Source organism: Clostridium thermobutyricum DSM 4928, from assembly GCF_002050515.1.
Classification (GTDB): domain Bacteria; phylum Bacillota; class Clostridia; order Clostridiales; family Clostridiaceae; genus Clostridium; species Clostridium thermobutyricum.
In genome coordinates this window covers 1-57,671 of record NZ_LTAY01000023.1, presented here as the reverse complement: position 1 = coordinate 57,671, position 57,671 = coordinate 1, and the positions used below count along the sequence as shown (strand labels likewise).

Genomic DNA, 57,671 nt, shown 5'->3' with positions numbered 1-57,671 from the left:
ATTTCTTCACAAATTAAAGCCATTTCTTCTTCATAAGGATGACCAACTTCTATTTCTAAATAAATTGTAGAGAATGGTGCTTGACCGTTAGTAGTTTGTAAAGTTGATAATTGATATCTTATAGTTTGTATACCATCTTTAAGTTCTTTCATTTTAGCATCTAAAGCTAATTTCTTAGCTAATTCTTCATCATGTAAAAGTTCTAAATAATGATTATATGCTTTATTTTCAGTTACTTTAAGATATTTAGCTAAATGTTTTATAGTAATACTTTGTCCCCCGTATTGGTTAGAAGAAACTTGAGCAATAATTTGAGTTGCTACAGTACATGCAGTACTAAATGATTTAGGCTCTTCTACTAATTTTTCATTAATGACAGTAGAGTTAGAAAACATATCTTCTAAGTTAACTAAACAGCAGTTAAACATTGGTGATAAACTATAATCCATATCATGCCAATGAATAGCTCCTTCATCATGTGCTTGAACTATGTAAGCTGGAATTAATTTTCTTCTAGAAATATCTTTAGATACTTCACCAGCAATTAAATCTCTTTGTGTTGCAGCTACTACTGGGTTTTTATTAGAATTTTCATTCATTACATCTTCATTTTTTCTACTTAATAAATTTAAGATACTTTCATCTGTAGTATTAGTATTTCTTTTAAATTCTTGTACAGCTCTATAACCTTCATAAGCTCTAGCGGTTTCTATTTGACCGTAATGAACTAATCTATCATATACATATCTTTCGATTTTATAAATTGTAGCAATATCATTTTGCTCAATAAAGTATTTTTCAGCATCATCAGCTATTAATTTAGCTATGTCTGGTAAGTAAATTCCACTACCATTTTTCATTGCTTTTGTTATAGCTTCATTTATTTTATCTTTGTTAAATTCTACGTTACTTCCATCTCTTTTTATTACGTCCACTTAAAACCACTCCTAAAATTATCTTTAACAAAATGTAAGTCTTTTCACTACAGTTTGTTTATTATGTCCTGAAAGACACAGAATATTGTACTACTAAATTTATTTTCATACAACATATTGAATTTTGATATTTTAAAGGAATTATAGGCTTATTCTTTAAACAACTTAATTTTTCGACATAAATTCTTAATTTTTTAAAATAATATGCTTCTTGAAATTTTTAAAAATTATTTTTCATATTAAGTTATAAAGATAATCTTTTAGTTTTTTATAAGTTAAATTGTTTTATAAATATAAAAATTGAAAACAATTTATTATTATATTATTTGATAAATTAAAAAAATATTTGATATATATTAAAAAATAATATTTTTTTTAAATCTATTATATATAAATTTAATAAATATTAAGGTATATAATAATAAAAATAAAAATTTAACTAAAAATTAAGTTTATATTGAAATAGATTAGTGTAAAATATAATAAAAAATAGGAGGTTTTTTTATGTATAATGATGAAATAGACTTTAAAATTTATGGCGATGATATGCAGTTTGTAGAAATAGAACTTGATAGAGGGGAATCTGTAATTGCTGAGGCCGGAGCCATGATGATGATGGATCAAAATATTCAAATGGAAACTATATTTGGTGATGGAAGCAAAAAATCTGGTGGACTTTTTGGTATGCTTGGTGGAGCTGCTAAAAGAGCTATAAGTGGAGAAGGTCTTTTTATGACTTCATTTACTAATGGTGGACCTCTTAGAGAGAAAGTTGCTTTTGCATCTCCATACCCAGGAAAAATTATTCCTGTAGATTTAAGAGCATATGGTGGAAAAATTATTTGCCAAAAAGATGCGTTTTTATGTGCAGCTAGAGGTGTAAGTGTAGGAATTGATTTTAAAAGAAAGCTTGGAGCTGGATTTTTTGGAGGAGAAGGATTTATTCTTCAAAAATTAGAAGGTGATGGTATGGCTTTTATACATGCTTGTGGAACTATAGTTAAGAAAAGCTTATTTCCAGGACAAGTTTTAAAGATTGATACTGGATGTTTAGTTGCTATGACTAAGGACATAAATTATGATATACAATATGTTGGTGGAATAAAGAATAGTTTATTTGGTGGAGAAGGAATTTTCTTTGTTACAGTAACAGGACCTGGAGATGTTTGGGTACAAAGCTTACCTTTTAGTAGACTTGCTTCTAAAGTCTTTGCAGCAGCTCCTCAAGGTGGAGGAAAAGATGTTGGAGAAGGAAGTGTATTAGGTGGGCTTGGAAATTTATTTCAAGACAATAGATTTTAATAAAAACTACTTATTATATATTATAAATATGGAAGCCTTCTTTAGAGGGCTTCTATTTATTTAGAAGTATTGGAAAATATTAAATTAAATTTTAAGAATAAAAAACCCTTCTTAGAGACAAAATAAAATCGTAATTTAATTAAAGGAGGGGATTTAAATGGAAAAGAATCCTTCAATAAAATGTTCAGTTCAACAATGCAAGCACCACGCTAATGCAGAAAACTATTGTACATTAAATGCAATAGAAGTTGGAACTCATGAATCAGATCCAAAAATGACTGAATGTACAGATTGTTTATCATTTGTAGTAAAATAATCTAACATAATAAAAAGGAATTAGAGAAATCTAATTCCTTTTATTTATTATTAGATTTAATATAATAAATTTTTATACTTTACTTTTTATAAGTTAGTAAACAAAAAGTGCGTACTTGTAGATAGCTTATTAGATAATTATAATAATTAATATAATTAAGAAGAAAACTTTTAATTTAAAAAATATATATTGAAAATATTAATTTAAACAAAGGAGAAAATAAGATGAAAAAGATTTTAGTAGTTGTAACAAATGTATCTAAATATGATAATTATCCAAGACCAACAGGATTATGGTTAGGAGAAGCTGTTCATTTCGTAAATGAAATAGAGAAAGCGGGATATGATATTGATTATGTAAGCCCTAAAGGAGGATATACTCCAATCGATCCTCATAGTTTAGAAAATGACTTTATGACTGAAGTTGATTGGAAATACTATACAGATAAAAACTTTATGAATAAATTAGGAAATACACTATCAGTTGATGAAATAAAAGTAGAAGATTATTCAGCAATATATTATACAGGTGGACATGGTGTTGTTTGGGATTTTCCAAATGATGAAAAGTTAGCTAAGATAGCTATAGATATTTATAATAATAATGGTATAGTAGCATCAGTTTGTCATGGAGCTACTGGACTATTAAATATAAAAAATGAAGATGGAAGTTATTTAATAGCTAATAAAAAAGTAACTGGATTTTCAAATAGCGAAGAGATAGCAGTTCAATTAGATAAACTTGTTCCTTTTTTAACAGAAGATGAGCTTGTTAAAAGAGGTGCAAAATATGAAAGAGCTGAAGATTGGGCTCCATTTGCTATTACAGATGAACGTTTAGTTACAGGACAAAATCCTGCTTCTGGTGCTGATGTAGCTAAGCAAGTATTAGAATTATTAAAATAATTAGTAGATAAATTAAATATTAAAAAGGACAGAATAAATTATATTTTAATCTGTCCTTTTTTATTATATTTTTTATAGTTGAAGGTTTATTAAAAACTTATAAATTGTTGAAAATTTAAATAAATTATATTGAAAATAGATAAAATTTTAATAAAAATAGAGAAAATGAATGAAATATTTACATAATTATGGGGGCATTAATGAATTAATAGTTAAAAATATCTATACCTATAAAAAACTAGTGAAAAAACAGATTTTAACTAAACAATAAATCAGATGAGAGTATAATTTTATAAAAAAAATATATATTTTGGGGTTAGATAATATATAATTATGTATCTATAATTAGCATATGAAGATTTTCGAGGAATCTTCAGATAAAAAATTATATATGAGTGGGAAGGATGTCGTTACTATGGAGAAGAGTAAAAAACTTAGTCTAGTACAATTAATTGGTATTACTATGGCTTTCTTTGGTACTGTAAGAAGTGTTCCTACACTAGCAGCAACTGGTTGGACACAAATTTCTTACCTTATCGCAGCAGTAGTATTATTCGCTATTCCAATAGCATTAATTGCAGCTGAACTTGCAACTGCATATCCTAAGGAAGGAGGTCCTCAAGTTTGGGTTAAAGAAGCATTCGGAGAAAGATTTGGATTCGTAACATCATGGCTTTTATGGGTTCAAATGTTTTTCGGAATGGTTATGATAGCTTCAACAGTTGGAGTTATGATTGGATACGGAGTTGGTAGTCCAAAACTTGCTCAAAGCAACATATTCATATTTATATGTATAATAGTTGGATACTGGTTAGTAACTTTACTTAACATGAAATTTGATATGGTTAAAGTAGTTGGTAACTGGGGAGCAATCATTGGAGTTTATATTCCATTTGCTTTATTAATAATCTTAGGATTAATTTACTTAGCTAAATTTGGAATAAACCCTCATGGATACTTAGCTGGTGGATTCTCAGCTAGTAAGGTAGTACCTAATTTCCATAATAGTGGAACATTAACTTTATTCTCAGCTATTGTATTTATATTTGCTGGTATTGAAATTTCTTCAGTTCACGCAAATAATATTGATAATCCAAAGAAAAATTATCCAGTAGCTGTAATATTCACATTAATAGTTATCATAATTTTAAACTTAATCACTGGTTTAACTATGGCAAATGCTGTTCCAAATGGAACTATGGAGTTCTCTAATATTCTACAACCATTCTCAATATACTTTAAAGCATTAGGAATTCCAATGATATTCACAAATATCATAGGATGGATGATTGCTATTGGTATATTAGCACAATTATCTGCTTGGGTTCTTGGACCATCAAAAGCAATGATTAAAGTTGCAGAAGAAGGATTATTACCAAAAGTATTCCAAAAAAGAACTAAAAAAGGTATACCAGTAACTTTCGTTTTAATTCAAGCTATTGTTATTTCTTTACTAGGTTTTATTTATGTAATAGTACCAAACGTAAACACTGCATTCGTAATGATTACAATTACTACTACAATAATTTACTGTTTAGCATACATCTTAATGATATTTGCAATTATCAAATTAAGATATTCTAAACCAGACTTAGAAAGACCATTTAAATTAGGTGGAAAAGGAACAATGTGGTTTGTAGCAATTCTTGCATTAATTGGTGTTTTCTTAACAATAATAGCAAGTTTAATACCACTAAAAGGAATAAATCCATTAGGATATATTTCATTCCAAGTAATAGCTTCAGCAGCTATGTTCATAATTCCATTAATAATTTATGCTTGCAAAAAACCAAGCTGGAAGAAGGACGCTTAATTATTAATAGACGAATCTTGATATATAAAATAAATTTTTAGCCCAAAATGAAATTTATTTAATATATTTAAACGACAGACTTACTCAATAAATAAAAATTTTCACTAATAAGAAGAACTCTTTAAAATTTTTTAAAGGGTTCTTTTTATAGATTTAAACAATTTAGTAAAGAAGAGTTGTCATTATATATGATTTTACAAAAAAGATTTTATAAAGAAATTGTTTAAAAAATTTTTTATACTGTTTTACTGATTTATAAAAATATAATAAAATACGTTAAAGTTTGAGGTGTTAAAAATGGAATTTAAAAAAATAAATAATACATGGATTTTAAGAATAGATAAAGGTGAAAAAATAATAGATTCTATCAAAAAGTTTTCTAAAATAAATAAAATTAAGCTTGCATCTATTTCTGCGATAGGAGCAGCAACAAATATAAGAATAGGATATTTTAATTTAGAAACAAAAGTTTATAATGAAACTGTATTTAATAAAAAATATGAAATAACTAGTTTAATTGGAAACTTAACAACTAAAGATAACGATCCATACCTTCATATGCATATAAATTTTAGTGGTGAGGACTGTATAACTTATGGAGGACATTTTGTTGAAGGAACAGTAACAGCAGTATGTGAAATTATTTTGACAGAAATAGAAGGTGAAGTAACTAGATACTTTAATGAGGATTCAGGGTTGAATGTAATGAGTTTAAAATAATGAGTTTAAACTTATTATAAAATTTACAATATTTTTAAAAAAAGAAAAAATGATATAGTAAGGATAATTATAGAATATATAATAAAAATAAACTAAAAGCTTTGAGAGTAATAATAGAACTTTCAAAGCTTTTAGTTTATATATAATTTTAATAAATAATCAAAAATTAATTTAAATAGCAAACATATTTTAAAATTTTAAATTGTAAAATTAATAAATTTAAATAATAACTAAGTTTTGTAGTAATATATTTGGTTTATAAAATAGTATTTTAAATATTTATAATATTATTAAAAAATAAAAATCATAAAATTAATAGTGTTTTTATAATGATTAAATAAAAATTGACTATTTAAATAAAAAAGTATATATTAAATAATGCGTGAAAATATTTACATAAGATGAAGGGGGATTAAAGTGATTAAGCATAAAATAATTATTGGATTTTTAGCAACTTCATTAGCTATTTCTGGATCAGGTATAGCTATAATAAATGCTTCAAAATTAAATAGTGAAAATCAACTTGCTATCACAAATCAAAATGTATCAAACTATGTTGATAAAGTAAACAGCACTATAAGACTAAATGAAAACATAATAAATAATATTAAAAATGAAAATGATAAATTAACTAAAAAAAATAATGTTCTTGAAAAATCAAATTCAGAAAATATAGATAAATTAAAAAGTGAAGAATCTAAAAATGAAATTTTAGAGAAAAAGCTTATATTACTACAAAAAGAAAATGGACAACTACAAAATAAAAATAAGGAATTAGTTAATGAAAATAATAAATTAACAAATGAAAAAAATTTGCTAACTAATGAATTAGTAAAATTAAATCAAAAGATTAAAAATTTATTAGATGCATTATCTATAGTTAAAGGAAATTCCGATTATAAAGATATGAGTTCTAAACAGCAATCACAAATAATAGCAACCTTATTACATTATTGGGGATATAGTATAAAGACATCTAAAAAAATTGCAAAGATATTACAAAATCCTACTAAACCTTGGTACTGGTATGTAAAGGAAAATAAAAGTGATATAAACAAGAAAAACGAAAATCAAAGTAATAGTAAAAATTTAGAAAATACTATTACAACTTAAAATTTAATAGTAAGATTAAATATATAAACAAAGGAGAAAGATAAGATGATAAGAGCAAAAGCAATTGCACTGAGTGCAGCTACCATATTAGCAGTGGGGGGAATATCAATAGCGCTGTTATATGCAAATAAATATAATGGAGATCAGGCTTTGAAAAAAGCTCAGTCTGATGTACAAGTTTATGAAGTTAATTCTGTAAATGCTATGAAAAGTGCAGAGAATACAATAACTACATTAAAAGGAAATATAAACACTTTAAATGAGAAAATTTCTTCCTTAAAAAATCAAATAGATACTATTAATAAATCAAAAATAACTTTACAAAATCAAATAAATAAGCAAAATAGTGAAATAAAAGAAGATCAAAATACAATTGAAAATTTAACTAATCAATTAAAAAATGAAAAAGGAGCGTATGCAACACAAGCTTCAGAAATAGAATCATTAAATAAACAAATATCAGATTTAAATAATAAAATAAAAAACTTACAATCAAGTAATTCAGATTTACAAAATAAATTAAATACTGCAAATGCAACAATAGCTAAATTAGAAAAAGAGTTAACAGATGATCAAAAAGAATTAGAAACTGATACAAATAATCTAGAAAAAGCCCAAAATGATTTGGCGAAAGCAAATAAATCATTAAATGATAAAAATACACAACTAGATAATTATAAAAAAGCTTATGAAACAGAATACAATCAAGTAAAAATAGCTAATGAGCAAATTGCTAAAGCTAATAGCGATGTAAAAAAATATACTACAAGTATAGATAATACAATAAATGCTGGAAATAAAGAATTAAATCAATTTAATAAATTTTTAAATAACAATAAATCAACTAGTAATAGTTCAACTACTAATAATAGTACAACTAAATAAATCAATTAAAATAAAAAAGTTCTAACTATTATATTTAGAACTTTTTTTTTATTTTAAATTTAATTAGATTAATAGTATCATCTAATTTAAATTAAGAATATATTTTAAAAGAATAATTATTTAGAAAATATAGGAAATAAGTAACATTTTAGTTAAAAATTTATATAATATAATATAATATAAGTTAATTAATCTAATGTTTTGTTAGATTAATTAATAAAAATTATGTATAGAGGTGTTTTTATGTATTATTCAGAAGATGATAAATGTATGAGCAGAAGAAATCGCTGCAAAGAATATAGATGGGAAAACGAAAGAAATTACTGGGAAGATGATGAATGGGAAGACAATGAAAATTGGTTTGATAGAAAAGATAAATGTAGAGATAGAAAAAATCACTGCAAAGAAGATAAATGGGAAAACAACGGAAATTGTTGGGAAGACAAAGAAGATTGTTTTGACAGAGAAGATGAATGCAGAGATAGAAGACATCATTGTAAAGAAGATAAATGGCAAAACAGAAGACATTGCTGCAAAGAAGATAGATGTAGAAAACATTGTCGCATTTATGTATGTAAATGTAGATGTAAATGTAGAAGATGGTGCTAGTAGATAGAGAGTATACCAGTAAATATAGAAATTTTAATTTTGATATAGCACTTGATATAAATTAGCAATAGAAAAATATATAATATAGGATAAAAACTATAATATTTTAAATATTCAACTAACCATATTTTTTAATATGGTTAGTTTTTTAATTTTAGCATTTAAAAAATTATTTATAGAGAAAAAATATTGGAACAAGTTGATAGTAAATGAAGTTTAAAAATATAAAGAAGAAGAAATTTTAGTTATTATAAAAATTATAAATTAAAAATATAGTAATTTTATTATATAAATATCTAAAATTTAATATAATAGGTTTATTTTTGGGAATAGTTTGATATAATATAAATAAGAAAAGCTTAGTGCTGGTAACACTAAGCTTAGTCTCAGAACATTTATTTTTGTTTTAGGGCTACTGAATTAAATTAATCGAAAATTAATTTGAAGAAAAAGTGCTATTCTTTGTCGGATGGGGCACTTTTTTCTTTGCTTTTAATTTCAATATCAAGACCAACAAATTTAATTGTAATCTTTAAATAATGAATAAAAAGATTATTATTTAAAATTAATCTAACAATATAGATTGTGACAAAACTTAATATAAGTAAAAATAATAAATCTTGCATATCCAATACCACCTCCTTGCTATGATGATATATCATCAATAGTCCAAGGAGATTAAAATGTCCAAAACCTCCGTAGCCATCCACTACTATTTGAAATATATAGAAATTATACCATAATAATGAAAATAATTAAATGGAAATATAAAATAAAATTTATGAAAATTACATATAGATTTATAAACTTATGTAGATAAATATGTGAGCTTAATTAGATAAAATAAATATAGAAATAATTAGTTTTTATATTTATTTTGACAGTATAAACAGAAAAGTAATATTTATAGAATATAAGAAATACCACTATTTTAAATAGTGGTATTTTTTTATAAATAACTTTTAAAACCAATAATACTTGAAAGTATTAAAGATATTATAGAAAAAAGTAATCCTACTGATAAAAATGATATAAGTAAGCAATTAAAAGTAATTACATATATTAAAATGCTATAAAAGTTTATTTTAAGTAAAACGAGTACTATGCTAATAAATAAACTTAATAAAAATAGAAATCCTATACCATCTAATGAATTATTAATATCAGCTTTGCTAAGTGACATATGGTTACTAATTGAAAAAGATATAATTATAAAAATCCAAAATTTAAATGATGATAAATTTTCTATAGAAAATAAAAATTTAATTATTGTAAAGAATTCATGTCCTAATTCCTTAAAAAATCCAATAAAGTTTAAATTGCTTATAGAACCTGAAATTTCTTTTATAGCTATATTATTTGTTATATTGAAATATGTATTTGGTAATAACAGCCTTAAAATTACTATTATAATAAGAGTGCCTATAAGTATTGGAGCCACTCCTATAAAGAAATTACCTATTCTTTGATATATATTTTTAGGATTGAATGTATGTTTTACATGTCCTAATTCTCCGCCAATATTTAATTTTAAAGAAAACCATTTAACCTCCACTACTCTATGTAAAAATATTTTACACATTATATAATGGCTAAATTCATGTACTGTAGTTCCAATAATTCCAGTAAGAATTATTCCATATCTTCCAAAAGTTCTGTATATTAAATTATTACTTTTTCTTTCTATTTGCCCTATTATAAGCCCAAAAACTATTAAAATTAAAGTTATTCCTATAGTAAATACTATACTTAGCTTGAGTATTTCAATAATCATATTAAATTCCTTTCACTTTTATGTATTATTAATTTCTATAATTATAACTCATAAAAGAATACTTTCAAGTAATAATACTTTTATTTAACTAAAATGAAAAATTCACTTGATTTAATATAAATAACTATATTTTTTTCAATTAAGAGTCTATTAAGTTTATATAATATAGAATTTAAATATTAATTTTTTTATATTTATAAATTTAGTAACAAATATCTACAATTTGTATATTATGTATTATAAAGAAATATAGGAGTTGATTTTATGTCAAGATGCGAAAAAGAAAGACAATTTCATGTTCATGAATTCTTAGGAAGCACAAGACTAGCTGAAAGAGGTTCAGATGATGTTCATAATCATAGATTTGCTGGAGTTACTGGAGAAGCTATAAGAAAAGGAAATAGTCATGTTCATAAAATAAAAACTAAAACAGACTTCTTTGATCATTATCATATTATAGATGTTTGTACTGGACCTGCAATTCCTGTAGGAGAAGGTAGGCATATACACTTTGTTTATGCTGTTACAAGAATGGCAGATGGACATAGACATGAATTTATAGTTGCAACTTTAATAAATTCACCAATATTTGAAGAAGAAAGATGTTAATATAAAAGAGTAGTATTTAATACTGCTCTTTTAAAATTTATTATTATTGATAAATAAATTTAAATTGTTTTAAATTAGATAGTAGGGTATACATAAATTAAATAATAATTTGATATAAAGATTTAAGTGTAGGGGTTAATAAAAATGGATTTTAATGATTTAGCTAGACAGTGGGACAATGCACGGAGAATAGAAAGAGCAAAAATAAATTATAATGAAATAAGAAAGAATTTAGGATAGGTTAAGATAAGAAAATCAGCTAAAGATGATATAAAAGCTATTTTAGATATTTATAATTATGCTATATTAAAAACAACAGTAAGTTATGATTGTAAACCATGTACTCTTGAAAGGAGAATTAAGTTATATAATGAAAAATATAGTTTTTATAAAAGATGCTAGTTTTTAGAGAATATAGCATCTTTTTATATTAAATTGAAAATAAATAGTAAATAAATATAGAAGTTTTACAATATATATATAATATGATATATACTTTAAACTAATAGATTAATAATTTAATAAAAATAAAGTTATATCTATATTTTAAAATATGATTTGAAGGAGGTAATAAAATGAATGGAAAACCAATAACAGGTCCAATATACAGCATACATGATATAATAATTAGACTTGTTCTTGCTGGAATATTAGCTGGAATTATAGGAATTGAAAGAGAATTAAAATCAAAAGATGCAGGACTTAGAACTCACTTTTTAGTTGGTATTGGTAGTGCATTAATAATGATAGTATCTCAATATGGTTTTACTGATGTTGTTATATATAATAATATAGCAGTTGACCCAAGCAGAATAGCTGCTCAAGTTGTAAGTGGGATAGGATTTTTAGGTGCAGGAACTATAATAATAAATAAAAAAGTGGTTAGAGGATTAACAACTGCAGCTGGGATATGGGTTGCGGCAGCAATTGGTCTTGCATCAGGAGCAGGATTATATTGGATAGCAATTATTACTACTGTTGCAGTATTAGTGGGACTTGAAATATTGCAGAGAGTTTTTAAACTTAATTCTCATAAAGTCATAGAATTAAAAATAATTTTTACTTCTAAGCCTAAAGATGATTTAATAGAGTTATTAGGAAGAAACTCATTACATATATTAAGTTTCAACACAGAAACTGAAAGATTAGAAGAAAGCAAGCGTTATCATATAAACTGTAGGTTTAGATGCAAGAAAAATGTAAATACTTTGAATCTGTTAAATCAAATAAATGAAATTCCAGGTGTTAGTTATGTTAACATAGAAAATGTATAAAATTAGCTATCTTATTTTTAAGATAGCTAATTTTTTTTGTTATTTTAGAAAACATCATTAAAATATATGATTAATAAAAATTTATAAATTGAATATTTATACAAAAAAACTTTTTTATGCAAAAATGGTAAATAAATGTATATAATTTATAAATTTCTAATTCAATAACTTATAAAATTATACATTTTCATAAATTGAAAATTTATGAAAAAATAGTCAAAAAATTAAAAATATAATGTATAGGGTTACATTTAAAAAATAAATAAAAGTATTAATAAAAATTGAAAAATAAATGTATATATTTGAAAATGATAAATAATATACAAAATTTTGAATTAAATAATATATCATTTGTATAAATATTAAATTTGGGAAATATGGTAGATAATTAAAGAAAAATAGAGATATTTAGATTTAAATTATAAAAATTAAGTTTAATTCCAATTAGATAAAATTTATTTGAATTTTCGGAAAATTACTTATGGGAATACAATGTGGGTATGGACAAGCTTTCAGAAAAGCAAGCAATAAAGCTAATGTAAACGATAGATGATTTTTAAGATAAAAGTTGTTTACATGATAATTTAAATTGTTTTACTTTTAAAGCTATTTCATAAAAAAATTTAAAAATGAGGTGATTGTTATGAAAAACTGTTTAAATGTTACATCAGAAATTGGTAGGTTAAAAACGGTTTTACTACATAGACCTGGTGAAGAAATTGAAAATTTAACACCTAGTCTATTAGAAAGATTTCTATTTGATGATATTCCTTACTTAAAACTTGCACAAGAAGAGCATGATGCTTTTGCACAAGTTCTTCGTGATGCTGGAGTAGAAGTACTTTATTTAGTTGATTTAGCAGCTGAAGCTATGGGAACTAGTCAAGAAGTTAAGGATGCTTTTATTGATGAATTTATCAAAGAAGCTAATATTCAAAGTGAATCATTAAAAGAATCACTTAAAGAATATTTTTTATCTTTTAAAGATAATAAGTCCGTAATTTCTAAAATGATGGCAGGAGTAAGAAAAAAAGAAATAAGTCACTATCATAAAGATTCACTTTGTAATCAAGTTCACAATGATTATCCATTTGTTTGTGATCCATTACCAAACTTATATTTTACAAGAGATCCTTTTGCAACTATTGGAAATGGAATAACTTTAAATCATATGAGAACAAACATAAGATCAAGAGAAACTATATTTGCTAAATATATATTTAAATATCATCCTAGATTTAAAGATCAAGAGATACCTTATTGGTTTAATAGAGATGAGGATTTTTGTATTGAAGGTGGAGATGAATTAATTTTATCAAAGGATATAGTTGCTATAGGTATTTCTCAAAGAACTGATGCAATATCAGTAGAAAAAGTAGCTAAAAGACTTTTATTAAGTGGAAAAACAAATTTTAAAACTGTTTTAGCTTTTAAAATACCTGTAAGCAGAGCATTTATGCACTTAGATACAGTATTTACTCAAGTTGATTACAATAAATTTACTGTACATCCTGAAATAGTTGGTCCATTGAATGTTTATGCATTAACTGTTGATGAAAATGATAAAACAAGATTAAAAACCACACAAGAAGTAGATACATTAGAAAATATTTTAAGCAAATATTTAAATAGAAAAATAACATTAATAAGATGTGGAGATGGAGATAAAATTGCTTCTGCAAGAGAGCAATGGAATGATGGTTCTAATACATTAGCAATTGCTCCAGGAGAAGTTATAGTTTACTCAAGAAATTATGTAACAAATGAATTATTAGAAAAGAATGGTATAAAAATTCATGTAATACCATCATCAGAGCTTTCAAGAGGTAGAGGAGGCCCAAGATGTATGAGTATGCCTTTAGTAAGAGAAGATTTAGATTAATAAGGTTTATTAATTATTATATATAAATTACTACAAGTTAAAAATTGAAAATAAAAGAAAATGGAATTTAAATAAAAAAATTTTTATAAACTTAGGAGGAGATTATTATGCCAGTAAATTTAAAAGGAAGAAGTTTCTTAACATTAAAGGATTTTACACCAAATGAAGTTAGATATTTATTAGACTTATCTCATAGCTTAAAAGAAAAAAAATTAGCAGGAATAAAAGGAAATATATTAGAAGGTAAAAATATTTGCTTATTATTTGAAAAAACATCAACTAGAACTAGATGTGCATTTGAATGTGGAGCAGAAGATGAAGGAGCACATGTTACTTTCTTAACTAATTCTCAAATGGGCAAAAAAGAATCAATAGAAGATACTGCAAAAGTATTAGGAAGATTTTATGATGGTATAGAATTTAGAGGATTTGCACAAAAAACAGTTGAAGATTTAGCTAAATATTCAGGAGTTCCTGTATGGAATGGTCTTACTGATGATGATCATCCAACTCAAATTTTAGCTGATTTTATGACAATAGAAGAACATGTTGATAAGCCATTAAATAAAATTAAATTAGTTTTTGTAGGAGACATAAGAAATAATATGAGTTATGCATTAATGTATGGAGCTGCAAAAACAGGTATGCATTTTGTAGGGTTAGGACCAAAAGCATTATTCCCATCACAAGAAAAATTAAATGAAATTAGAGAAATGGCAAAGGAAACAGGAGCAGTTATTGAAATAACTGATAATATAGCTGAAGGTGTAAATGGAGCTGATGTTATTTACACGGATATTTGGGCTTCAATGGGAGAAGAAGATAAGTGGAAAGAAAGAGTTGATTTATTAACTGATTATAAGGTAACTAGAGAAATGTTTAGTAAAACTAATAATCCAGAAACTTTATTTATGCATTGTTTACCATCATTCCATAACTTTGAAACAAAAGTAGCTAAAGAAGCAAAAGAAAATATGGGATTAGATATAAGAGAAGTTGAAGATGAGGTATTTAGAAGCCATAATTCAGTAGTATTTGATGAAGCAGAAAATAGACTTCATTCAATTAAAGCTATAATGGTTGCAACATTAAGATAAATTATATTTTTAAGTTAGAAAGGAGGAATAATTATGAAAATTGTAATAGCACTTGGCGGAAATGCTTTGCAAATGGATAAAAATTCAAAAGACTCAAGGGCACAACTAGAAAGTTGTAGAAAGACAGCAAAAGCAGTTGTTAATTTAATTGAAAAAGGACATCAAATTTCATTAGTACATGGAAATGGACCTCAGGTAGGACAAATAGTATCAAGTATAGAAACTGCTCATAAAACTGATGAAGGGAATGTATTATTCCCATTCGATGTATGTGATGCTTTTTCACAAGGATATATTGGATATCATTTACAAAATGCAATTTTAGAAGAACTTTCTAACCGTAATATAGATAAGAATGTTGAAACTATAATAACTCAAGTAGTTGTTTCTGAAAATGATCCAGCTTTTAATAATCCAACTAAACCTATAGGTTCATTTTATACTAAAGAAGAAGCAGAAATTCTTGAAAAGAAAAATGGATATATTTTAAAAGAAGATTCTGGTAGAGGATATAGAAGAGTAGTTCCATCTCCAAAGCCAATAGATATTGTTGAGAAAAAATCAATTAAAAGAATAGTTGATGCTGGAGACATTGTTATTGCTTGTGGTGGTGGAGGAATCCCTGTAATTAAGAAGGATTCTAAATTTGAAGGAATATCAGCTGTAATAGATAAAGATTTCGCAGCTGAAAAATTAGCAGAAATTCTAGAAGCTGATGTACTTATGATACTTACTGCTGTTAGCAATGTATGTATAAACTATAATAAAGAAAATGAAAAAAAATTAGAAAAAGTCACAGTAGCTGAAATTGATAAATATATTGAAGAAAATCAATTTGCAGAAGGAAGTATGCTACCTAAAATAGAAGCATGTAAAAAGTTTGTTATTTCTAATAAAGAAAGCAAAGCTATAATTGGATTTTTAGATGAAGCAATGGAAGTCCTTAAAGGAGAAAAAGGAACAACAATAATTTATTAATATATATTTTTAAAAGCTATATTTTAAATATGATTTTATAGTAATTTATATTTAAAATATAGCTAAACTTAAATTAAAATTAATTTATTTAAATTGGAGGTGAAGAGGTTGATAGATCTTAAATATAATTGTAATTTAAATATAATTAGTAAAATTTAAATAGATTAAAAAGATTATAAAATATATATAATTTATAAGGTGCAAGAAATAATTTAATAAGTTTGGAGTGAAATTTAATATATTTATAGGTTTTATCAACCAAATATTATGGGAAGCACGAAAACTAAAATGAATGTTTGGCAGTTAACAATGATAACTGCTATAAATATGATTGGTTCAGGTCTTATAATGTTACCAGCGGATCTAGCACAAGTTGGGACAATGTCAATTTTATCATGGATTATAACAACAATAGGAGCAACAGCACTTGCATATGGATTTGCAAGGTGTGGAATGTTTAGTAAAAGAGATGGAGGTATGGGTGGCTATTCAGAATATACATTCGGAAAATCAGGAAATTTTATGGCTAACTATGGATATGCAATAGCCTGTACCATAGCTAATGTTGCAATTGCAGTAACAATAGTTGGATATGCTTTAACTTTTTTAGGAATTAAACTTTCACCAGCAATGAATACTGCATGTGTAATATTAGTTGTTTGGTTAACTACTATTCCTAATTTTTTCAGTGCCAAAATAACAGGAATAATTGGTTCTTTTACAATTTGGGGAATAATAGGTCCAGTAATTATATTTTGTATAATAGGATGGTTTTGGTTTAGTCCATCATTATTTGCAGCTTCTTGGAACCCACATCATTTAGGATTATTTCATGGTATAAGTCAATCAATTTCCATAACATTATGGGCATTTTTAGGCTTAGAATCAGCTTCAGCTAATATGGAAGCTGTTGAAAATCCTCAAAGAGATGTTCCTATAGCATGTTTAGGTGGAACTATTGGAGCTGGAATTATATATATAGTATCTACAAGTATAATACAAGGAATTGTTCCAGGACATTTATTAGCTAATTCTAATGCACCATTTGGATTAGTATTTGCTACAATGTTTACTCCACTTATAGGTAAAATAGTTACAGGAATAATGGTACTAGCATGTTTTGGTTCTTTATTAGCTTGGCAATTTACATTAGGTCAAGTTTTCAAAAGTTCAGCTGGTCAAAATTATTTTCCTAAAATATTTAAAAAAGTATCAAAGAAAGATGTTCCAGTTGTAGGGCTAGTAATATTATGTATTCTTCAAAGTTTATTTGCATTACTTACAATAAGTCCAACATTGAATAAAGAATTTGAAACAATAGTAAACTTATCAATAGTAACGAATATGATACCATATGTATTATCAATGGCAGCAGTGCCAGTAATACAAAAATGTGCAGGAATAAAAGGAAAGAAGGCTTTAATTCCAAGCATAATAACATTTTTAGCTGGAGTATATAGTCTTTATGCAATGTATACCTCAGGGGCACAAGCTATGTTATATGGTGGAGTAGTTGCGTTATTTGGTTGGACATTATATGGAGCTTTAGCAAATCGTTTTGAAAAAGAAAACGATTTATTAAATAAAGATTTTAAATAAAAAATTTATTTAATAAGTGTTTTATTAAATTAGAAAACTTTAAAAGCTTAAATATTATTTATGAAATTAATACAATATTAGAAGATTTATAATAGGGATTATACAATTTATAAACATTTATAAATTTTATAATAAATATTCATAAGGTTTATATAATACAAGTTATATAAATAAAGATATTTCACAAAAGCCATGTAATCTTATTATCTAAAGATTACATGGCTTTTTATCTTTATTTTATCTTTAAACTTTCATTTTTAAATTCAACTATGTCTACAAGAGGAAGATTCCCTAATATAACCTTTGTATTTTCAGGTACATTTTCAAATTTAATAGTGAAAATATCATTTCCTTCATCAATTATAGTTGGATAATTTCCAATTCCGTAGGATTCTTTACATAAAATATATTTTCTTTCATAAGCTTTAAAAAAGCTTTGTCATCTCCTCGAATTGCTTTAAGAATAATAATCTCTTTTTCATCATATGATTTTTTTATACTCCCTAAAATACCTATTAAAGTTCCCATATTTCCTCTCTTTCTAAGTGTACACCTTCATTTTACATCAATTAGACTGAGAATAAATACAAAAAGATTCATATAAATATACATTTTTGGAAAAAATATTAATGAGGTGATTTTTTGAGGATTAAATTAAAAAGAAATACTATTATAGTTATAGTTGTTGTTATTTTTATAGTTCTTACTTCTATGAAATTTAAATATTATTATCCAAATTTTAGTGTTAAGAATAATAGTAATTTTGAAATTTTTAAAATATAAAAATATATTTTAAATTAAATTTATATGAAATTGATTTAAATAAAAACTCTTTAGATGGTTTGAATATGATTTTAATATTATAATATATTTTATGAAAGAACAAAATTTTACAATTAAATTTCTTATATCTATAGGATATTATAATGTTTTAAAAGTTAATTAAGGAGATGGTCAATATGCAAGTGAAAAATAACAATAAAAAAGTTATTTTTGGCTCACGAGAAAATGAAAATCACATTTTTGAATCACTTACCCTTGAAGAATTAAATGGAGTAATAGAATTAAGGAAACATATTAATTTAAAAAAAGGGGAAAAGCTATTTTTAGAAGGTGAAACTATTGAAAGTATTTTTATTGTGAGTAAAGGGGCATTAAAATTAATAAAAAGTACTTCAAATGGAAAAGAACAAATAATTAATATACTTAATTCTGGAGATTTAGCAGGAGAGGTAAATGTGTTCGGAAAAGAGAAAACTAGTAAAGTATCTGCTATAGCAATTAATGAAAGTGAAGTATTTGAGATAAATAAATCTGATTTAGACAAGCTTATTAACAATAATCCATCTATTTTAATTAAATTATTAAATGGACTGAGCAATAAAGTAATTCATTTACAGAACCTAACAGCAAATTTATCTGAAAACAATATAAATTCTAGGATTGCATGTATGCTTCTAGAGTTTTTAGATAAATATAAATCACAAGAAGGTGAAGAAATATCAATAAATCTTCCTATAAATCGTGGAGAAATGGCGAATTATTGTGGAGTTACTAGAGAAACGATTAGTAGAAAATTATCTAGTTATGAAAAAGAGAAGATTATTAAATTAAAAGGAAAAAAATTAATTATTTTAAATAAGGAATCATTAGAAGGCTTTATATTTAAAAATAAATAAATGGAATTATACAATAAAATATTATAGATATAAGAGTTAGAAATTAATTTTGAATCTTAGTAATTGAAAAATACAGTTCCTATCAGATTGTAGAAATGCAATATGATAGGAATTTTATTTATAGGATTGAATTTTGAGACAAATAAAGTAACAATAGGAAAGTTTTTATTATATATAAAATATAAAGGTTAATATTAAAGGGGTTTAAGGAGAGTAAAATATGAAAAGTTTAAAAGGAACAAAAACAGCAGAAAATTTAATGAAAGCATTTGCAGGTGAAAGCCAAGCAAGAACTAGATATACTTATTTTGCTAGTGTAGCTAGAAAAGAAGGATATGTTCAAATGGCAAATATATTTTTAGAAACTTCTGAAAACGAAAAGGAACATGCAAAAAGATTTTATAAATTTTTAAAAGATGATTTAAATGGAGAACAAATTGAAATAACAGCTTCATATCCAATTGAAGTTCCAGAAGATACAAAAACAAACTTATTATTTGCAGCTGCAGGAGAACATGAAGAACAATCAGTTTTATATCCTAAGTTTGCTAAAGAAGCAGAAGAGGAAGGGTTTTTAGCTGTTGCAGCATGTTTTAAAAAAGTAGCAGAAGCAGAAATTAGACATGAGAATAGATTTAATACTTTAGCAAAAAATATTGAAGAAGGAATTGTATTTGAAAGAGAAGATCCAAATACTTTATGGAAATGTGAAAACTGCGGATATATATTTGAAGGAAAAAAAGCTCCTCTTAAATGTCCAGCTTGTTTACATCCACAAGCATACTTCTCTTTATGGAATCAAACATATTAATAAAATAAATTATATATAGGAAATGAAAAAGGACTTTAGCTAAAAGTTAAAGTCCTTTTATATGAATTGTAATAAATTATTTTTGAATAAATGATTAGAATCACATAAAAAATAAAGGAGCGTTGATAATATAATAGCATAAGGAAGAATAAATGTTTAAATTAATCTAATATTAATTCAGAGCGATTTGATAAGAAATAAAAAATAGTTTAAAATGAGGTTAATGAATAACAATTATTCAAAATATAAATTCTTTATCAAATTGTATTTTAAAATCAGACTATTTTGATAAAGATTTATGAATTAAATTTTATAAAATTACTAAATTTAAGATAAGGAGAAATAAATAATGAACGAAGTTTTAGATAGAGTAGAAAATTACACTTGGAATGGATTTAGAGATTTTGTTGTATATAAAAAGGTTTATGAAAGCAAAGACATAATATCATTATATTTAAAGGGGAATGATGATTTAGGTCTTGCAGAAATGAAACCAGGACAATTTATTGGAATAAAAGTAAAAACAGAAGATGATGAGATTAAAAAAGTAGTAAGAATGTATAGTTTATCATCAACACCAAAAGATGATTTTTATAGAGTAACTATAAAGATAGTTGAAGGTGGAAAGTTAACTACATATTTAGATAAAAATTTAAAAGAAGGTGATTTACTAGAAGTAATGATGCCTAAAGGAAATTTTAAATTAGAAAAAGAAAAAATTAATAGACCTATAGTTCTTTTAGGTGGAGGAATTGGAGTTACGCCAGTTTATTCAATGTTAAAAGATATTGATGATAGTAAAGATACATATTTTATATATTCTTTAAGAAATAAAGATTCAGAATGTTTTTTAGAGGATGTAAGATCATATAAAAATTCAAATAATACAAAAGTAAATATTTTCTTTACAAGACCTTTAAATAATGAAAAATTAGGTATAGATTATGATTTTCAAGGAAGAATATCAGAAGAGTGGATTAAAAATAATCTTCCGTTAGATGGTGAATTTTTCTTCTGTGGAAATAAAGGATTTATAGATACAGTAAAAGAAGCTTTAGAAAATTTAAAAGTAGATAAAGATAGAATACATTATGAATTCTTTTAAATAAAATCTATCTTACATAGTAATAATAAAAATGATTATTATACTATTTAAATAATAATTTATAAATTAATTTAATTTTAGAAGATTTAAATAGTTTTATAAATAATAAAGTACATATTTCAAAATAAAAGGAGGAGTTTATTATGAAACAATTTATTGAAATTACAAATATTATAGGAAGACAAGTGTTAGATTCAAGAAGTTTTCCAACAGTAGAAGTTGAAGTTCATTTAAGTGATGGAAGTTTTGGAAGAGCAATTGTGCCATCTGGAGCATCTACAGGTATTTTTGAAGCTCTAGAATTAAGAGATAAGAATGAAAAAGAATACTTAGGAAAAGGTGTTAAAAAAGCTGTAGGTTATGTTAATAATGAAATTGCAAAAGAACTTATAGGAATGAATGTATTAAATCAAGTAGCTATTGATAAAAAGTTAATTGAACTAGATGGAACTAAAAATAAAAGTAAATTTGGAGCTAATGCAATACTTGGAGTTTCTTTAGCAGTAGCTAGAGCAGCAGCAAATGCTGTAGATATGCCATTATATAGATACATAGGTGGTGTAAATTCAAAAGTATTACCAGTTCCAATGATGAATATTTTAAATGGTGGAGAACATGCTGATAACTCAGTAGACTTACAAGAATTCATGATTATGCCTGTAGGACTTGGAAGTTTTTCAGAAGCATTACAAAGCTGTTCTGAAGTATATCACAAATTAAAAGGAATATTAATAGAAAAAGGATATTCAACTGGTGTAGGAGATGAAGGTGGATTTGCTCCAAACTTAAAATCAAATGAAGAAGCAATAGAAGTCATTCTTGAAGCTATAGAAAAAGCTGGTTATAAAGCTGGAGAAGAAATGTTTATAGCCATAGATGCTGCTTCATCTGAATATTTTGAAAATGGTAAATATGTACTAAAACATGAAGGAAAAGAATTAACTCCAGAAGAAATGGTTTCATTCTATGAAGACTGGGTAAATAAATATCCAATAATCTCTATAGAAGATGGTATGGCAGAAGAAGACTGGGAAGGTTGGAAGCTGTTAACTGAAAGATTAGGAGATAAAGTTCAACTTGTAGGAGATGATCTTTTCGTAACTAATACAGAAAGATTAGAAAAAGGAATTAAATTAGGAGTTGCTAACTCTATTCTTATAAAATTAAACCAAATTGGTACTTTAACAGAAACTTTAAATGCAATAGAAATGGCTAATAGAGCAGGATATACAGCTGTTGTTTCTCACAGATCAGGAGAAACAGAAGATACAACTATTGCTGATTTATCAGTAGCTGTTAATGCAGGTCAAATAAAAACAGGAGCTCCTGCAAGAAGTGAAAGAGTTGCTAAATACAATCAATTATTAAGAATTGAAGATGATTTATGTGATTTAGCTGAATATAGAGGAATTAAATCTTTTAATAACATTAAATAATTATTAGGATAAATAATATTATAAGTGGTAAATTAAAGATTTTTATAATAACTAGAATTAGTTAGAGTTTACTGAATTTCTAATCTAACTAAACAATATAAATTAAAGAGGCATCTAGATTAGTAGTTCTAGATGCCTTTTATAATGAAAGATAAGATTATAAAATTATATTGTTAATTAGTTAAAAAATTAACTTTATATTTTATTTAAAATTTAAAAATTTTTATAGAAAATAGTCGCTCAAAGTCTTTAATTTTAAAGATATTATGAAATATAATAAATTAATTTTAGAAGTAATAAATTAGGACTAGCTTTTATATTTTTTTCACTTATAATGTATGAGTAGAATTACAAAATAAATAAAAATATAGAAGATAATTGAATAAAAATTTAACAATAAATATATTTTATTTATTTCATATAAAAATTAAAGAAGGGAGAATATAATTTATGAAAATACCATTTTTAAGTTTAGATTACATAAAGGATATGTGTAGAGCAAGTTTAGCTCCAACAATTATATCAATTATTTTATTGCCTGTTTTATACATATATTTTGGTATTGATAATGTGCTTATTGCGCCTTATATGGCTTTAATGTATATAAGGATGAAAGGATATGTTGATGTAGATAAGAGTCACATAAAGCCTTTCTTTCTACATTTATTTATAGGAATTATAGCATCTATTGCTGGACTTACAGTTTTAAACTCTTTAATTATAAATTTAATAGGAGGAATTGTTTTAACTTATCTTTTAACTGATGAGTATAATCCAAGTAGTTATTTTCCATACTTAATGGCATTTGTATTTTTACAACTGTTTCCAACTACTTTTGATAAAATTCCTTTAAGATTACTTGCAATAACTTTTTCATATTTAGTTTTATATATAGTGCTTAAAATAACTATGCCAAAGTTTGTTACTTCAAAAATAGTAGTATTAATAAAAGATGGTTTTTTAAATGTATCAGACCAATTTAAAACTTTATCAGAAGGAGAAGAAATAGACTTTAATAAAAGTAAATATGAGTTATTTGAAATATGTAGAGATATGAATAGAGTAATTTATTTAAGTGAGAAATCAAAGTTTTATGCTTTTGTTATACTTTTTCAACATTTGAATAATATTACAAATGATGTTCTTCAAAGGAAATATCTTCTAAATGATAATAAAGAATATTTTAAAAATTTATCTGATTTATTTATAGGTATTAATGAGAATTTTTCAAAAAATGAATATGATGAAATAATATTATCAATAAATAAATTTTTGATTGAAGAAAAATTTTCAGATGAAGATTTAAATAATTATTTTGTATTTCTTCTAGAATACGCTATTGAAATATTCCAATATTTTAAAGATAAAAGTAAAAAATCATTAAAGGAAACTTCTAAAGATTTCTTTATAGATTTTAAGAAAATTAATCATTATAGAGTAAGTTTAAATAGTTTTAAATTGAGATTTGCAATAAGAATGGGAATTTTATTATCTTTATCATTTACATTTATAAGAGCTTTTCATCTTGAAAAGAGCTATTGGATTCCTATGACGATATTTCTTCTTTTAATGCCTTTCTATGAGGAAAGCAAGAAAAAGGCAGCTCAAAGGTTTAAAGGAACTGTAATGGGAATTATATTATGCTCTGTGTTATTCTTTATATTTAAGTCAACAGCATCTCATATAATAATTATAGGGGTAAGTACATTCCTTATGTATTCATATGCAGATTTTACTCTTTTAACAACTTATATAACTTGTTATGCTATTGGTATTTCAACACTTGGAGAAACATCTGGTGATTATAAAGTTATATTTTTAAGACTTTTATATACAACTATATCAATACTTATAGTTTTATTTGCTAACAGATTTATTTTAAGAAATAAAAATTATTATGAGATGGAAAATATGATTTTTAGGCTTATAGATATTAATAGGCAAATGGTAAACGAACTTAAAAATATATTAGATGGAGAATATAATCCTATAAAAGTAAGAGAACTTGTATATTTATCTTATTTAATAAGTGGTAAAATGCAAATTCATAATGACCCAACTTGTAATGAAGAAGAGCTAAGGATATTAAAAGCATTTATATTCAATAATAATAAGCTAACTACTCTTTTAGGACATGAATCAGTTTTATTATCAATAACTAATGAAGAGAAAATAGATAGGAGATTTATTTTAAAAAATATTTCTAAAATAGAAAAGATATTAAATCAAATGGAAGAAGTATTTAAAAGTGGAGCTAAATATAAAGACTACTATTCAGAAGGAAGGCTTGAGACAGTATTATTAAAAAATACATATGTAAATATTCAAATGTCTAATTGTCTTATAAAGTCAGAGGATTCATTAAATGCTTTAAAAAGGTTAAATAAGTCTATAAAGAGAAACTTATAAAGTTGTAGATATTATATAAAAAACTATTTCAATTGGGAAAAATTTCTATTTTGAAATAGTTTTTTTATAGATTAATATAAATTATTATTTTTTTGTACCATATACTATATAAATATGTTCTTCTTCTATTACACTTTTAATATTAAAATGAGAACTTATTAATTCAGCTACTTCAGAAGCTGGTTTAAGACCTAATGAAATTTCATTAGCAGTTCTTTTATGATGGTCGTTTAGATGTTTTCTTCCCATACCGTGACATATTACAAATTGACCATTTTCATTTAATAATGTTGAAATATGTTCAATAAATTTTTGAGGTTCTAAGAAATGTGGAAATGCATTATATACAATTATAAAATCAAATTTTTCATTTTTTAAGTTAAATACATTTTCACATAAAAAAGTTATTTTTGGATCCTTATATTTGCTTTTAGCTTTTTCTATCATTTTTTCTGATAAATCTACAGCTAAAATTGAATGGGGATTATGTTTTAATAAAAACTCTTCTAATACACCAGTACCACAAGCAATATCTAATATTTTTGAATTATCTTTAAGTTCTGCTGTCTTAAAAATTCTTTCCATTTTTTCAGGATCACCTTTTGAGTGATTATCCCAATCTTCTGCTAAATTGTTAAAAAAATCTTTCATTTTATCCATTGTAAATTCCTGCTTTCTTTAAAACTCTAGATAAATAAGGAACTATAATCCATTGTAGTATTATTCCAGGTAAACCAATAACGAAAACTACAAAAAGTAAGTGGCAGAATTTATGAGTAGGTAATCCCATAAATATTACGAATAATATTGCATAAAGGAAGTTTCCTATAATTTCTGCAATAATTAAATTAAGTAATCTATTTACTTTATTTCTAAGTAGTCCAGTTATAAGTCCCATTACTCCCAATTGAAACATCATAGTTACTGCTATTGGTAGTGGAGGCATTCCTGTTAAGAAACTAGAAATTATAGGTGTAATTATACCTAACACTAGACCATATCTCCATCCTAATATAAGTCCAGCAAGTAATACTGTTAAATCCATTGGGGAAAATATAGTACCCACTTCTTTACAAAAACTCATAAAAAAGTATGGTAATACTAAACCTATAGCTAATAGCAATCCAGCACAAGCAAGATTTTTTGCTAAGCTGTTTTGTGTTGTTGAATTATTCATGCGTTTCTCCTATGTACTTTAAATTTTTAAGGATAATTATCTATTATTGAGCTATGTATGTTTTTATTATTATGTAATGTTAAATTTTTAATGATAATTATCTTCAATTAATAGTATATTACTAATAAAATTTGGTTCAATAAAATAAGATCAAAATTAATTGAATCTTTGGACAAAATTCATAGGATATGAACATAATTAATCAAACTAACTAAAACTTAAAAGAATATTTTTATTTGATAAAAGCACAAATTATAAAAATAAATTCATAAAATTAGTGCTTTATTGTATGAATTAAGAATTAGTAAGTAAAGTTAATAAAAAAACTGTAGATAAATTATATAAAAATAAATATATCTACAGTCTATTTTGAGTAAGAAAAAATTTTTTATGAGGTATAATTATTTAATAAATAATAGCATCTATCACGGGTTAATTCCGTTAATTTTGTATAATAAATCATTTTATAATTAGTAGTTGTGCCACTTTCTTGGGCATATTCTTTTGCCTTACTCTTTTTATTATTATTCCAATTTGTTTCGTCATCTTTTAATTTTAGAAAATCTTCATTAGGAAGAATAGTTTCTAATCTTTCATATATATAATTAAGTTGTTGATTCCATAAATCATAAACTTGTAAGCATTCATCATTTAATTGAGTATTATCAGGATTTCCATCATATTCATTATTTATTTCAGCTGTTTTTCTATAAATCAAATTAAAGTTATTATAACACTCACTTTTTAATTTATTAATGTCATCAATATTATTTTTATTAGCATTTACATAAGTGCTATTATAACTTTTCGATAAGTTATCTTCAGTATTAGCTGCCTTATTAGATGTTTCTTTTGTATTAGCTTCTGAAGCACATGAAGTATAAACAATTACAGGTGTGACACATATTAAGGCAATTATTGTAGCAGGAATAAGTAATTTTAATGATTTATTTTTTTTCATTGAATCACATCCTTATAAGATATATGATAGTGCATGATTATGAATAAACTAGGAAATATTTGTTTCTAATAAAATAAAAATATTAATATATAAATAGTAAAATATATTATTTAAGGATATAATAATAAACTTTTAATTAATTATTAAATAAAATAATAATTGAAATTTTTTTAATAAAAAAAGGATGTATTAAAATACATCCCTTTAATTTATTTAATGTAATTATTATATAAGTAATAACATCTTTCTTTAGTTAATTGAGCATCTTTATAATAGTATCTCATAGCTGCTCCACCACTTCCAGCAACATCAGAATATTTACTAGATTCATTTGTTTTATAATTTATCCAATTTACTTCACTGTTATTAAGTGTTTCAAAAGTTGAATGTGGTAAAATAGTTTCTAATTTTTCATACATATAATTTAATTGATTGTTCCATAAATTATAAATGTGGTTTTGTTGTTCAGTTACTTGATAACTATCAGTATTAGGCTCATTATTTATTTGATTAACTTGATTTTCGATACTTGAAAAAGCATTTTCACATTGAGTTTTTAAGCTTGCTAATTCAGCTGAATTATTACAATTAGAAGTACTATTATTACTACTGTTAGGATTACTATTATTATTACTATTATTAGCAGTATTGCTAGTATTAACTGAATTATTACCATTAGTATTAGTACTAGAAGCTTTATTCGCACTTACTGGAGCTGCTTGAACTTTATTTGAAGCATTATTATTAGATATACTAGTATCATTTAATGTTTTAGAATTAGTTTGCTTACTAGTTTCTTCAGTTTTCTTTTGTTCATCTTTTTGGCTATTTTTATTATCATTTGTAGAATCTTTTGATTTACTTATATTATTACTAGCTTGAGTTAAATCAGGCTTTGTTTGAGTTGAAGTTTTATAGTTTGAATTATAATAAACAAACCCTCCAACGCACAATAATAACACTACAATTATTGCAATAATTAATTTAATTATTTTTGCCATTCAATCACTTCCTTCTAGATAATAATAAATGATAATTATTAATAAAGAAGAAACTATTGATTTCAATTAAACTAAAATAGCATTACAAAAAAGAGAAATTTCCCATATTTTATCTATTATCTATTTTTTCAGGATAAAGGTCATGATTAACTAATCTATCAAAAGCAACTTTTTCCCACATAGTACCTTTTTTACCGTAATTACAATATGGGTCTATAGAAATTCCACCTCTTGGAGTAAATTTACCCCAAACTTCTATATATTTAGGATCCATAAGCTTTATTAAGTCTTTCATTATTATGTTCATGCAATCCTCGTGGAAATCTCCATGATTTCTAAAGCTAAATAAGTATAATTTTAATGATTTACTTTCAACCATTTTTATATTTGGAACATATGAAATATGAATAGTTGCAAAGTCAGGTTGTCCAGTTATAGGACAAAGACTTGTAAATTCAGGAAAGTTAAACTTAACAAAATAATCATTGTCAGGATGTTTATTATCAAAAGCTTCTAAAACATCTGGGTCATATGAATATTCATACTTAGTTCCTTTGTTTCCTAATAAAGTTATATCTTTTAATTCTTCTTTACTTCTACCATTTGACATTTTAATATTCCACCTTTTTATTTATTATATCTTCTTTTAAATTCTTCAAAACCATGACTTCTTAACTTGCAAGAAGGACAATCTCCACATCCATCACCTTTAATTCCGTTATAGCAAGTTAAAGTTTCATTTTTTACAAGGTCTAATACACCTAAATCATCTGCCATTTTCCATGTATCTGCTTTATCTATCCACATTAAAGGAGTGATTATATTAAATTCATAATCCATAGAAAGGTTTAATGTTACATTTAGTGATTTTATAAATACATCTCTACAATCAGGATAACCACTAAAATCACTTTGAGAAACACCTGTTATTATGTTTCCAGTTCCTTTTTGTTTTGCTAAAACTGCAACAAAGCTTAAGAATAAAAGATTTCTTCCATCTACAAAACTATTTGGAAGAGAATCCTTTGGTTTATCTTTATCAACTTCTATATCAACTCTAGTAAGAGAGTTTTGAGCTAATTGATTTAATAATCCTAAATCTAAAATATAATGTTCAACAGAATATTTTTTACATATTTCTCTTGCACAATCTAATTCTGCCTTATGCTTTTGACCATAATCAAAAGAAACAGCAATAACTTCTTTAAATCTTTTCTTTGCCCAAAATAAACAAGTAGTACTATCTTGACCACCACTAAATACAACTACAGCTTTATCATTAACCATAAAAATACCTCTTTTCTAATTATTTAATAAAAGTTCTTGTCTTAATAAAATATCTTCTTTAAATCTTCCTTTAAAGCAACTAGTTTTAGTAAGAGAACCAGTCTTTTTTATTCCTCTTGCAGTCATACAAGAATGTTCTCCACTAATAAGGACAGCTACATCAGAGCTTCCAGTTGCCATTTCTATAATTTCAGCAATATCAGTTCCTATTTTTTCTTGAAGTTGAAGCCTTTTTCCTACCATATCAGCTATACGAGCAAGCTTACTAAGTCCAATGACTTTTTCTTTAGGAACATAAGCAATAGTAACTTTCATGTTGTACATAAGAGCTAAATGATGCTCACAAAAACTAAAGATAGGAATATCCCTCATAATAACCATTCCAGAGTTACCTGAAGCTTCATAATCAGCAGAAAAACATTTTCCATACCTTTCTGCAATTTCTTTATTAGTTAAAGTAGTTCCTTCTAAAACTTCTTTAATCATACTTACAGCTCTTTTAGGAGTTTCTTTTAAGCCTTCGCGGTTTGGGTCTTCTCCTATGAGAGTTAATAACTCTTTAATTAACTCTTCAGCTCTTTCTTCCTTTTCTTTTGATGTCCAGATATTCATTTTAAACTCCTTTCATCATAGGGTCCCAAATAACTTTATGCATTTGAATTTGGACTCTAACTTTTACTAATTTTCTTTGTAATAAGAATTCAACAATTTCTTTTGGCTCGATTTTTTCAAAAATAGGACTTACAAAAATTTCAGCTTCTGTTTTGTGTAAGTTTGTATTTTTAATTACTTCTTCCATTTTTTCTAAATCTTCTAAAGAGCCAACAACAAATTTTACACAATCTATATCTCGTAAGATATTAAAATTTTCCATGTCCATAAACTTTTCCATATTACTAGAAGGAGATTTATAATCAACTATAAATGATACAGAAGGAAACTCCTTAATATAATTTTTTAAGTTTATAGAACCATTAGTTTCAACACTTACATTAAATCCTTTAGAAACTAATTCTTTTAAAAGTGGTATAGCATTTTCTTTATTCCATAAAGGCTCACCACCAGTTAAAGTAACATTTTTAATATCTTTATCTAATTTGCTTATAATTTCATTTATGGACATTTCTTTTCCATCAGCTTTATTTAAAGCATAATCAGTATCACAGTAATTACATCTTAAATTACAACCAGCAAGCCTTATAAAGTTAGTTAGATTACCAGCTCTATTAGCTTCGCCATCAATACTTTGAAAAATTTCTACTACATTCATTAATTTATACCTCCATAAGTTGCCGCATTATTTGGAGTTTCATAAACAGTAACATAGTGTACATTAAAATTTTTTGATGGGATTTTTTCAGATAAAACTCTTTCAAGTTCATTAAAGAAAAATTTAGACATATTTTCAGCAGTACTTCTAAAAGGAACATGTACAATTCTAAATTTCATATCTTCACAAGCTTGAATAAAATTCTTTTCTTCTTTTGTAAGAGTTTCTTCTTTATAATCAGTTAGGATTAAAGCATGGTCATAAACTTTAAAATATTCTTTAATTAAAGATTTAATATCTGAAAAGTCAATTATCATACCTTCAGAACTTCCAGATTGGATTAATTCATTTGCTTTTAATCCATATTTGATTCTCCATCTGTGACCATGGAGATTTCTGCATTTTCCTTTATGACCTTTAAGAAAATGACTTGAATCAAAACTTTCTTCACATTCTAATAAATAGCTCATATTTATCTCCTTACATAAAAAATCTGAACTAAATAAGACGCTGCTATACTAAAAAAGCAATAAAAAAAGGACGAATATCGTCCCTATAAACAATTGCATAACAAATATAAGTATAAAATAAAAAAATTTTATACAAATTCCTATAGTTTTGTTTATAGACAGGATAGTTGCGAACTGTCTTATTAAGTTATAAAAATAATATCATATAAAAAAATAAAAATCCAAATAAAATTTTGTTAATTATTTTATATAAAAGGAAAGAGATGAAAATTAGTAAATGATACACAATTGAAAAAATTATAATTAAAATTAAAGAGTGTAGATATTTTTACACTCCTTAAAATTATGATAGAAATTTATAAAACTAAAGTATTATATTTAAAAAGTTAAATGAATATAGTATCATTTAATATATAGTTAAGAAAGGAGCTGAAATTTTATGAGAAAAGAACCTATTGAAGAGAGAAAACTTGCTGATTTAAAGGGGATAAAAAATAAAAATATAATTTCATTAGCTACTTTTGGAAGTTTTAATACCAAGTATTGGCGAAATGGATTTAGTGATATAGATATATTAGTTCTAATTGAACATAGAAATGATGTCATGGAAGAATTTGATATTGAAGATGAAATAACACCTATATTAGAAAAACATTTTGAATATAATAAAATTCACTTAACATTTTTAGAAATGAAAGAATTTGATACAGTGTTTGCAAGACAATACATAGATTCAAAAGATAAATTGATATTAAATGAATTAAAAGAAATGGATTTTAGAATTTATGTAAATAAATATATAAGAAATAATAAACATTTAAGTAGAGGTTTAAAAGGAGAATAGATATGTCACCTTATTATAATTAAAGTTATTTTTACAAATAACTAATGAAAAAATTAAAATGTATTATGAATTGTAATTAAAAAGCTGATTTTTATTTTTAAAATAGAAATCGGCTTTTATTAGTATCTTCTAATAAATATATAGTTTTTTCTATACTTAATATTGAAATTATATATTGAGAATAAGTATATATAAAACTTCAGTTATTATATTATTTTTCAAAAATGAATATGATTTTATTAAATAACTTAAAATGAGAATTTTATCTTTGGAGGGAGAAATATTGAGAATTAGAAGAGCTAAAATAGGAGATTCAAAGAAATTTTTAGATATGTTACTTAAATTAGATAATGAAACAGAATATATGCTTTATGAAGCTGGAGAAAGACCTAGAGATGGGAGTAGAGTAAAAGAAATTATAAGAAATAGTATGGAAGAAGATTTAGTTTTAGTAGTTAAAGATAATAAAGATATAGTTGGTTTTATATCAGCTCAAAGAGGAAGATTAAATAGAATAAGGCATTCAGCTTATATAGTTGTTGGGTTAAGAAAAGCATATAGAGGAAAAGGAATAGGCACAGAGCTATTTAAAAAAGTTGATTTATGGGCAAAAGAAGAAGGGATTACAAGATTAGAATTAACAGTAATGGCTAACAACTATATAGGAAAAAAATTATATAAGAAAATGGGATTTGAAGTAGAAGGCTTAAAGAAGAAATCAATGTGTATAAATGGGGAATATGTTGATGAATATTGTATGGCAAAACTATATTAATAAGAACATCTATATTTTTGATAATTATTTATTATAAATATACAATTGTATATATAAAAAAAGATAGTTTTATAAAGAAAGTATTAATGATTTAAAAAATTAAATATATGTAATAATCATTAAACTGAATATTTATATAAAAAGCTCTCGTTAAATAATAAAAAATAAAAGCATCACTTAAGATGCTTTTTTATTTTAAACATAATATCCATTAACTGGTTTTAATTGATTAAATCCTATAAGGAACATGTCTACTATAACCCAAAAAACTAAAATATCCCTTAAAAAATAAAAAGTAAAAGCAGCTATAATGCCAAGTATCAACATTACAATAGCAGAAATTTTTTGACCTAGATAAAATCTATGAGCACCTAAAATTCCTAGAAATAAAGCAAGTAATATTGCAATAATTTTATTTTTAGGAGTACCTTCTAATTCAGATTTATTATCATTTAACTCTTCAAAATTATTTTTAAAATCTATGGGATTTAAAAAAGTACCACATTTTAAACAATTAGATTCATTAGAAATATTGGATTCTCCACATTCATTACAAAAGTTATGACCATCTCCAACTCTAGTATTACAATTAGTGCAGAATATGGCATTAGCACTTTTTAGTTCATCCCAACAATGTCTACAATACATAACAATTCCCCTTTTCTTATATTTTAATGTAATAAGTATAAATACTTTCTTTAGTTAAAAACATCTGTTTATATAATGATATAAATAATATACTTATTAAATCAAAATATGGTTAATTATATTATTTATAGCAATATTTAGGAAATAATATTTAGAGGAATTTTTTGATTAAAATAACTAATAGAAGAGGTCTGTCTGCTAAATCGGTTTTAAAAATGAAATTAAAATAAGTTATATAATAAAATTTTAAATAATAATTGGATAATAAATTTTAGAAGAAATTGTAAATATATATTTTATATTATATAATAAATATATAAATTTATTATGGGAGTTATTGGTAAATATGAAAATGAAAGATTATTTAGGGTTTTTTACATCTCTTGTTGGAGATGAAATAGATTATATTATTCATTTTAAAGATGAAAAACCGGAGATGAGTAAGTATCCAAATTTACTTAAGTTAGGGAATTGGAATAACTATGGAGATAAGGGATATAGATTAGTTTGTAAAATAGGTAAAGAAGACCTTTTAGAGCTTATATCTATTGAAACAGGAATAGATAAATCTAAAATAGAAATAGTTATTCCAGCGAATAATATTTGGATTAAATAGAATTTATATATACTTCTAAATTTCTATAATTATAAATTTATTTATATTAAAGCAGTGGGATATTTAAGAAATATATTTTACAAGTTTAGATAAATAAAAGCATTAATGTTATACATTAATGCTTTTTTATATTTTAGATTTATAAAGATATTTTTATATTCCAGATTTTATATATAAACTCTTTAAAAATAAAATTTCTGGTTCTATTATTTTATAATTTGAAAGATATAATAAAAGAGAATCTATTACAAATCTTCTTGGTTGCTCTTTTTTCATTTCCTTTTCAAGTTCAGAAGTAGCATCTAATAAGTCATCTTTATTACAAATACTATTACAGTCATTTAATTTATTTTTTATCTTAGAGATATTATTTTTCCATTCAGTCAACAATACATCTTTATTTATACTAGATTTATCTTTAAAAAATTTAAATAAATCTGGTTTAACTAATGGAGTATCTTTATGATGGAAATCTATAATAGAAATTATTGATTTGACTATAAAACTAGCCATTTCATTAAAATTATGAGAAATTGTTTCCTTAATTATAAAAATGTAATTAAACTCTTTTATTATTCCCGTCATAACGAGAACTATATCCCAAAGAATGGGTTCAATTTTTTCACCAAAAGCATCTAATAAAATTGAACTATACCAATTTAAAAGGAATTGTCTATTTTGTAAAATTATATTCTTAAATTTAGGATTTTTCATTAGACTTTGATTTTCATAGATCATTATTGAAAAATTTTTTTTATCATAAAGATGTTCAAAAAATGCATTTAACTTTGCTTTTAAAATATCAATTTTATTATCTTTTGCTTTCAAATCTATATTTTCAACATTAACAATCATTTGTTTATTAACATAATCTATTATATGAATTAAAATTTCTTCTTTAGACTTAAAAAACTTATATATGGTTGCTTTAGATATATTACATTTAGTAGCTATATCTTGTACAGAAGTTGAAGCAAAACCTTTATTAGAAAATAAATAAATAGAAGCATCTATTATATCAATTTTTTTATCACATATTTGTTCCATAAAACTATCCTTCTTAGAGCAATTATTAATAAAACTTAATTAAATTTGAGCTCTTAATTATTTTTTTATTATTATATTATTTGAAAATATTAAAGTCAAACTGTGATAGACTAAAATTTTTATAATAGAATAGATAAAATTAAATTAAAAATGTTAATTTAAAGTTCATTTTAATTACATTGACTTAAATAATCAATTGTAATATAATTTTTCTTACAAAACTTAAGAGTTTTATAAAAAACTAATAAGTTTTCAACATAGCTATTATAGACATTGGTAAATTTTATATGGTAAAAATTTTATTTATAAACATTGAAATTTATAAATAAGGATTAATAAAAAGTATAAGACTATAGATAAGTTTATTGATACACAACAAGATGAGGTGATTTTATGGAAAACGGAAAGAGAGTAGAAAAAAAAGAGTATAATAGCGTACTTATATCAGCAGTAATGCTACTTGGGGCATTCATAGCTTTCTTAAATAGTACTTTTATGAATGTTGCAATACCAGACATAATGAAAGATCTACATATAACAGTATCTACAGCTCAATGGCTAAGTACTGGATACATGCTAGTTCTTGGAATAATGATTCCATTTACAGCATTTTTAATTGATAGGTTTAAAACAAGAACTTTATATTTTGCAGCTATGGGGATTTTTACAATTGGAACAATTATAGGTGCTACAGCAACAGGTTTTGATACACTTATTGCAGCAAGACTTCTTCAGGCAGCAGGAGCAGGACTTTTAATGCCACTTATGCAAACAGTATTCCTTATAATTTTCCCAATTGAAAAAAGAGGATTTGCAATGGGGGTTGTAGGTTTAGTTATTGCATTCGCACCAGCTATAGGACCAACACTTTCAGGATGGATAATAAATAGTCATCCATGGAGAGATTTATTCTATGTAACTTTACCAATTGCTATTTTAGATTTAATATTATCAATATTCTTAATAAAAAATGTTACAGATAATAAAGAAGTAAAATTAGATATATTATCAGTAATAACATGTATATTAGGATTTGGAGGACTATTATTAGGATTTAGTAATGCTGGAAATGATGCATGGACTAATGTTAATGTATATGCACCACTTATAGTAGGGGTTGTTACACTTATAATCTTTACTTGGAGACAGCTTACAATGGAAAAGCCAATGCTTGATTTAAGAGTGTTTAAAAGCAAAGTATTTACTTTTTCAACTATAATAATAATGATTGTATATGCAGGACTTATATCTTCAGAACTTATAATACCAATGTATTTACAAAATGGAAGAGCATATTCTGCTTTTGATGCAGGACTTGCATTAATGCCAGGAGCTATAATAATGGGAATAATGAACCCAATTACAGGTAAATTATTTGATAAGATAGGACCAAGAGCACTTGCATTAATAGGACTTATTTTATTTACTGGAGGAACATTTGCTTTCTCATTCTTAACAGAAACTACTTCAGTTACTTATATAGTAGTAATGTATGCAATTAGATTACTTGGAATGTCAATGTTCTTAATGCCACTTACAACATCAGGATTAAATACATTAGACAGAAGTCTTTATGCACATGGTAATGCTGTTAATAATACTATGAGGCAAGTAGCAGGGGCTGTTGGAACATCAATATTAGTAACAGTAATGTCAAAATCAGCTGAGAATTCTGGAATAGCTAATCCATTAAAAGCAACTATTCATGGAATGAATTCTTCATTCTTCTGGGCTGGAGTTCTTGGAGTAATAGGACTTGTTATTGCAATATTTGTTGTAAAGAAAGAAGATAGAACAAAAACTATAAAAGCATAATAAATTTAAGAGAACAGTTTTAAAACTGTTCTCTTTATTTTGTTTAAATAGTATATTATTGATGGTATACTTTAAATAAAATAATTTTTAAATAGTATATTTTTTTATATACGAAGGAGAAGATAGATGGAAAAATTAAATAAAGCTGATATAGAAAGAATTGAAGAATTACATGATCTTTTTAGAGATAAGCTAATAGACTTAAGAGAGCATTTAACTAGCACTAATGATTCAATACATTCAGATCAATCTAAAGAGATAAAATTAGCTATGAATAGCTATATAAAAGAATGTAAAAGTATATTAATCAAAAATAAAATAAAAAATGAATTTGAATTAAAAGAAGTAAGCAAGAAATTTTTTATTCCAGACTTTTTAAATTTAGTATTTGATATTGATTTATTATATGTGGAAGAAGATGAAATAGATTGCGGATTATAAAAAATAAACCACTACAAATTTATTTGTAGTGGTTTTTATTTTAGTTAGCATCTAGTCCATTAAATAGATTAAATTCCATAACTATAGGTAATTTATCTAAATCAGAAACTAGTTGTCTATTTCTTCTACACTTAAATGTGTGAGAATTCCCATTTTTTAAGACAATTTCTAAATTCATATTTTTAATTGATTTATCTTCATTTATTCTTACTAATTCTATATCAGAAGGCTCATAATAATGAATAAATCCAATTATTGAATTATCTGATATGTATACAAAGGTCATATCTGTCAATATAACAAATAAAGAATAAAGAAATCCTATAGATAAAATAGACATTGTAATAGAAGGAGTAATAATACAAGTAGTTTGTATTATTAAATCTATAAATAAAGCAATACTAATAGTTATTAATTTAAATCCTAAAACAACTTTGCCAGAGCTTTTAATTTTTGCAAATATAACTCTACCTAATATAAGAGCAATTCCAACACATGAAATCAAAAAATTTCCAACATAAAAATAATAATTCTTGTTCATCTTAAAACCATCCTTTGTAATTCAATATAATTAAATGTTAACATAAAAAAGAAAATAATGTTAAAATTTTTTAAATAAAATTAATAAAAAATGTCTTAAAGAAAGATTTTATATGTAGGACATGAGAATACCAAAAGAGATTATATAAATAAGTGCAATTGTATTTATAATTAAAAATTGACTTGAAGTAAACTCTAAGTGTTAAAATATTAAAAAGAGGTGATTGATATGACAATTTCAGAAGTTAGCAAAAAATATGATATTTCAGCAGATACTCTTAGATATTATGAGCGTGTAGGACTTATTCCTAGAGTAAATCGTAATAAAAGTGGTGTTAGAGACTATACAGAAGAGGACTGTGGCTGGGTTGAGTTTATTAAATGTATGAGAGCAGCAGGACTTCCTATTGAGACTTTAATAGAATATGTTACGTTATTTCAACAAGGAGATGATACTCTAGAATTAAGAAAAGAAATATTAATTGAGCAACGTAAACAATTAATTGAAAAGCTAAATGAAATAAAAACTACAATAGAGCGTTTAGATTTTAAAATAGAAAGATATAATAATTTATCAGTTAAACATAAAATTTAAAGAAAAATTCCAAATAAAGTATTAGAAAATAAGGTTAGTTATTAATAATATTTTAAAGTGGTGAAGAAAATATTAATAAAAATAAAAAGCTATAGATGTGATCTATAGCTTTTTGGCTTTTTATGAAACATTTTTAAAATTTTATCTATATAATTAAAAAAATATACAAGAATAATAAATTAATAATAAATATAGATAATAAAAGGGATTAGATAGTTTTTAGTTAAATTTTTTTTAGATTATTAAATTATAAAAAATAATACATTTTTATGAACTGTAAAGTAAAGAAATGAATGGAATATTAGATATATAGGTAACTTAAGGTGGTTATTAAAATTAACAAAATGAAACAGAATTATTAAAAGATTTATATTATGTTGAAATGGCTAAAGAATAGAAGTATCCTTGTAATTGACAAATACAAATTTGTTTAATTGAAAAATTAAAATCAAAAGATTAAGTTTTTAAATCATATTTATAATAATTGTTATTAAAATTTATAATAATTATTATTTATATTAAATAAAAAATTATTAAAGACTTATATGTAAGGGGGGATTTTAATAGATTAAATAATAATAATAATGAATAATCATGAAAATTCATGAACAAAATTTTTAACTTATCATCAATATAAAGGTAAAAAATTATATAACCTAAATTGGTGAAAATTTATTTAAGGATTTAACTTTTCTTAGATTATAAAAGTTAAATGCTTACATAAATACTTTATACATAGAGGGGATAGATTGTATGCATATACCAGATAATTACTTGAGTCCAAGCACTTGTGCTGTAATGGGGGCAACTATGCTTCCAGTATGGAAATATTCAATAACAAAAGTAAAACAAAAAATAAGTAAAAAGAAATTACCAACATTAGGAATTTGTGCAGCTTTTTCTTTTTTAATAATGATGTTTAACATGCCAGTTCCAGGAGGAACTACTGCTCATGCTGTTGGTTCAGTATTAATAGCTTTAATTTTAGGACCGTATTCGGCTACTATTGCAGTAACAATTGCATTATTAATACAAGCTTTATTATTTGGAGACGGTGGTATTTTAGCTTTTGGAGCTAATACATTTAATATGGCTTTTGTAATGCCGTTTGTAGGTTATTATTTATATAAATTTTTGAAAAATAGATTTAAATTTAAAAATGGTGAATATGTAGCAGCTTTTATAGGAGCGTATTTAGGATTAGTAGCGGCAGCATCTTGCGCAGGAATAGAATTAGGAATACAACCATTATTATTTAAAGGACCTTTAGGACACCCATTATATTGTCCATATCCAATAAATATTTCTTTACCTGCAATGGCTTCAGTTCACCTAATTGTAGGATTAGTTGAAGGTATAGTTACAGTTGGAGTATTTGCTTATATAAAGAAAGTAGCACCAGATGCAATTGTAACAGAAGATAATACTGAAAATATTTCTTATGAATATGAAACTAAAAATAAAAAATCTAAATGGTATATTATAGTTCCTTTAATTATCATGATAATTTTAACTCCATTAGGACTTATAGCTTCAGGTTCTGCTTGGGGAGAATGGGATCCTAGTGAATTAAAAGATTTAGTAGGATTTATTCCTAAAGGTATGGCACATGGAATAAATTACTCACCTATAGGAAAAGATTATGGCTTTAGTGGATTAGGTGCAGTTAGTGGATATTTACTTTCTGCTGTAATAGGAGTTTTAATCTTAGTAATAATATTCAGAGTTATATCAAGTTTAAAAAAGGAATAATGTCATGGAAATAAAAGATTGGATGAAAAAAAAGGATACTTATGAACCGGAAAATGACAAGCAAAAATTTATAGATAAAAGCATAATGGACTTTATGAAGATATTATCAAAAATAAAAAGAAATAAAGTCGAAGATGTTGGAATATTAGGTAAGTTAAATCCTTTAATAAAATTAATAGGAACTATATTAATAGTAATATTTCTTTCGCTTTCTAGAGAAAAATTTTATATATCAATAATATTGCTTTTTAGTTTATTGTGTTTGTGTTCATTAAGTGGGGAATTACTAAAAAAGATTTTAGGGGTAAGTATTATAATTCCAATTTTCACTTTTATAGTTTTACTTCCATCTATTATATTTATGGGAAATGTTAATAATTCTTTATACTTAATCTTAAAAGTATTTATTACTATAGTTTTGGTTAACATATTGTCGTATACAACTAAATGGAATGATATAGTAAAAGCTTTAAAAGTGCTTTTTGTACCAGATTTATTTATATTGATTTTTAGTATAACGATAAATTATATTTACATATTAGGTGAAATAGCATTAAATATGTTGTATGCTCTAAAGTTAAGATCTGTAGGTAAAAATAAAGAAAAAGGAAATTCTATTTTAAGAATAATCGGAAATTTATTTTTAAAATCTAAAATTATGGCAGAAGAGATGTATTCTGCTATGGAATGTAGAGGATTTACAGGAGAATATAAATCAACAGCTAAATTTACTATAAAAGGAATTGATATAGTATATATAATAATTTTAATTATTATTTTATTGATGTTTTTTGTAATATAAGATAATAAAAATATAGGAGTAAAGAAGAGATGATAGAGCTTAAAAATGTTTCTTTTAAATATAAAAACACTTTAGCTTTAGATGATATTAGTTTAAATATTAAAGATGGAGAAAGTGTAGCCCTAATTGGGGAAAATGGAAGTGGTAAATCTACTTTATTAAAACTTATAAATGGAATTGTAAGTCCAGTTAGTGGTGAATATATTGTAGATAATGAAGTTATAACAGAAAAAAGATTATCTGATAGTACATTCTCAAAAAAATTTCATAAAAAAATAGGTTTTGTTTTTCAAAACAGTGTAACTCAATTATTTTGTGCTACAGTTTTTGAAGAAATAGCCTTTGGACCTATACAATTAGGAATGAGTGAAGAAGAAGTTGAAGAAAGAGTTAATGATTGTTTAGAAATGCTTAATATAGAGAAGCTTAGAGATAGAGAACCTTACAATCTAAGTGGAGGAGAAAAGAAAAAAGTAGCAATAGCAAGTGTTTTGGCATTAAATCCAGAAGTTATAGCATTTGATGAACCTTTTAATGAAATTGATCCAAAAAGTAAAAGATTCTTGAGAGATTTAATTCTAAAGCTTAATGAAAATGGAAAGACAATAATTTGTGCTACTCATGATTTTGAGTATATAGAAGGAATTTTTAATAGAGCTATAGTATTTTCGAGTGAAAATAAAATAATAAGAGATGGAAATTATGAAGAGGTAATTTCAGACAGAGATTTCTTAAGAGAAAATAATATAATATAATATAATATAATAAATTTGTTTTAATTACTTAAAAAGGAGTATAGTTTTTTATACTCCTTTTTATTTATTTAAAAGATAATTTTATTTATACTTTTTTACAATTGATTTATAGTTATCCTAAATTTTATGAGATAAATTATAATGATAAAAATAATAAAATAAATGATTAATTTTATTATTTTAAATATATAAAGTTTTATAATTTATTAAATAGAAAAATATGATTTTTTTTTTAATGAAAAAAATGGAATACTGTTAAAAGCTTTGCGTATATAAAGCTTATGTGAATTTTAGAATAAATTAACAAATTAAGACGGAAATGTTAAAACAATAACAATGTCTTGAAATGTTAAAAAAAGAGAATTATTCTAAAAACAAGAAACATAAATTTATGTTATTTAAAATTAAAAATTTATAATCTTAAGATTTTATAGAAAAATGTTAATAGTAAGTAGAATTTAAAATTAAATTTAGAAGTTTTCTAAAAGAAAATTTTTATTGGGGGCATAAAATTATGGATAATTTAAACAAAAATAATCATGAACATATAAATGAACATCAGCATGATCATAATCATGAACATCATCATCAGCATGGAGGAGTAAAAGATTATATGACAGCAGTTGCTGAATATAGAAAAACTTTTGCTTCTAAGCAGGATGTAATAGATAAAACTCCTGATCCAGCAGTAAGAGATATGATATTAAGAATGGAGCAAATAGGATGTAGTACAGCATTTGATAGATTTGATACTCAAAAACCACAATGTAGTTTTGGTCTAGCAGGAGTATGTTGCCGTATTTGTAATATGGGACCTTGTAAAATAACTCCTAAAAGTCCTAGAGGAGTATGTGGAGCAGATGCAGATCTTATAGTAGCAAGAAATATGCTAAGAAGTTTAGCAGGTGGAACAGCTGCACATGGAGCTCATGGTAGAGAAGTTATTTTAGCGTTAAGATATGCTGCTGAAGGAAAATTAAATTTACCTATACTAGGAAAAGATATCTTAATAAATAGTGCTAAAAAATTTGGACTAGAAACAGAAGGAAAAACAATAAATCAAATTGCTATAGAACTTTCGGATGTTCTTTTAGATGATATGTCAAGATCACTTCCAGGTGAATATAAAACAATAAAAGCATTTGCTCCAGAAGAGAGACAAAAAGTTTGGAGTGATATGGACATATTACCTATAAGTGCATATCATGAGGTTTTTGAATCTCTACACAGAACAAATGAGGCAACAGATGGTGATTGGAAAAATATAATGAAAGAGTTTGGAAGATGTGGACTTACTTTCTTATATTCAGGAGTTGTTGCACCAGCCATTGCAACAGATAGTTTATTTGGGCCACCAATTAGAAAAACTTCAAAAGTTAATGTTGGGGCATTAGAAGAAGGATATGTAAATATAGCAGTTCACGGACATTTACCAATACTTGTTAGCGAAATTGTAAAACAAGGGCAAAGTGAAGAATTTATTAAATTGGCTAAAGAAAAAGGAGCAAAAGGAATAAAATTCTATGGTATTTGTTGTACAGGGCTATCATCAATGTATAGATACAATGGAGTAATTCCTTTATCAAATTCTGTGGGAGCAGAATTAGTTTTAGGAACTGGAGCATTAGACCTTTGGGTTGCAGATGTTCAAGATGTATTTCCTGGAATAATGGATGTAGCTAGATGTTTTAAAACTACTGTTGTTACAACAAGTGATTCAGCTAGATTACCTGGAGCAGAACATTATGCTTATGATCATCATCACTCAAATATTTCAGAAACAGAAAATTTAGCTAGAAAAATAGTTACTAGAGCAATTGAAAGTTTTACAGAAAGAAGAGATATTCCTGTATTTATTCCCCCATATGAAGTTGATGCAGAAGTTGGTTTTTCTTACGAATATCTTGAAAAAGAATTTGGTAGTATGAAACCAATTGCAGATGCTATAAAGAGTGGAAAAATATTAGGTATAGTAAACTTAGTAGGATGTTGTAATCCAAGAGTAGTTTATGAAAGAGCAATAGTTGATATTGCAGATAAATTACTTGAAAATAATATACTTATATTAACAAATGGATGTGCATCATTCCCATTATTAAAATTAGGTTTCTGTAATAAAGATGCATTAAGAAAAGCAGGAGACGGATTAAAGAGCTTTTTAGGAGAAAATTTACCTCCAGTTTGGCATGTAGGAGAATGTGTTGATAATACAAGAAGTAGTGAAATATTTGGAGGAGTAGCAGAAGAACTTGGAATACAACTTAAAGATATGCCTTATGGATTAGCTAGTCCAGAATGGGCAAATGAAAAAGGTATAGGAGCTTCATATAGTTTTAGACTTATGGGTATTAATTCTTATCACTGTGTTTATCCACCAGCTCATGGTTCAGAAAATGTTATGAACTTCATATTAGATTCAAGTGAAACTTTAGGATCAAAAATGAATATAGATGTTGATCCTATAAAATTAGCAGATAAAATAATATCAGATTTTAAAGAGAAAAGAGCTGCCCTTGGTTGGGATAAATAATTAAAAATAAAAAAGAACTAGGAATTTATATCCTAGTTCTTTTTTTATTGAGAATTAAACATATTGATTAAATAATTCGTCTTCTCTTATCATTTCATTTTTTTCTCTCATAACTCTTCTATGAGTGATATGGTTTCTAGTATAACCAACTAAGAATCCTACTACTGTTGAAACAACTATAAATAGAATTAATATTATTAGGTTATTATAGAAAGCAGTATAATTTATTCCACTTATGGCCATTCTCATATCATTTACACTATGAGTTAATATCATGAAAGGACTTATAGCTCTAAAGAATGCTGGTAGCATAACAACTGGGTATGATCCTCCACAAGATGTGAATTGTAAAACCATAAGAACAGTAATTGCTCCTTTCATTATTGGAGTTATTATATAATGTAGACCATTCATCAAGCTAAATATCGCTATCATTGATATTAGATTTATCAGATAGAACCATCCAAGTGTTTTGGAATGAATTCCTAATCCAAAATATACAAATGTACTCATTAGTAATGATTGAGCTGAACAAATAAGAGTTCCATATACATACATTTTGATAAATCTTTTCTTAAAGCTTCCTTTGAACTTTCTAGATAATGCACTTATCATATAATATACATACATAGCTCCAACCCATGAACCTATGCACATAAAGTATGGCGCAAATCCTTCTCCATATGAAGAAACTGGATTTATAACTATAGTATTTAGACTTATTGGGTTAGCGATAAATTCACTCATATTCTCTGCTGAGAAAGTAACATTCTTATTAAGATTATCATATCCACTATTAAGTCCAGCACTTAATTTAGAAGCACCAGAACTAGCAGAATTTAATCCATTAGCAAGTTGATTACCTCCAGCACTAGCTGAAACAAGACCATTATTTAGTGAATTCATACCATTAGATACTGTTCCAAGACCATTGTTTAATGCAGCAGCTCCTGTTGATGCTGCACCAAGACCATTATCTATAGCATTTGCTCCATTTTTAACAGAACCAAGACCACTATTTAATGCATTAACTCCATTTCCAACTGAATTTAATCCATTATTTAATTGAGTTGCTCCATTACTAACTGAGTTTAATCCACTATTTAATTGGGATGCCCCATTACTAACTGAATTTAATCCACTATTTAATTGAGTTGCTCCATTTGAGGCATTATTAATACCATTACTTAAAGAAGAAACTCCATTTCCAAGTGAAGATAGGCCATTATTTATTTTATTAGCACCTTCTGAAGCATTATTTATTCCTGCATTTAAAGAATTCATTCCAGCATTAAGTTTAGCGCTTTGTTGAGCAATTTCTGCTGAAAGCTTTTTAGCAGCTTCTATGTCACCTTTAGCCATTAGAACATTAAGATATTTTAACTCTTCAGTTATATCTTCTTGTCCTTTTTCTATTCCATTAGCTCCAGCTTGTAATTTTTGCATTCCGGATACAAGTTTAGAAGAACCATCCTGTAATTGTTGAACTCCATCTTGTAATTTTTGAGATCCACCTTCAAGCTTTTGCATTCCAGATACAAGCTGAGAAGAACCATCTTGTAATCTTTGAACTCCATTTTCAAGTTTAGAAGAGCCATCCTGTAATTGTTGAACTCCTCCTACAAGTTTAGAAGAACCATCTTGAAGTTTGTTAACTCCAGATACAAGCTGAGAAGAACCATCTTGAAGCTTATCAACTCCAGATACAAGCTTAGAAGAACCATCTTGAAGTTTATTAACTCCAGATACAAGCTTAGAGGAACCATCTTGAAGTTTACCAACTCCATTATCAAGTTTTTCAGAACCATTTTGAAGCTTTTGGATTCCATTATTTAAACTTATAGAACCATCTTTTAATTTCTCTAGTCCAGAATTTAATTGATTTGATCCATCAGCAGCTGTTTTAAAACCATCTTTTGTCTTATAGATAGTTTGTACTAAAACACTTGAAACGCTCTTTGATATTGATTGAGCAACATTTTCCTGTATATTTTTTGCTGCTGTACTAGATATCTCAGAGAAAATAAAGTTTTTACCTTGGTTTTGATAAAAATCAATTTGAGGCTTCTTAAATCCATCAGTACTTGCATTAGCAACTTCCTTAGAAAAATCTTTTGGAATTACTATCATTGCATAATACTTTGTACCATAAAGTCCTGCATTACCTTCATTGTAATTAACAAATTTCCAATCAAGCGTATTATTATTCCTTAAATTATCAATTATAGTATTCCCTATATCATATGTTTGACCATCTTTACTGTAAGGTTGGTCAAGATTAACTACTGCTATAGGAACTTTGTTAATTGCAGTGCCATTGTTCCAATAGGATTTTAAATATGTATATCCATAAAAGGAAGGAATAAATATGATACTAAGCAATATTACTAAAAGCCATATCTTTTTACTATCTAGTTTTTTCTTTTGTTTTTCCATTAAACTCCCCTTCTAAAAATTTTGAAATAGTTAGAAAAACATTTTTTAAACTATTAAAAAACAATTTTCTAAACTATATTAATTATAATTGTTATTATGTATAATTTGAAATATATAAATATTATATAGATATATATTTCAATATATATAGGAGGTCATAGGATTGGAATTATTACAATTAAAATATTTTCAAAGTGTTGCTAAATATGAGAATATAACAAAAGCAGCAAAGGAACTTCATATATCACAACCTTCTCTGAGTATAACTATAAAAAGGTTAGAAGATGAACTTAATGTTCCATTATTTAACAGAAAAGGAAAGAAAATTGAACTTAGTGTATTTGGAAAGAATTTTTTAAAGCATGTAGATTCAATAATGAGCCAAATAGAAAATGCAAAGTCAGAAATTTTAGAAATGTATGGGCAAAAAAATACTCACTTATCAATAACAACAAATGCAAGTTTCTTTTTAAGTGGAGTATTAAAAGAATTTTTAATGGTTAATTCAGAGATAACATTGACACAAAGTATAATAAATGAATATGATGACATCAAAGGAAAATTACAAGATAGAAGTATAGATTTTGCTATAACATCTCCAAGTTTAGATGACCCTGATATTGAAACTATAGACTTAATAGAAGAGGAAATTGTAGTTGTTATTCCTAAAACTCACCCGTTAGCACATAAAAAATTTATTTATTTAAGCGAAGTTAAAGATGAAGATTTTATTGAAGTTACAGAAAATAATTCATTTAAAAATATAACAAATAAACTTTTTGAACAAGCGGGATTTAGTCCTAATGTAATATTTGAAGGAGATTCATACATAATATCAGAATTACTAGAAACAAAAAGGGTTGTATCTCTTGCTCCTGTATCAATTTGCTTAAAATCAAAAAGTAATTTTTATTCTATATTAAGACTTAAAGATAAAAATAAAACAAGGAAGATATCTATATCTTATAAAAAAGGAATACATTTATCAGAGTTATCTAAAAAATTTTTAGATCATACAATAGATTATTATAAAAATTCTTGGTATATAGTTAAAAATAGTGATAATGAATATATAAAAGACATATTTAGTGATGTATTAAATAAATAAAAAAAAGTCAGAAAGTTTATTTCTGACTTTTTTTTATTTTTGTTTTTAAAGATTAGAGGTATTTCGTATAGAAGCTTAAATTTATGATTTAAATAAGGATTTATAATTGTATACTTTTTTAGTGATAAAATTGTTTTTATTTTTAATTACAATAATGTTTACATATATGTAAGTTAATATATTTGTGATTAATTTATATAAAATTTCTATTTAATATAGAAATAAAGAATAATTATAGATAATAGAAAATTAATATTATAAAATTAAATTTATCTAATAAAAAGGAGGTGAGAATTGGTGAAGAAGATTTTTTATACAGCGATTTCTTATTTGTTATTAGGACTTGCTTCAGGTGTGTTTTATAGAAAATTTACAGTGTTAAATAATTTTACTGGAAATACTCAATTAAAGGTAGCACATACTCATATTTTAATTTTAGGATTTTTAATATTTTTAATGCTTACTTTATTTGAAAGAGTATTTAATATAAGTAAAAATAAGTGGTTCAATAAATTTTTTGTAGTCTATAATATTGGATTAATATTAACTACAGTTATGTTTTTTGTAATTGGGATAGCTCAAGTTAAAGGAAATAATATAGGGCCAGCTATGAATGGAATTTCTGGTTTAGGACATGTAATAATAACAGTAGGTTTTGTATTTTTGTTTATGGTTTTAAAAGATCAATTATTTTTAGAAGATAAAGAAGTAAGGAATAGTTTATAAATTATATATAAAAATATTATTTTAGAAATTATTTTAATAATGAGTTTTTAATAACAATAGTATATTAAAATTTGGAAAATTATGATAAAATAAATTATACAGAATTTTCAGAAAATTTATGGATAAAGAGTACTTGTATAAAAAATAAATTTTAAATAGGGGGAGATATGAAAAAATTTTTTATCAAGATTATAAATTTTTTATTTATTATGACTGCTATATTAGGAGGTAATAGTATTATTGCATCTGCGACTACTTTAGATAATCAGGAAAAATCAATAACTATATTTAATAAGGATAATAATATATGGAATGCAAATTACTTTAGAATTCCAAGTATGCAAATTTTAAAAGATGGTACTATGCTAGCATTTTCAGATATTCGTTATAATGGGGCTAATGATCATGGATATATTGATATTGGTTGCGCACGAAGTACTGATGGTGGGAAAACATGGGATTATCAAATAGCGATGAAAAATGATCGTATTAATTCAACATATTCTCGTGTAATGGACTCAACAACAGTTGTTACAAATGCAGGGAGAATCATTTTAATTGCTGGATCTTGGAATACAAATGGTAATTGGGCAAGTGGTACAACCTCTTTACGAAAAGATTGGTCTGTTCAGATGGTTTATTCTGATGACAATGGATTAACTTGGTCTAATAAAATAGATTTAACTACAAATACAGCAAGAATAAAAAATCAACCAAGTAATACAATTGGATGGTTAGGTGGAGTTGGTTCTGGTATTATAATGCCTGATGGAACAATAGTAATGCCAATACAAATTGCATTAAGAGAAAATAATACCAATAATTATTATTCATCAATTATATATTCAAAAGATAATGGTGAAACATGGACAATGGGAAATAAAGTACCTAATTCAAGAACTTCTGAAAATATGGTAATAGAGTTAGATGGAGCTTTAATTATGAGCGCTAGATATGATTCAACTGGTTATAGAGCAGCATATATATCTCACGATTTAGGAGCTACATGGAAAATATATGAGCCTTTGAACGAGAAAATTTTAACTGGTCCTGGGGCAGGATGTCAAGGTTCATTTATTAAAATTACTACTTCAAATGGGCATAGAATTGGATTGATTTCAGCACCTAAGAACACTAAAGGTGGATATATTAGAGATAATATTACTGTTTATATGATTGATTTTGATGATTTATCTAAAGGAGTTAAGGAATTATGTGTTCCTTACCCTAATGATGGCAATAAATCTGGTGGAGGATATTCATGTCTAACATTTGAAAATGAAAAATTAAGTATTCTTTATGAAGCAGATGGAAGTATAGAGTATAAAGATTTGACATCTTATTATGAATTAATTAATAAAAATATTCAATAAATTTAAATAACAACAATTAATAAAAAATATTTGCTTTAAAGCTCAATATAGAATACTATATTGAGCTTTATTTAATTAATAAGAACATTAATATCACTTATTTTAAATGTCTATTAAGAATAGATATTTAAAATTACATAAGTAATAATAAAAGAAAATAACAACTTAATTAATGTATATACTATGATAAGTCGAAGTCTATATTATAAAGTAAAATGTATAAAGAGCAATTAGCAAAAGAGGTAATCACAGTATATTTTCAAAAAATGAAAAAAAGTTTCACAAAAATATTGAAAATGTTTTTATGAAGCATTATAATGAAATTGAAAAAAGAAATTTTAGGGAAATATATTAAATTTTAGAATTGATAAAAGGTGAATTAATAGAGATTAAAGGGGGTTAGAAATTTATAGGATAAAAAGTAGACGAGCTTATGAAAATAGATTGTAAAATTAGATCAGTAGATGCTATGAAAAGAAAGAGGTCTAATAATGGAAATGTAAAGGTTTTAAATTGAGATAAGTAAAGAAAGTATTTTATTTAGGTAAATATTCAAAAGTTTTTGGTATAACTGAAATAAGCAAACATCAAATAACTAAGAGATTTACTGATATTTAAAATAAATTAATTATAGGATTTTGAGAGGAGAATAACAATGAGAGGTATTTATTCAGCTTTATTAGTTTCATTTGATAAGGATGGAAATATTAATGAAAAAGGGTTAAGGGAGATAATTAGACATAATATTGATGTGTGCAAAGTAGATGGGCTTTATGTAGGAGGAAGTACTGGAGAAAACTTCATGCTTTCAACTGATGAAAAGAAAAGAATATTTGAAATTGCTATAGACGAAGTAAAAGGACAAGTTAAATTAATAGCTCAAGTAGGTTCAGTTAATTTAAAAGAGGCTGTAGAGCTAGCTAAGTTTACTACAGATTTAGGATATGATGCAATATCAGCAGTTACACCATTTTATTATAAATTTGATTTTAATGAGATAAAACATTATTATGAAACAATAATAAATTCTGTTGATAATAAACTTATAATTTACTCAATTCCTTTTTTAACAGGAGTAAATATATCAATTGATCAATTTGCTGAACTTTTTAAAAACGATAAGATTATAGGAGTTAAATTTACAGCAGCAGATTTCTACTTATTAGAGCGTATGAGAAAAACATTCCCAGACAAATTAATATATGCTGGATTTGATGAAATGATGTTACCAGCTACAGTACTTGGAGTTGATGGAGCTATAGGTTCAACATTTAATGTAAATGGTGTTAGAGCAAGACAAATCTTTGAGTCTGCTAAAAAAGGAGATATAAAAACAGCTTTAGAAGTTCAACATGTGACTAATGATTTAATAACTGATATTTTAAACAATGGTCTATATCAAACAATTAAGTTAATTCTTCAAGAGCAAGGTGTTGATGCAGGATACTGTAGACAACCTATGAAAGAAGCTACTGAAGAAATGATTGAGAATGCTAAGAAAATTAATAAAAAGTATTTTTAAGAGTAAGGAGAATTGTTATGCAAGGATTTACAAAGATTGACTTAGTTGTATTAGTTGCTTATTTAGGTGCTGTACTTTATGCAGGATTAAAGTTCTCTAAGAAAGAGATGAAAGGTAAAGAATTCTTTAAAGGAGACGGAACTATTCCTTGGTGGGTTACTTCAGTTTCAATATTTGCAACTTTATTAAGTCCAATATCATTTTTATCATTAGCTGGTAACTCTTATAAAGGAACTTGGATTATGTGGTTTGCCCAACTTGGAATGTTTGTAGCAGTGCCTCTTACAATAAAATTTTTCTTACCAGTATATAGTAAATTAGATATAGATACAGCTTATGAATATTTAGAGATAAGATATAAAGATAAAGGACTTAGAATTCTTGGTGCTATAATGTTTATAATCTATCAAATAGGGCGTATGGCAATTATAATGTATTTACCATCAATGGTATTATCAAATCTTACAGGAATAAATGTTTATTTACTTATAGCAGTAATGGGTATAATAGCAATAATCTACTCATATACAGGAGGATTAAAGTCAGTATTATGGACAGACTTTATTCAAGGTTGTGTGCTTATAGCAGGTATTGTTTTTGCATTAGTATTCTTAATTTCAACAATAAATGGTGGTTTTGGATCTATTATGAGTGAATTAACTTCTGGAGGAAAATTCTTATCTCCACAAGAACCAATATTTGATGCAAATATATTTAAGACAAGTGTATTCCTATTAATAGTTGGAGGAGGATTAAATACTTTCTCATCATATATATCAAGCCAAGATATAGTTCAAAGATTTACTACAACTACAGATATAAAGCAATTAAAGAAAATGACTTATGGAAACTTAGTATTATCATTATTTGTAGCAACTGTATTTTACTTAATAGGAACAGCTTTATTTGTTTTCTATAAACAAAATCCAGAATTAGTACAAACTCTTCAACAAGACCAAATTTTTGCTTCATATATAGCTTTCCAATTACCAGTTGGTATAACAGGTATAGTTCTTGCAGCTATATACGCAGCAGCACAATCAACACTTTCAACTGGATTAAATTCAGTTGCAACAAGTTGGACTTTAGATATCCAAAATTTTATAACAAAAGATATGTCAATGGAAAAGCAAACAAAAATTGCTCAATATATATCTTTAGGTGTTGGTATAGCTTCAATACTTATGGCATCTATTCTTGCAGGTGGAGGAGTAAACTCAGCTTATGAATGGTTTAATGGATTTATGGGACTTGTTCTTGGAGTTTTAGCAGGAATTTTTGTATTAGGAGTATTTTTCAAAAAAGCTACAAAAGCAGGAGCATATGCTGGATTTATAGCATCAGCAATAGCTGTTATAGTATGTAAATATGGTGGATTTGATGTAAGTATATGGTCATACTCAATTATATCAATAGGTGTTTCAATTATAGTGGGAATGATAGTTTCATTAATGACTCAATCTCAGTTACCTGATGAGAAAACTTTAAACGAAGCAACAATAAATTTAAATAAAAAAGTTAATGTTTAATTAGAGGAAGCATTGATTTTTCAATATTTTCTATTATTTATTTAAATAGAAGTATTAGTTTAAAATTGAAAGTTTTGGAGGTGAATTAAATGATATTTGGAAATTTAATGAATTTAGAAAGTTATGACTATTTACCAAAGCTTGTTAAAGAAGCTTTATTACATGCAAAAAACAATAAGGTAATAGAGTTTGAGTTAGGTACTCATGAAATAAAAGGTGAGGAGCTTTTCTTTAATAGAGTTGATTATACTACAAAAAATAAAGAAGAGCGTTTTTGGGAAGGCCATAAAAAATATATAGATGTTCACGTTGTTTTTAGTGGAAAAGAAAGAATAGACCTTAATTTTAAAGAAAATTTAAAATTTAAAGAGTTTATTGAAAAAGATGATTTTTTATCTTTTGACGGAAATGAAAATTCTACAGTTATATTAGAAGCAGGTGATTTCCTTATTTGTTATCCAGAAGATATACACATGACTTGTCTAAAGGCAGATAATGAATCTTCAGATGTTAAAAAGGCTATATATAAAGTAATTTTATAATATTTTAGAGGTTGTATCACAAATAATTAAGTTAAGAATAATTAGTTTTATAATTCTTATTTTAAGTTATTTTGATGCAACCTTTTTATATTTGATAATTTTTATAGAATATTAATTTTAATAGAGGTGATGTAAATGGATTTATTTGCTGTTATAGATATTGGTGGAACTAGTATAAAATATGGAGTTATAACTAAAGAAGGAACATTAATAGAGAGTAATGATAGAGATACTGAAGCATATAAAGGTGGATTAAGTATAATAGATAAAGTTAAAGAAATAATTAAAGAAATTAGAATTGATAATGATATAAGTGGAATATGTATATCAACTGCTGGAATGGTGTGTCCTAAGGAAGGAAAAATTGTTTATGCTGGTCCAACAATACCTAATTATACTGGAGTTGAAGTTAAGAGTATATTAGAAAAAGAATTTAAATTACCTTGTTCTGTGGAGAATGATGTAAACTGTGCAGCTTTAGGAGAATTTTTTGATGGAGCTGGAATGGGGACTAATTCAATGGTTTGTTTAACAATAGGAACTGGAATTGGGGGAGCAATAATAATAGATGGAAAAATACTTTATGGATTTAGTAATTCAGCTGGAGAAATAGGATATATGATGGTTAATGGGGAGCATATTCAAAATATTGCATCTACTACTTCTTTAGTTAAGAATGTAGCTTTGCGAAAAGGTATTGATTATAAGTCTATAGATGGAAGATATGTTTTAGATAATTATGAAAATGGAGATTTAATATGTAGAGAAGAAGTTGAAAAGTTGGTTGATAATTTGGCTTTGGGAATTTCTAATATTGTTTATTCAGTAAATCCAGAGGTAGTTGTTCTGGGTGGAGGAATAATGGCTAGAGAAGAAATTTTTAGACCTTTAATAGAAAAGAGTTTAAAAAAATATTTGATAGAATCAGTTTATATTAATACTAGAATAGAATTTGCAAAGCTTAAAAATACTGCTGGAATGAAAGGCGCATTTTATAATTTTAATGCATAGTTTTTATTTAGAATAATTGTACATTTAATATATTAAGTATTATAAATAAAAATGAAAAGAACATATTAAAATAAAAATATTATAATCTAAAAGCTTTTAATAATTTAAGTTTAAAATAATATTATTTAAAAATTAAATTAGTAATACAGTTAGTTGACTTGAAATTTATGTAGAGCTATAATGAAAAAAATAAATTAAATCTGTTGATAAGAAAAAGTAATTTAACTTAGGTTCAATAAAGAGAGCTGAGGATGGTGGAATCTTAGCAAGAAAAAGTTTTATGAATGGGTCTTTGAAGAACGAGGCGAAATCTTTTAATAGAGAGTATCTAAGTGGTAAGCCACACCTTACAGTGGATAGAGTATGTTAGTACTTGAAAATGAGAGGTGTGATTTTTTTTACACAATTTAGGTGGCAACGCGGAATATTATCTCCGTCCTATTTTTTATAGGACGGAGTTTTTTTATACAAAAAATAGTTTTAGGAGTGATTTTTATGAAAAAGAAAATAATTTTAACAGGAGATAGACCAACAGGAAAACTTCATATAGGGCATTATGTAGGTTCTTTAAAAAATAGAGTAGAACTTCAAAATACAGGCTTATATGATAGTTACATAATGATAGCAGACCAACAAGCATTAACAGATAATGCAAGAAATCCAGAAAAGATAAGAAAAAATTTAGTTGAGGTAACATTAGATTATTTATCAGTAGGATTAGATCCTGAAAAATCTACAATTTTTGTTCAATCTCAAATACCAGAGTTAAATGAATTAACTATGCACTATTTAAATTTAGTTACAGTTGCAAGACTTGAAAGGAATCCAACTGTAAAATCAGAAATAAAAGAAAAAAATTTTAATTTAAGTATACCAGCAGGATTTTTAATATATCCAGTAAGCCAAGCTGCAGATATAACTGCTTTTAAAGCTGATTTAGTTCCAGTAGGAGCAGACCAACTTCCTATGTTAGAACAAACAAGAGAAATAGTAAGAAGCTTTAATCAAATTTATAATAAAAAAATTTTAGTAGAACCTGAAATATATCTTGCAAAAGAAGGTTCAGGTAGATTACCAGGAATTGATGGTAAATTAAAAATGAGTAAATCATTAAATAATGCAATTTATTTATCAGATGAACCAGAAGAAATTAAAAGAAAAATAATGTCAATGTATACTGATCCAAATCATATAAGAGTAGAAGACCCAGGACAAGTAGAGAATAATACGGTATTTACATATCTAGATGTATTTTGTAAAGACAATGAAAAGTTAGAGGAGATGAAAGATCATTATAGAAGAGGTGGTCTTGGAGATATGAAAGTTAAAAAATATTTAAATGAAGTAATCCAAGCTGAGTTAAAACCAATTAGAGAGAGAAGAAAAGAATTTGAAAAAAATATTGATTATGTATATAAAGTTTTAGAGGAAGGAAGTTTAAAAGCAAGAAAAATTGCGGCACAAACTCTTTCAGAAGTTAGAGAGGCTATTGGACTTGAATACTTTAATCGTTAATAAACTTTTGTAAAAACATATGTAAATTAATATGTAACTAAATATAAATAAAGAGAATATATTAAATTATAATATTTATAAATGTAAAATTTTAGATATATAAATATTTTTATAAAAATTTCGAAAGAAAAACAGGAGGATATAATGTTAAAAGGAATAGATATATCAAACCACAATGGAAATGTAAATTTTACAGAAGTTAAAAAAAGTGGAGTTGATATAGTAATAATAAAAGCTACTGAAGGTGTAGATTATATTGATCCTTTATTTGAAAAACATTATAAAGGAGCATCTGGAGTTGGAATATCAATAGGTTTTTATCATTTTATGAGTGAAAAAACAGATCCAAGTAAACAAGCTCAAGATTTTTGGGATGCAATAAAAAATAGAAAGTTTGATATAGTGCCTTGTTTAGATATAGAATCAAATATTTTAGGAAGAAATAGGAAACAAATATCTGATAGATGTATAGAATTTTTAGAAGAATTTAAAAGATTAAGTGGATATGATTGTATGATATATACTGGTGGATATTTTGGAAGAGATAATTTGGATGACAGAGTTAAAAAATATATTGGATGGATAGCTCATTATGGAGTATCTAAACCTATGGAAACTGGATTTAAAGTTGTTGGACATCAATATTCAGATAGTGGAAAAATAGAAGGAATTAATTCTAATGTAGATTTAAATAATTTCACAAATGAAATATTTATAAAGAATTTAGGAGACACTTCAAACCAAAGACCTTCACAAAAGCCAAATGTAAAACCTAAAGAACTATGGGAGATTTCTATACAAGGAGAAGAAGTAAAGGCTCTTCAAATGGAATTAAACTCTCAATTTAATGCTGGATTAAAGGTTGATGGTCATTTTGGAAATGAAACTTTAAATGCTTGTATAACAGTTCGTATTGAAGCTAAAGGAAATTTAACTAAATTAATTCAAAAAAGATTAATTAATAGAGGATATAATTTAAGTCCATATTGTGCAGATGGTAATTTTGGATCAACTACTGAAAAAGCTATTAAAAAACTACAAAATGTTTTTAATCTTGTTCAAGATGGAATAGTTGGTAAAAATACTTGGAAAGCTTTATATGGATTAGATAAAGGAAAATTTTAAGAATAATAATTAAAAATTAAAACTTGAGAATATAATTTTTAATAAATTGTGTTTAAAATATAAAAAGAGTAAGTAAGTTATAAACTGGAACCTATAAGATGGACACTTATAAAAAAGAGTCTATCTATATAGGTTCTTTTTTTGTACAATAAATTTATGAGGTGGATTAGTTATGAGTAAAATAAGATTTTCAAAGGATGAAATAGT

The 57,671-nt window shown here is 25.3% G+C and carries 56 protein-coding genes and 1 other annotated feature (1 of these 57 running past the window's edge); of the genes, 39 read left to right on the top strand and 17 right to left on the bottom strand.

What is annotated here, in order from left to right:
• A protein-coding gene (nrdD, locus tag CLTHE_RS03260) for an anaerobic ribonucleoside-triphosphate reductase (protein WP_080021981.1) crosses the window boundary here: on the bottom strand, positions 1-935 show its beginning. Its footprint begins 1,189 nt before the window's first position; the window shows 935 of its 2,124 coding nt (coding positions 1-935); it begins with the start codon at positions 933-935; the stop codon falls past the left edge of the window.
• A 504-nt stretch (positions 936-1,439) separates the two neighbouring features.
• Here nrdD and CLTHE_RS03255 point away from each other — a divergent pair.
• From CLTHE_RS03255 to CLTHE_RS03220, 8 genes are all read left to right on the top strand, one after another.
• Complete coding sequence (locus CLTHE_RS03255) at positions 1,440-2,237, top strand: TIGR00266 family protein (protein ID WP_080021980.1); 798 nt, start codon at positions 1,440-1,442, stop codon at positions 2,235-2,237.
• A 157-nt stretch (positions 2,238-2,394) separates the two neighbouring features.
• Positions 2,395-2,553 (top strand): DUF1540 domain-containing protein, encoded by a 159-nt coding sequence (locus tag CLTHE_RS03250; protein WP_080021979.1) that lies wholly within the window; start codon positions 2,395-2,397, stop codon positions 2,551-2,553.
• A 224-nt stretch (positions 2,554-2,777) separates the two neighbouring features.
• A complete protein-coding gene (locus CLTHE_RS03245) occupies positions 2,778-3,458 on the top strand; it encodes a type 1 glutamine amidotransferase domain-containing protein (protein WP_080021978.1) in 681 nt (226 codons plus the stop codon).
• A gap of 352 nt (positions 3,459-3,810) precedes the next feature.
• A complete protein-coding gene (tyrP, locus tag CLTHE_RS03240) occupies positions 3,811-5,271 on the top strand; it encodes a tyrosine-tyramine antiporter (protein WP_242945609.1) in 1,461 nt (486 codons plus the stop codon).
• A 297-nt stretch (positions 5,272-5,568) separates the two neighbouring features.
• Positions 5,569-5,991 carry a PPC domain-containing DNA-binding protein gene (locus tag CLTHE_RS03235; RefSeq protein WP_080021976.1) on the top strand — a complete coding sequence of 141 codons (423 nt, stop codon included), beginning with the start codon at positions 5,569-5,571 and terminating at the stop codon, positions 5,989-5,991.
• A 417-nt stretch (positions 5,992-6,408) separates the two neighbouring features.
• Positions 6,409-7,104, top strand: coding sequence for a hypothetical protein (locus CLTHE_RS03230; RefSeq protein ID WP_080021975.1), 696 nt, complete (start codon positions 6,409-6,411; stop codon positions 7,102-7,104).
• Between the two features lie 45 nt (positions 7,105-7,149).
• Positions 7,150-7,989, top strand: coding sequence for a coiled-coil domain-containing protein (locus CLTHE_RS03225; protein WP_080021974.1), 840 nt, complete (start codon positions 7,150-7,152; stop codon positions 7,987-7,989).
• Between the two features lie 243 nt (positions 7,990-8,232).
• The gene (locus CLTHE_RS03220; RefSeq protein WP_143324023.1) at positions 8,233-8,598 is read left to right on the top strand and encodes a hypothetical protein; all 366 of its coding nucleotides are present in this window, start codon (positions 8,233-8,235) and stop codon (positions 8,596-8,598) included.
• A 455-nt stretch (positions 8,599-9,053) separates the two neighbouring features.
• On the opposite strand, the gene CLTHE_RS16630 is transcribed toward CLTHE_RS03220, so the two are convergent.
• Both CLTHE_RS16630 and CLTHE_RS03215 read right to left on the bottom strand, forming a co-directional pair.
• Positions 9,054-9,230 carry a hypothetical protein gene (locus tag CLTHE_RS16630; protein WP_158082650.1) on the bottom strand — a complete coding sequence of 59 codons (177 nt, stop codon included), beginning with the start codon at positions 9,228-9,230 and terminating at the stop codon, positions 9,054-9,056.
• 317 nt (positions 9,231-9,547) lie between these two features.
• Positions 9,548-10,372: a hypothetical protein gene (locus CLTHE_RS03215; RefSeq protein WP_080021972.1), complete on the bottom strand. Its 825-nt coding sequence runs from the start codon at positions 10,370-10,372 to the stop codon at positions 9,548-9,550.
• 264 nt (positions 10,373-10,636) lie between these two features.
• On the opposite strand from CLTHE_RS03215, the gene CLTHE_RS03210 reads away from it, so the two are divergent.
• From CLTHE_RS03210 to potE, 6 genes are all read left to right on the top strand, one after another.
• Positions 10,637-10,981: a YmaF family protein gene (locus CLTHE_RS03210; protein ID WP_080021971.1), complete on the top strand. Its 345-nt coding sequence runs from the start codon at positions 10,637-10,639 to the stop codon at positions 10,979-10,981.
• 575 nt (positions 10,982-11,556) lie between these two features.
• A complete protein-coding gene (locus tag CLTHE_RS03205) occupies positions 11,557-12,255 on the top strand; it encodes an MgtC/SapB family protein (protein WP_080021970.1) in 699 nt (232 codons plus the stop codon).
• 643 nt (positions 12,256-12,898) lie between these two features.
• Positions 12,899-14,137 (top strand): arginine deiminase, encoded by a 1,239-nt coding sequence (arcA, locus tag CLTHE_RS03200; RefSeq protein ID WP_002599585.1) that lies wholly within the window; start codon positions 12,899-12,901, stop codon positions 14,135-14,137.
• Between the two features lie 107 nt (positions 14,138-14,244).
• A complete protein-coding gene (gene argF, locus CLTHE_RS03195) occupies positions 14,245-15,234 on the top strand; it encodes an ornithine carbamoyltransferase (protein ID WP_080021969.1) in 990 nt (329 codons plus the stop codon).
• A gap of 33 nt (positions 15,235-15,267) precedes the next feature.
• The gene (gene arcC, locus CLTHE_RS03190) at positions 15,268-16,212 is read left to right on the top strand and encodes a carbamate kinase (protein ID WP_080021968.1); all 945 of its coding nucleotides are present in this window, start codon (positions 15,268-15,270) and stop codon (positions 16,210-16,212) included.
• 267 nt (positions 16,213-16,479) lie between these two features.
• The gene (gene potE / locus CLTHE_RS03185) at positions 16,480-17,811 is read left to right on the top strand and encodes a putrescine-ornithine antiporter (protein WP_080021967.1); all 1,332 of its coding nucleotides are present in this window, start codon (positions 16,480-16,482) and stop codon (positions 17,809-17,811) included.
• 360 nt (positions 17,812-18,171) lie between these two features.
• Here the strand turns inward: potE and CLTHE_RS03180 are convergent, their stop codons facing one another.
• A complete protein-coding gene (locus CLTHE_RS03180; protein WP_207651189.1) occupies positions 18,172-18,339 on the bottom strand; it encodes a hypothetical protein in 168 nt (55 codons plus the stop codon).
• Between the two features lie 114 nt (positions 18,340-18,453).
• On the opposite strand from CLTHE_RS03180, the gene CLTHE_RS16625 reads away from it, so the two are divergent.
• The 6 genes from CLTHE_RS16625 to CLTHE_RS03155 all read left to right on the top strand — a co-directional run bounded on the left by CLTHE_RS16625 (position 18,454) and on the right by CLTHE_RS03155 (position 25,251).
• A complete protein-coding gene (locus CLTHE_RS16625) occupies positions 18,454-18,594 on the top strand; it encodes a hypothetical protein (protein WP_158082649.1) in 141 nt (46 codons plus the stop codon).
• Between the two features lie 176 nt (positions 18,595-18,770).
• On the top strand, positions 18,771-19,490 hold the full coding sequence (locus tag CLTHE_RS03175; protein WP_080021966.1) for a Crp/Fnr family transcriptional regulator: 720 nt from the start codon (positions 18,771-18,773) through the stop codon (positions 19,488-19,490).
• A 220-nt stretch (positions 19,491-19,710) separates the two neighbouring features.
• Positions 19,711-20,301 (top strand): rubrerythrin, encoded by a 591-nt coding sequence (rbr, locus tag CLTHE_RS03170; protein WP_080021965.1) that lies wholly within the window; start codon positions 19,711-19,713, stop codon positions 20,299-20,301.
• Between the two features lie 349 nt (positions 20,302-20,650).
• Positions 20,651-21,406: an FAD-binding oxidoreductase gene (locus CLTHE_RS03165; protein WP_080021964.1), complete on the top strand. Its 756-nt coding sequence runs from the start codon at positions 20,651-20,653 to the stop codon at positions 21,404-21,406.
• Positions 21,407-21,549: 143 nt separating this feature from the next.
• Complete coding sequence (eno, locus tag CLTHE_RS03160; RefSeq protein ID WP_080021963.1) at positions 21,550-22,842, top strand: phosphopyruvate hydratase; 1,293 nt, start codon at positions 21,550-21,552, stop codon at positions 22,840-22,842.
• Positions 22,843-23,292: 450 nt separating this feature from the next.
• Positions 23,293-25,251 (top strand): FUSC family protein, encoded by a 1,959-nt coding sequence (locus tag CLTHE_RS03155; RefSeq protein WP_080021962.1) that lies wholly within the window; start codon positions 23,293-23,295, stop codon positions 25,249-25,251.
• 84 nt (positions 25,252-25,335) lie between these two features.
• On the opposite strand, the gene CLTHE_RS03150 is transcribed toward CLTHE_RS03155, so the two are convergent.
• The 9 genes from CLTHE_RS03150 to CLTHE_RS03110 all read right to left on the bottom strand — a co-directional run bounded on the left by CLTHE_RS03150 (position 25,336) and on the right by CLTHE_RS03110 (position 31,417).
• Positions 25,336-25,911, bottom strand: a complete 576-nt coding sequence (locus CLTHE_RS03150; protein ID WP_080021961.1) for a class I SAM-dependent methyltransferase — start codon at positions 25,909-25,911, stop codon at positions 25,336-25,338.
• The gene (locus tag CLTHE_RS03145; RefSeq protein WP_080021960.1) at positions 25,904-26,428 is read right to left on the bottom strand and encodes an ECF transporter S component; all 525 of its coding nucleotides are present in this window, start codon (positions 26,426-26,428) and stop codon (positions 25,904-25,906) included. The genes CLTHE_RS03150 and CLTHE_RS03145 overlap by 8 nt, the downstream gene beginning before the upstream one ends.
• A 388-nt stretch (positions 26,429-26,816) precedes the next feature.
• Positions 26,817-27,389 (bottom strand): lysozyme inhibitor LprI family protein, encoded by a 573-nt coding sequence (locus tag CLTHE_RS03140; protein WP_080021959.1) that lies wholly within the window; start codon positions 27,387-27,389, stop codon positions 26,817-26,819.
• A 209-nt stretch (positions 27,390-27,598) separates the two neighbouring features.
• A complete protein-coding gene (locus tag CLTHE_RS03135) occupies positions 27,599-28,390 on the bottom strand; it encodes a lysozyme inhibitor LprI family protein (protein WP_080021958.1) in 792 nt (263 codons plus the stop codon).
• A 109-nt stretch (positions 28,391-28,499) separates the two neighbouring features.
• Complete coding sequence (queF, locus tag CLTHE_RS03130; RefSeq protein ID WP_002599567.1) at positions 28,500-29,000, bottom strand: preQ(1) synthase; 501 nt, start codon at positions 28,998-29,000, stop codon at positions 28,500-28,502.
• A 17-nt stretch (positions 29,001-29,017) separates the two neighbouring features.
• Positions 29,018-29,677: a 7-cyano-7-deazaguanine synthase QueC gene (gene queC, locus CLTHE_RS03125; protein WP_080021957.1), complete on the bottom strand. Its 660-nt coding sequence runs from the start codon at positions 29,675-29,677 to the stop codon at positions 29,018-29,020.
• A gap of 15 nt (positions 29,678-29,692) precedes the next feature.
• Positions 29,693-30,289 carry a GTP cyclohydrolase I gene (gene folE / locus CLTHE_RS03120; RefSeq protein ID WP_080021956.1) on the bottom strand — a complete coding sequence of 199 codons (597 nt, stop codon included), beginning with the start codon at positions 30,287-30,289 and terminating at the stop codon, positions 29,693-29,695.
• 1 nt (position 30,290) lies between these two features.
• Complete coding sequence (queE, locus tag CLTHE_RS03115) at positions 30,291-30,947, bottom strand: putative 7-carboxy-7-deazaguanine synthase QueE (RefSeq protein WP_080021955.1); 657 nt, start codon at positions 30,945-30,947, stop codon at positions 30,291-30,293.
• On the bottom strand, positions 30,947-31,417 hold the full coding sequence (locus tag CLTHE_RS03110; protein WP_002599563.1) for a 6-pyruvoyl trahydropterin synthase family protein: 471 nt from the start codon (positions 31,415-31,417) through the stop codon (positions 30,947-30,949). The genes queE and CLTHE_RS03110 overlap by 1 nt, the downstream gene beginning before the upstream one ends.
• Before the next feature lie 439 nt (positions 31,418-31,856).
• Between CLTHE_RS03110 and CLTHE_RS03105 the strand changes: the two genes are divergently transcribed.
• Together CLTHE_RS03105 and CLTHE_RS03100 are read left to right on the top strand one after the other, a co-directional pair.
• Positions 31,857-32,261: a nucleotidyltransferase domain-containing protein gene (locus CLTHE_RS03105; RefSeq protein WP_080021954.1), complete on the top strand. Its 405-nt coding sequence runs from the start codon at positions 31,857-31,859 to the stop codon at positions 32,259-32,261.
• 283 nt (positions 32,262-32,544) lie between these two features.
• Entirely contained in the window at positions 32,545-33,036 is a 492-nt protein-coding gene (locus CLTHE_RS03100; RefSeq protein WP_080021953.1) for a GNAT family N-acetyltransferase, read from the top strand.
• A 195-nt stretch (positions 33,037-33,231) separates the two neighbouring features.
• Here the strand turns inward: CLTHE_RS03100 and CLTHE_RS03095 are convergent, their stop codons facing one another.
• Positions 33,232-33,684 carry a TM2 domain-containing protein gene (locus CLTHE_RS03095; protein WP_080021952.1) on the bottom strand — a complete coding sequence of 151 codons (453 nt, stop codon included), beginning with the start codon at positions 33,682-33,684 and terminating at the stop codon, positions 33,232-33,234.
• A gap of 346 nt (positions 33,685-34,030) precedes the next feature.
• Between CLTHE_RS03095 and CLTHE_RS03090 the strand changes: the two genes are divergently transcribed.
• Positions 34,031-34,300: a hypothetical protein gene (locus CLTHE_RS03090; protein WP_080021951.1), complete on the top strand. Its 270-nt coding sequence runs from the start codon at positions 34,031-34,033 to the stop codon at positions 34,298-34,300.
• 153 nt (positions 34,301-34,453) lie between these two features.
• On the opposite strand, the gene CLTHE_RS03085 is transcribed toward CLTHE_RS03090, so the two are convergent.
• Entirely contained in the window at positions 34,454-35,347 is an 894-nt protein-coding gene (locus CLTHE_RS03085) for a TetR/AcrR family transcriptional regulator (RefSeq protein WP_080021950.1), read from the bottom strand.
• A 393-nt stretch (positions 35,348-35,740) separates the two neighbouring features.
• On the opposite strand from CLTHE_RS03085, the gene CLTHE_RS03080 reads away from it, so the two are divergent.
• Together CLTHE_RS03080 and CLTHE_RS03075 are read left to right on the top strand one after the other, a co-directional pair.
• On the top strand, positions 35,741-37,162 hold the full coding sequence (locus tag CLTHE_RS03080) for an MDR family MFS transporter (RefSeq protein ID WP_080021949.1): 1,422 nt from the start codon (positions 35,741-35,743) through the stop codon (positions 37,160-37,162).
• A gap of 126 nt (positions 37,163-37,288) precedes the next feature.
• Positions 37,289-37,603: a hypothetical protein gene (locus tag CLTHE_RS03075; protein WP_080021948.1), complete on the top strand. Its 315-nt coding sequence runs from the start codon at positions 37,289-37,291 to the stop codon at positions 37,601-37,603.
• Between the two features lie 40 nt (positions 37,604-37,643).
• Here CLTHE_RS03075 and CLTHE_RS03070 read toward each other — a convergent pair whose 3' ends face one another.
• Positions 37,644-38,144 (bottom strand): hypothetical protein, encoded by a 501-nt coding sequence (locus tag CLTHE_RS03070; protein ID WP_080021947.1) that lies wholly within the window; start codon positions 38,142-38,144, stop codon positions 37,644-37,646.
• Between the two features lie 228 nt (positions 38,145-38,372).
• Here CLTHE_RS03070 and CLTHE_RS03065 point away from each other — a divergent pair, with 228 nt between their 5' ends.
• From CLTHE_RS03065 to cooS, 5 genes are all read left to right on the top strand, one after another.
• Positions 38,373-38,738: a MerR family transcriptional regulator gene (locus CLTHE_RS03065; protein ID WP_080021946.1), complete on the top strand. Its 366-nt coding sequence runs from the start codon at positions 38,373-38,375 to the stop codon at positions 38,736-38,738.
• A gap of 753 nt (positions 38,739-39,491) precedes the next feature.
• Positions 39,492-40,490 carry a cobalt transporter CbiM gene (gene cbiM, locus CLTHE_RS03060; RefSeq protein WP_080021945.1) on the top strand — a complete coding sequence of 333 codons (999 nt, stop codon included), beginning with the start codon at positions 39,492-39,494 and terminating at the stop codon, positions 40,488-40,490.
• A gap of 4 nt (positions 40,491-40,494) precedes the next feature.
• On the top strand, positions 40,495-41,292 hold the full coding sequence (locus CLTHE_RS03055; RefSeq protein ID WP_080021944.1) for an energy-coupling factor transporter transmembrane component T: 798 nt from the start codon (positions 40,495-40,497) through the stop codon (positions 41,290-41,292).
• A 29-nt stretch (positions 41,293-41,321) separates the two neighbouring features.
• A complete protein-coding gene (locus CLTHE_RS03050) occupies positions 41,322-42,047 on the top strand; it encodes an energy-coupling factor ABC transporter ATP-binding protein (protein ID WP_080021943.1) in 726 nt (241 codons plus the stop codon).
• A 514-nt stretch (positions 42,048-42,561) separates the two neighbouring features.
• Complete coding sequence (cooS, locus tag CLTHE_RS03045) at positions 42,562-44,577, top strand: anaerobic carbon-monoxide dehydrogenase catalytic subunit (RefSeq protein WP_080021942.1); 2,016 nt, start codon at positions 42,562-42,564, stop codon at positions 44,575-44,577.
• A gap of 54 nt (positions 44,578-44,631) precedes the next feature.
• On the opposite strand, the gene CLTHE_RS03040 is transcribed toward cooS, so the two are convergent.
• Positions 44,632-47,013, bottom strand: coding sequence for a YhgE/Pip domain-containing protein (locus CLTHE_RS03040; protein WP_080021941.1), 2,382 nt, complete (start codon positions 47,011-47,013; stop codon positions 44,632-44,634).
• Between the two features lie 163 nt (positions 47,014-47,176).
• On the opposite strand from CLTHE_RS03040, the gene CLTHE_RS03035 reads away from it, so the two are divergent.
• The 9 genes from CLTHE_RS03035 (at position 47,177) to CLTHE_RS02995 (ending at position 57,464) form a co-directional block, all read left to right on the top strand.
• Positions 47,177-48,121, top strand: coding sequence for a LysR family transcriptional regulator (locus CLTHE_RS03035; protein WP_080021940.1), 945 nt, complete (start codon positions 47,177-47,179; stop codon positions 48,119-48,121).
• Positions 48,122-48,418: 297 nt separating this feature from the next.
• Positions 48,419-48,847, top strand: coding sequence for a DUF2871 domain-containing protein (locus CLTHE_RS03030; protein ID WP_080021939.1), 429 nt, complete (start codon positions 48,419-48,421; stop codon positions 48,845-48,847).
• A 167-nt stretch (positions 48,848-49,014) separates the two neighbouring features.
• Positions 49,015-50,220: a sialidase family protein gene (locus CLTHE_RS03025; protein ID WP_080021938.1), complete on the top strand. Its 1,206-nt coding sequence runs from the start codon at positions 49,015-49,017 to the stop codon at positions 50,218-50,220.
• 655 nt (positions 50,221-50,875) lie between these two features.
• A complete protein-coding gene (locus CLTHE_RS03020; RefSeq protein WP_080021937.1) occupies positions 50,876-51,742 on the top strand; it encodes an N-acetylneuraminate lyase in 867 nt (288 codons plus the stop codon).
• 17 nt (positions 51,743-51,759) lie between these two features.
• Positions 51,760-53,271 (top strand): sodium:solute symporter family protein, encoded by a 1,512-nt coding sequence (locus CLTHE_RS03015; RefSeq protein WP_080021936.1) that lies wholly within the window; start codon positions 51,760-51,762, stop codon positions 53,269-53,271.
• Between the two features lie 89 nt (positions 53,272-53,360).
• The gene (locus CLTHE_RS03010; RefSeq protein ID WP_080021935.1) at positions 53,361-53,813 is read left to right on the top strand and encodes a NanQ anomerase/TabA/YiaL family protein; all 453 of its coding nucleotides are present in this window, start codon (positions 53,361-53,363) and stop codon (positions 53,811-53,813) included.
• Between the two features lie 135 nt (positions 53,814-53,948).
• Positions 53,949-54,824 carry an ROK family protein gene (locus CLTHE_RS03005; protein WP_080021934.1) on the top strand — a complete coding sequence of 292 codons (876 nt, stop codon included), beginning with the start codon at positions 53,949-53,951 and terminating at the stop codon, positions 54,822-54,824.
• A 194-nt stretch (positions 54,825-55,018) separates the two neighbouring features.
• Positions 55,019-55,268, top strand: a binding site (T-box leader).
• A gap of 51 nt (positions 55,269-55,319) precedes the next feature.
• On the top strand, positions 55,320-56,339 hold the full coding sequence (gene trpS / locus CLTHE_RS03000) for a tryptophan--tRNA ligase (RefSeq protein WP_080021933.1): 1,020 nt from the start codon (positions 55,320-55,322) through the stop codon (positions 56,337-56,339).
• Between the two features lie 144 nt (positions 56,340-56,483).
• On the top strand, positions 56,484-57,464 hold the full coding sequence (locus CLTHE_RS02995) for a GH25 family lysozyme (RefSeq protein WP_080021932.1): 981 nt from the start codon (positions 56,484-56,486) through the stop codon (positions 57,462-57,464).
• Positions 57,465-57,671: the final 207 nt, after the last annotated feature.

Coding starts and splice junctions, on each gene's coding strand:
- CLTHE_RS03255 (WP_080021980.1), top strand. CDS start 1,440: ATGTATAATGATGAAATAGACTTTAAAATTTATGGCGATGATATGCAG.
- CLTHE_RS03250 (WP_080021979.1), top strand. CDS start 2,395: ATGGAAAAGAATCCTTCAATAAAATGTTCAGTTCAACAATGCAAGCAC.
- CLTHE_RS03245 (WP_080021978.1), top strand. CDS start 2,778: ATGAAAAAGATTTTAGTAGTTGTAACAAATGTATCTAAATATGATAAT.
- tyrP (WP_242945609.1), top strand. CDS start 3,811: ATGAAGATTTTCGAGGAATCTTCAGATAAAAAATTATATATGAGTGGG.
- CLTHE_RS03235 (WP_080021976.1), top strand. CDS start 5,569: ATGGAATTTAAAAAAATAAATAATACATGGATTTTAAGAATAGATAAA.
- CLTHE_RS03225 (WP_080021974.1), top strand. CDS start 7,150: ATGATAAGAGCAAAAGCAATTGCACTGAGTGCAGCTACCATATTAGCA.
- CLTHE_RS03220 (WP_143324023.1), top strand. CDS start 8,233: ATGTATTATTCAGAAGATGATAAATGTATGAGCAGAAGAAATCGCTGC.
- CLTHE_RS03215 (WP_080021972.1), bottom strand. CDS start 10,372: ATGATTATTGAAATACTCAAGCTAAGTATAGTATTTACTATAGGAATA.
- CLTHE_RS03210 (WP_080021971.1), top strand. CDS start 10,637: ATGTCAAGATGCGAAAAAGAAAGACAATTTCATGTTCATGAATTCTTA.
- CLTHE_RS03205 (WP_080021970.1), top strand. CDS start 11,557: ATGAATGGAAAACCAATAACAGGTCCAATATACAGCATACATGATATA.
- arcA (WP_002599585.1), top strand. CDS start 12,899: ATGAAAAACTGTTTAAATGTTACATCAGAAATTGGTAGGTTAAAAACG.
- argF (WP_080021969.1), top strand. CDS start 14,245: ATGCCAGTAAATTTAAAAGGAAGAAGTTTCTTAACATTAAAGGATTTT.
- arcC (WP_080021968.1), top strand. CDS start 15,268: ATGAAAATTGTAATAGCACTTGGCGGAAATGCTTTGCAAATGGATAAA.
- potE (WP_080021967.1), top strand. CDS start 16,480: ATGGGAAGCACGAAAACTAAAATGAATGTTTGGCAGTTAACAATGATA.
- CLTHE_RS03180 (WP_207651189.1), bottom strand. CDS start 18,339: ATGGGAACTTTAATAGGTATTTTAGGGAGTATAAAAAAATCATATGAT.
- CLTHE_RS03175 (WP_080021966.1), top strand. CDS start 18,771: ATGCAAGTGAAAAATAACAATAAAAAAGTTATTTTTGGCTCACGAGAA.
- rbr (WP_080021965.1), top strand. CDS start 19,711: ATGAAAAGTTTAAAAGGAACAAAAACAGCAGAAAATTTAATGAAAGCA.
- CLTHE_RS03165 (WP_080021964.1), top strand. CDS start 20,651: ATGAACGAAGTTTTAGATAGAGTAGAAAATTACACTTGGAATGGATTT.
- eno (WP_080021963.1), top strand. CDS start 21,550: ATGAAACAATTTATTGAAATTACAAATATTATAGGAAGACAAGTGTTA.
- CLTHE_RS03155 (WP_080021962.1), top strand. CDS start 23,293: ATGAAAATACCATTTTTAAGTTTAGATTACATAAAGGATATGTGTAGA.
- CLTHE_RS03150 (WP_080021961.1), bottom strand. CDS start 25,911: ATGGATAAAATGAAAGATTTTTTTAACAATTTAGCAGAAGATTGGGAT.
- CLTHE_RS03145 (WP_080021960.1), bottom strand. CDS start 26,428: ATGAATAATTCAACAACACAAAACAGCTTAGCAAAAAATCTTGCTTGT.
- CLTHE_RS03140 (WP_080021959.1), bottom strand. CDS start 27,389: ATGAAAAAAAATAAATCATTAAAATTACTTATTCCTGCTACAATAATT.
- CLTHE_RS03135 (WP_080021958.1), bottom strand. CDS start 28,390: ATGGCAAAAATAATTAAATTAATTATTGCAATAATTGTAGTGTTATTA.
- queF (WP_002599567.1), bottom strand. CDS start 29,000: ATGTCAAATGGTAGAAGTAAAGAAGAATTAAAAGATATAACTTTATTA.
- queC (WP_080021957.1), bottom strand. CDS start 29,677: ATGGTTAATGATAAAGCTGTAGTTGTATTTAGTGGTGGTCAAGATAGT.
- folE (WP_080021956.1), bottom strand. CDS start 30,289: ATGAATATCTGGACATCAAAAGAAAAGGAAGAAAGAGCTGAAGAGTTA.
- queE (WP_080021955.1), bottom strand. CDS start 30,947: ATGAATGTAGTAGAAATTTTTCAAAGTATTGATGGCGAAGCTAATAGA.
- CLTHE_RS03110 (WP_002599563.1), bottom strand. CDS start 31,417: ATGAGCTATTTATTAGAATGTGAAGAAAGTTTTGATTCAAGTCATTTT.
- CLTHE_RS03105 (WP_080021954.1), top strand. CDS start 31,857: ATGAGAAAAGAACCTATTGAAGAGAGAAAACTTGCTGATTTAAAGGGG.
- CLTHE_RS03095 (WP_080021952.1), bottom strand. CDS start 33,684: ATGTATTGTAGACATTGTTGGGATGAACTAAAAAGTGCTAATGCCATA.
- CLTHE_RS03090 (WP_080021951.1), top strand. CDS start 34,031: ATGAAAATGAAAGATTATTTAGGGTTTTTTACATCTCTTGTTGGAGAT.
- CLTHE_RS03085 (WP_080021950.1), bottom strand. CDS start 35,347: ATGGAACAAATATGTGATAAAAAAATTGATATAATAGATGCTTCTATT.
- CLTHE_RS03080 (WP_080021949.1), top strand. CDS start 35,741: ATGGAAAACGGAAAGAGAGTAGAAAAAAAAGAGTATAATAGCGTACTT.
- CLTHE_RS03075 (WP_080021948.1), top strand. CDS start 37,289: ATGGAAAAATTAAATAAAGCTGATATAGAAAGAATTGAAGAATTACAT.
- CLTHE_RS03070 (WP_080021947.1), bottom strand. CDS start 38,144: ATGAACAAGAATTATTATTTTTATGTTGGAAATTTTTTGATTTCATGT.
- CLTHE_RS03065 (WP_080021946.1), top strand. CDS start 38,373: ATGACAATTTCAGAAGTTAGCAAAAAATATGATATTTCAGCAGATACT.
- cbiM (WP_080021945.1), top strand. CDS start 39,492: ATGCATATACCAGATAATTACTTGAGTCCAAGCACTTGTGCTGTAATG.
- CLTHE_RS03055 (WP_080021944.1), top strand. CDS start 40,495: ATGGAAATAAAAGATTGGATGAAAAAAAAGGATACTTATGAACCGGAA.
- CLTHE_RS03050 (WP_080021943.1), top strand. CDS start 41,322: ATGATAGAGCTTAAAAATGTTTCTTTTAAATATAAAAACACTTTAGCT.
- cooS (WP_080021942.1), top strand. CDS start 42,562: ATGGATAATTTAAACAAAAATAATCATGAACATATAAATGAACATCAG.
- CLTHE_RS03040 (WP_080021941.1), bottom strand. CDS start 47,013: ATGGAAAAACAAAAGAAAAAACTAGATAGTAAAAAGATATGGCTTTTA.
- CLTHE_RS03025 (WP_080021938.1), top strand. CDS start 49,015: ATGAAAAAATTTTTTATCAAGATTATAAATTTTTTATTTATTATGACT.
- CLTHE_RS03020 (WP_080021937.1), top strand. CDS start 50,876: ATGAGAGGTATTTATTCAGCTTTATTAGTTTCATTTGATAAGGATGGA.
- CLTHE_RS03015 (WP_080021936.1), top strand. CDS start 51,760: ATGCAAGGATTTACAAAGATTGACTTAGTTGTATTAGTTGCTTATTTA.
- CLTHE_RS03010 (WP_080021935.1), top strand. CDS start 53,361: ATGATATTTGGAAATTTAATGAATTTAGAAAGTTATGACTATTTACCA.
- CLTHE_RS03005 (WP_080021934.1), top strand. CDS start 53,949: ATGGATTTATTTGCTGTTATAGATATTGGTGGAACTAGTATAAAATAT.
- trpS (WP_080021933.1), top strand. CDS start 55,320: ATGAAAAAGAAAATAATTTTAACAGGAGATAGACCAACAGGAAAACTT.
- CLTHE_RS02995 (WP_080021932.1), top strand. CDS start 56,484: ATGTTAAAAGGAATAGATATATCAAACCACAATGGAAATGTAAATTTT.